The organism is Bradyrhizobium sp. HKCCYLRH3099, assembly GCF_051167855.1.
Classification (GTDB): Bacteria; Pseudomonadota; Alphaproteobacteria; order Rhizobiales; family Xanthobacteraceae; genus Bradyrhizobium.
The window spans coordinates 339,571-394,791 of sequence record NZ_JBNPTW010000002.1 but is presented as its reverse complement, the minus strand read 5'-3'; the positions used below and the strand labels follow the sequence as shown (position 1 = coordinate 394,791).

The window sequence follows — 55,221 nt, the reverse complement described above, 5'->3', positions numbered from 1 at the left end:
TGCACCGCCGTGTTCATGATCGGCGCGATCCTGGCCTACGATCCGTCGCGCGGATTTGTCAGGCGTGGTCCCGGAGGCGAGGCATGAGATCGAGAGCGAGATTGCTGACCATCGCCCTGGTCGCCTCGGCCGGTCCCGCGTATGCGGCCGATCCGCGCTATCCCGACTGGCCCTGCCCGCAGGCCAAGGTGCCGGAGATCTCGATCGCGGCCGTCTGGTCCGGCCCGCCGATCGACGATGTCGGCGCGAGCTGGAAGGACGAGCCGAAGATTTCGGAGCTCGTGGCCAAGCTCGCGGCGCGACGCATTCCCTTGGAACAGGCGCAAAAGGACGTCGCCGATTTCATCACCGGCACAGCCGAGGAGAAGGCCCGCAAGGGCAAGCTGCTGTTCGCCGGCCTGTTCGACACGCTCAATGCCCAGCGCACCTCGGTCATGAACGGACTCGAGCGCGTGATGCGCAAGCAGCGCGATGCCGTCGAGAAGGTGCGCGGCGACACCATCAAGCTGCAGGCGATGCAGAGCGGCGCTACGCGTGACGAAGCCAAGATCGAGGAGCTGAGCAATCAGCTCAATTGGGAGACCCGCATCTTCGAGGATCGCCGCCGCGTAATGAAATTCGTCTGCGAGGTCCCCACCGCCATCGACCAGCGCCTGTTCGCGCTCGCCCGCGAAATCCAGCAGGACATGGAGTAGGCCGCGGATGCCGCTCGCCCTTGAACATGATCATGCAAAGCGAGTGCACTCATGTCCCCGCATCGTCATGGCCGGGCTTGACCCGGCCATCCACGTCTTTCCGCGGGGCACCGCGTGGATGCCCGGGTCAAGCCCGGGCATGACGAGCAAACCAATTGGCCGCGATGTCTGTTGCGACCTCCGCTCACTCCTCCGACCGCGGCTCGGGCTCCGTCTGCTGCAGCGGCAGGTCGGCGCGGGCCCAGCCGTCGGTGCCGTCGGGGTACCAGGCGACGTTGCGGTAGCCGTAGGTCAGCGCACGCTTCGCGGCGTTCCACGACATCCAGCAGTCTTCGAGGCAGTAGAACACCAGCAGACGCCCCTGGTCGCCGCCCGACGCCCGTGTCAGGCCGCGCTTCAGATAATGCTCGGTGGCCGCCGCGAGCACGCCATAGCCGGTGTCGGGCAGCCAGATACTGCCGGGAATGTCCAGGCGCGGCTGCTCGCGCCACACCGTGCCGGCCGGCAGGTTCTTCGGCTTGGGCGGTCGCGGCAGGACGTCGACGAAGGCCGCGGACTTCGCGCGCCATATCGCCTCGGTCTGCAGCGTCGACAGCACGCGTGCGCCGGCCAATGTGGTCGGAACCGGCGCACGATAGCTGTCGGTGCGATAGCTGTCCGGCTCCGGTACGAGTTCGTCGGCCCACGCTGCCATCGCGGCGAGCAGCAGCGCGCCTGCCAACACCGCAGCGGTGAGCCGAACGATCATGGCTTCGTCGCAGCCTCGGCGGTCATCAGATGATTGCTCTCATCCAGCAGCGGCACGCCGAAGTCGAGCAGGATCTTGTTGATCTCGCCCTGGTTCTCCTGGATCAGCTTGTTGAGCTGCCGCCGCCAGTTCTGGTCGGCGCCGCGCACCCCCATCGCGATCCGATAGATCAGCTTCGGCCCGGACGTCTCCTTCACCAGCGGCGTCACGTGAAGCTGCGGGCTCGCCTGCTTGGCGTAGTAGCCGGCCATCGGCCCCCACAGCACGCCGGCGTCGATTTCGCCCGACTTCAGGTCGTTGATCATGGCCTCGGCCGAGGAGTCGACGCGGGTGTCGATCATCAACGGATACGGTTTTGCCAGCGGCATGAGCCCGGCCAGCGCCATGTTGGTCGCAGGCGGCGTGCCCGCGACGATTCCGATGTGCTTGCCCTTGAGCTTGGCGTCTTCCAGCGTCGTCACATCGGCAAGATCCGAGCCCGGCTTTGTCACGATCGCATAGGCCGTCCGGTAGTAAGGACTGGTGCTCTGCACGAGATCGTCGCCTTGTGGAAAGCCCATGATGACGTCGCAGCGATGCGAGCCGAGCGTCATCCGCACGAAGCCCGTCGCCTGCGGAAAGAACGTGTAGTCGACCTTCTTCTGCAGCTTGGCGGCAAGGAACTCGGCGAGCTTGTTCTCGAACCCCTCGCCCTTCTCGTTGGAGAACGGCAGGTTGCGCGGATCGGCGCAGACGCGGAGAACCTTGGGATCGACCAGCTCGATCGACAGGTCGAGACCGTCATTGCTTTGCGCGTAGGAGGCGGCGGGGCCGAGCAGAGTGAGGCCCGCGGCAACGGCCAGCGAGCCGACAAGAGTGCGACGCTTCGTCATTCGTCTTTCCATCCCTATCGAGCGCATCGAGTTATTTTTGAAAATGCTAGGCCGCCGGCCGTGCTGGCGCAACAGCTGCTGTCATCGCGAAGAGTTGACCGCATGCTGCGACGCAACGCCGGCGCGATGATGCACACGTCTCACGCGAGCAAGGCAAACACGTGATCAGCCGCCTCCTCATCGCGATCGGAACGTGGGGCGTGCTCATGCTCGGCAGCGCGGCACATGCGGAGCCGCGGGAACTCGCGGTCAGCGAAATCGCGCCCGGCGTCTTCGTCCATGTCGGGGAGACGGCACTGATGACCGCCTCGAACGAAGGCGCCATTGCGAATGTCGGCTTCATCATCGGCGATGACGCCGTGGCCGTGATCGACACCGGCGGCAGCGTGCGAGAGGGTCGCGCGCTGCTGGCAGCGATCCGGCTTCGCACGACCAAGCCGGTCCGCTACGTCATCAACACCCATGCCCATCCCGACCATATGTTCGGCAACGCCGCCTTTCAGGGTGACGCGACGAGCTTCGTCGGCGCCAAGACTCTGCCGCGTGCGCTGGCGATGCGCGGACCCCACTACATCGAGGCGTTCCGCCGCCTGATGGGCGCGGAGCTGATCGACGACGTCCGCCTGGTCGCGCCATCGATCGTCGTCGACAACCTGATGTCGCTCGACCTCGGCGGTCGCGCGCTCACGCTCAAGGCCTGGAGCACCGCGCACAGCGATTGCGACCTCACCGTCGTCGATGAGCAGAGCCGGACGTTGTTTGCCGGCGATCTGGTCTTCCTCCGTCACATCCCCGTGATGGACGGCAGCCTGCGCGGCTGGATTGCAGACCTCGGCGCCCTTTCAGCGATCGCGGCCGATCGGGTCGTGCCGGGCCATGGCCCCGTCAGTCCCTGGCCGCTGGCGCTCAATGATGAGCGGCGCTACCTCGAAACCCTGGCCCACGACATCAGCGGGCTGATCAAGGCGGGAAAGCCGATCGCGGAGGCGAGCGGGGCCGCCGCATCGGAGCGCGGCAAGTGGCAACTGTTCGACGACTACAATGCGCGCAACGCCACCGCAGCATTTTCGGAAATGGAATGGGAATGAGCCTGCGGACACGCTATGATCGCCGGCACACCAGAACGGCCTTGGAGGACTGCGCCATGACCCGGCTCCGCCTGCCATCAACCTTGCTTCTCGGCGCATGTCTTGTCTTTGCCTTCGCACCTGCGAACGCCGCCGAGACGTACGATCCATGGCCGGGACTGGTGCAGGACATCTTCAACAACAAGCCGATGCAGGACGGCGGCAATGTGCTGGCGATCGAGATGCCGCCCCGAGCCGAGGACGCATCGGTCGTTCCAGTCACGCTGCGCAGCAAGCTGTCGCCCGCCGACGACCGCCGCATCAAGACCATCACGCTGGTGATCGACCAGAACCCGGCCCCGATGGCGGCCAAATTCACGCTCGGCGCGGACGCCAATGTCACGGCGATCTCGACCCGTGTCCGTGTCAACAACTACACCGATGTGCATGCCGTGGCCGAACTGACGGACGGTCAGCTCTATGTGGTGAAGACATTCGTGAAGGCATCCGGCGGCTGCTCCGCGCCGGCGGCGAAGAATCCGGATGAAGCCAAGGCGCGCGTCGGCCAGATGCGCTACCGGCAGTTCACGCAAGCCGGTGACGGTGCGAGCAGCGGCATCCGCGAGGCTCAAGTGATGGTCGGGCATCCCAACAATTCCGGGCTGCAGATGGACCAGCTGACCCAGCTCTACATTCCCGCCTTCTTCGTCGACCAGCTGACGCTGTCGCAGGATGGCAAGCTCGTGCTGTCCGTCGACGGCGGCATCTCGATCTCGGAGGATCCCAATATCCGCTTCACCTATGTCTCGAACGGCGCCAAGCACTTCCGCGCCGAGGCGCACGATACCCAGGGCCATGTGTTCGAGCACGAATGGCCGGCGGAGGGATCAGGCACCTGATGCAAAGGTCAGGACGCGCGGCGTCAGAAACATCTCACTTCGGCTTCGGCCTGGGCGCGGCGGAGATCGTTGAGCGCATTGGCGGCCTGCTCGGAGGTGCGGAACTGGGTACCGAGATTGCTCTTCACCTGGGACATGCTGAGCACGGTTTCCGCCGTGACGTAGCGCTCATAGGGAATGATCGAGGCGATCACGTCGATCGAGCAGGAGCATTGCGCAATCGACTGCCGCGACTCGCCGTTGGCCTTCATGCAGCCGAAGACATATTCGGCGCGCGCCGAGGTCGGATAGTCATTGAGATCCTCGGCCCGCGCCGATCCGGCCAGCGCCGTCGCGGCAAGGAAGGTGGCGACAATCGGTCCTACCGGAACAGCGCAACGCATGACAGTCCTCCACGGTATCGCTGCCCAGGCTATGCTAAGAGAATGAGGCTGAAAAGAACACATCTCGAGGAAACGCTGACGCGCCCATGACCCAGCTCGGTCGCTTGTTCATTGCTGTCATTGCTTGCGCGCTGCTGCCGATCCCGGCGTCACGCGCCGCCGAGACCGTCAAGGTTGCGGTGCAAAAGACCGGGACCTTCGCCTGGGAATTGGCCGTCATTCGCGCGCACCAGTTCGACAAGCAGGCCGACATCGCGATTGATGCGGTCGAGCTCGCGAGCCCGGAGGCCGGCAAGATCGCGCTGCGCGCGGGCAACGCCGACATCATGGTCTCGGACTGGCTGTGGGTATCGCGCGAGCGCGCGCTCGGCGCCAAGCTCACCTTCTCCCCCTACTCCAGCGCGCTCGGCGCCGTGATGGTGCCGGCAAACTCGCCACTCAGGACGCTTGCCGATCTCAAGGGACGCAAGCTCGCGGTCGCCGGCGGCCCGCTCGACAAGAGCTGGCTGCTGCTGCAGGCAGCGCTCAAGCGCGACGGCGTCGAGCTGAAGTCGCAGGCGACCATCACCTATGGCGCGCCGCCGCTGCTGGCCGCCAAGCTGGCCGACGGCGAGATGGATGCCGGCTTGAACTACTGGAACTTCTGCGCCGCGCTCGAGGCCAAAGGCTTCCGTCGCCTCGCCGGCATCGAGGACATCCTGCCAGCCTTCGGCGCCAAGGGCCGCACCGCGATGATCGGCTACGTTTTCGACGAGGAGTGGGCCAGCAAGCATCGTGATCTCGTCAGCCGCTTCCTGTCCGTCACGGCGAAGGCGAAGGAAATCCTGGCCACGTCGGACGCCGAGTGGCAGACGATCGCGCCGTTGACCGGCGCGCCGGACGAGGCGACGTTGCGCGCCTATCGCGACCGCTACCGCGAGGGCATTCCGCGCCGCTCGGTGTCCGAGGAAGAGGCCGACGCGCGCATCCTCTACGGCGTGCTCGCCTCGATCGGCGGACGCGACCTGGTCGGCCCCGCCGCCGAGCTCAGCCCCGGCACCTACTACAGGGCGGATGCGAGGGATTAGTGCTGCGGCTGTTGTCCTTCGCGCTTCTGCTGGCCACCTGGTGGGTGGCTGCGACTGTCGCTGGCAGCGCCAAGCTGCCGCCGCCGTCGGCTGTGCTGGCCGTCGCTGTTGCGGAAGCAAGATCCGGCGCGCTGTTCCTGCATCTCGGCGCGACGCTCGCCCGCGTCGCCCTCGCCTTCACCCTGTCGATGGCGATCGGATCGGCACTCGGTTATTGGATGGGCCGCAACCGCCTCGCCAATCGTCTCGGCGATCCCTGGCTGATCCTGCTGCTCAATCTGCCGGCGCTGGTGGTGATCGTGCTGGCCTATATCTGGGCCGGCCTTACCGAGGTCGCGGCGATTGCGGCGATCGCGATCAACAAGTTGCCGACGGCCGTCGTGACCTTGCGCGAGGGGGCACGCGCGCTCGATCCGTCGCTCGACGAGATGACAAAAGTGTTCGCCTTCCCACGCGGCCGCATCCTGCGCCACGTCCTGCTGCCGCAGCTTGCGCCTTATATTGCGGCCGCCGCACGCTCAGGCCTGTCGCTGGTGTGGAAGATCGTGCTGGTCGCCGAACTGCTCGGGCGCCCCAACGGCATCGGCTTCGAGATCGGCGTCGCCTTTCAGCTGTTCGACATCCCGCTGCTGCTCGCCTATTCGCTCAGCTTTGCCGCCGTGGTGCTGGTGATCGAGGCCGTCCTCGTGCAGCCGTTCGAGCAGCGCGCATCAAGGTGGCGGCTCCGTGCGGCTTGAGGTCGACATTCGATCGAAGAGCTACACCAGCGCCAATGGCAAGCGCCAGGAGGTGATATCAGGCATTGCGTTCACGCTGCAGCGCGGCGAGGTCGGCGTCGTCGTCGGCCCCTCCGGTTGCGGCAAGAGCACGATGATGCGAATCCTCGCCGGCCTCGATAGCGACTATCAGGGTCAGGTCACCCGACCGGACGGCGCCCGACTCGCCATGGTGTTCCAGGAGCCCCGGCTGCTGCCGTGGCGCTCCGTCGAGGAGAATGTCCGGTTGGCTGCGCCCGACGTCGCCGACGACCGGCTGGCCGCCATCTTCGGCGTGCTCGAGCTGGAAGGCCATCGCAGCCACTTCCCGGGCGAGCTGTCGCTCGGCCTCGCCCGTCGCGTCGCGCTGGCGCGCGCCTTTGCCGTCGAGCCGGACTTTCTGATCCTCGATGAGCCGCTCGCCTCGCTCGACGATGCGCTGGCCGCCAGGCTGCGCGAGGAGATCGCGACGCTGGTGGCGTCCAGACCGATGATCACGCTGCTCGTCACGCACAGCATGGACGATGCCGTGCGGCTCGGCGACCGGATCTTCCTGCTGTCGCCGCGCCCGGCGCGACTGCTGCACACCATGCCCATCTCTGTTCCCCGGGCGCAGCGCACCGATGCGACGGTCGCGGCGATCAAGGCCGAGCTGGCGGGGCCGGATTTTTCCGTGTCATAGTCGTGGCAAATCCTGGACATCAGCTCTTGAGGAAACGCCATGAGACCAGCACTCGCCGCCACGGCCGTCCTCGCCGCGGGCCTGTCGACCGCGGCGCTCGCGCAGGGCAAGGGCATCCGGTTGTGGAATCTGACCACTGCGACCATGACCGGCTTCCAGCTCTCGCCCGCCGGCCAGAACAACTGGGGTCCGAATCAGACACTGAGCGACAAGGACAAGGAGCTCGATCACGACGAGCGGCTGAAGCTCAGCGGCGTCGAGCCGGGACGCTACGACGCCAAGGTCAGTTATGCCGGCGACCGGCAATGCATCGTGCGCGGTCTCGACATCAAGGCCGATGCCGTCGTCTCGGTGGCCGACAAGGATCTGCAAGACTGCACGAAGTAGCTCAGGCCTGCAGCGGCCGAGCCGCCTCAGGCCTTGTCGTTGCTGTGCGGATACTCGCAGCGCCAGCGCACCGCGGTCCATTTCGGGTGCTCGCCGATCCATTGGGCGATGTAAGGCGGCGCCTTCATCGCACATTGCTGCAACGACGCGCCGCCGTCGGCGAACACGAGGTGCTGCTCCTCGCAATTGGTCGGGGACAGCACGGCGCAAACCGTAATGACGAGATCGATGGGGCTCATGGCTCGATATCCTCAACGAGGCCTGAAGCAGAGTACCTCAATCTACGGCGTCCTGCTGCATCGGTTTCTCCCCGGCGCCGACTTTATGAGCGGAACCGAGCGCGAGTCGGGCGGCGTCAACGCTTGATCCGGGCCACCAGATCGGCTGCAATGGGTACCGGTCGATCGACCTCAAAAAGACGACAGCGGAGGAAGCAGATGCCCAAGGTTCTCGTACTCTACAAGACCCCGAAGAGCGCCGAAGCGTTCGACAAGCACTACATGAACGTCCACGTGCCGCTCGCGAAGAAAATTCCGGGCCTGAAGAGCTACGATATCAGCCGCGGTCCCGTAAACGGACCGGCCGGTCCCACCAACATCCACCTGGTCGCCACTCTCGTATTCGATTCAATGCAGGCCCTGCAGGCCGGCATGGGCTCGGCCGAGGGCAAGGCCGCGGCGGGAGATCTGCCCAACTTCGCCGATGGCGGCGTCGATCTCTACATCTTCGATACGCAGGACGTCTGACCGACGGCTGTCGAACACTTCTTGCGGTTGACCAAAATGTCGATCGCAAGAGGATGGCTGGACCCCAGATCCGCCAAGCCGATCGCAAGCTTGATACGCTCGCCGGCTTGGCGGATCGCAGGTGATTACTTGCGGGCCGCGCAGGCGTACATGTTGATTTCCATGCCCACGGGCACTTCGACGATCTTCGGTGTCTTCCAGGCCATTTCGAGCTCCCAAGTTCTAACGTTCGTTGATTGACGCGTTGCTCGCGCCACCGGCGAAGCTAGGACTGCGTCCGAGCGAACGCAAGACAGACGACGGCAGCTTTTGCTGCAGATCTCCTGCACCGCCGTCTCTCGACCGACAACGTTCCGCCTCAATCGTCGCCGGATCTGGGTCTGCTCAGGCCCCGCCCGGCTGTACGTAGCAGAACACGTAGCGATTCCGGCTCAGGAAGATCACGCCGTGCCCCGTGGGATTGCCTTTGTCCCACTTCAGCTTGTGATCGGGAACTTCGATCTCGGTACCGACATCGATATGCGGCCGGCCACGCGGCTCGTCGGGACGATCATCGGTGATGATGACGTAGGTCTTGCCGTCGCGGACGTGGACTTCATCGGCGAAGTAGGCATCGGCCTCACCGCAGCACGACGCCGTCGGCACGTCCGGCTGCATCAGCGCCTCGTACCACCGGCGCAATGCAGGATCGACTGACTCCCATTGGCCGAGATCACGCGCACTTGCACTCACCCAAAGGCAACACAGCATGCCGAGCCAAAGGATGCTTCGCCTCATCCCGTCTACTCCTCTGTTGATCCCGGCATGTTGCAGCGAAGCAATGTTCATGCCGCAGAGCAGCACGAAAAAGGTGCGATCATGCCGGCTGCAAATATGACGCGATGACAAAGGCTTGGCTCGACGCCTGCCGCCACGCGGGAAAACGTCCCAGCTTGGCGAGGATACCTGCCCAGCTTTTCGTATTGACGCCTCCCGGAATCGAGCGGAGTGTTGTTCCCGCAGCGTCAGGATAGGCGCGCATAAAAATCTTGGAGGAAATGAATGAAGCGGATCGCGCTGGCCGCAGGCCTCGCCATTCTTGCATCACATGGTGCGAGCGCGCAGAGCGCCGATCAGTTGGTCAAGGGTGCAACTGATACGGCAAACGTCCTCAACTACGGCATGGGCTACAATCTGCAGCGGTTCAGCTCGCTCACGCAGATCAACAAGGACAACGCCAAGAACCTCGTTCCGGTCTGGAATTACAGCTTTGCTGATGATCGCAGCGAGGAGTCGCAGCCACTGATCTATCAGGGCGTGCTCTACGTCACGACGCACAATGCGACGATGGCCGTCGATGCCAAGACCGGCAAGCAGATCTGGAAGAGCAAGATCGAGTATCCGGCCGAGACCCCGCGCGTCGTCTGCTGCGGCATCATCAATCGCGGCGCCGCGCTGTACGACGGCAAGGTTTTCCGCACCACGCTCGACGCCAACGTGATCGCTCTCGACGCCAAGACCGGCAAGGAGCTGTGGCGCCAGAAGGCCGCCGACATCAAGGAAGGCTACTCGATGACCGTCGCGCCGCTGGTGGCGGACGGCGTCGTGCTGACCGGCATCTCGGGCGCGGAGTTCGGCACCCGCGGCTTCATCGACGGTTGGGATCCCGCGACCGGCAAGCATCTGTGGCGCACCCACACGGTGCCGACCCCGGATGAACCCGGCGGCGATACCTGGAAGGGCGATACCTGGAAGCTCGGCGGCGGCTCGACCTGGATCACCGGCTCGTATGACCCCGAGCAGAACACCGTGTTCTGGGGCGTCGGCAATCCCGGCCCGTTCAACGCGGCGGTGCGCCCGGGTGACAATCTCTACACCTGCTCGGTGCTCGCGCTCGATCCGAAGACCGGCAAGATGAAGTGGCACTTCCAGTTCTCGCCGAACAACCCGTTCGACTATGACGCGGTCGCCGAGATGGTGCTCGCCGACATGAACGTTGAGGGCAAGCCGACCAAGGTGTTGATGAACGCCAACCGCAACGGCTTCTTCTACGTGCTCGATCGCACCAACGGCAAGCTGCTGGCGGCCAATCCCTATGTGAAGGTCAACTGGGCCTCCAGCATCGACCTGAAGACCGGCAAGCCAGTCGAAACCGATGTCACGCGTGATGCGCGCGAGGGCAAGAAAGTCACGGTCTATCCGTCGATCCTCGGCGGCAAGAACTGGCAGCCGATGTCGTTCAATCCGCAGACCGGCCTGGCCTATGCCAATACGCTGGTGTTCGGCGGCCACTACAAGACCGAGCCCGCCACCTACAAGGCCGGCGAGTGGTACCTCGGCATGGACCTGACGGATCTCTGGGATTGGCCGGAAGGTCCGCGCGGTCAGCTGAAGGCCATCGATCCGATGACCGGCAAGACCAAGTGGGAGCAGCCGAGCGACATTCCGCGCTTCTCGGGCGTGTTGTCGACCGCCGGCGGCGTGGTGTTCTCGGGCAAGCTGACCGGCGAGTTCGAGGCCTTCGACGCCGACAGCGGCAAGAAGCTGTGGCAGTTCCAGACCGGCTCCGGCATCGAGGGCCAGCCCGTGACTTGGCAGCAGGATGGCGTGCAATACGTCGCCGTCACCTCCGGCTATGGCGGCGTCTACTCGCTGTTCTCCGGCGACGAGCGCCTGGCCAACGTTCCGGCGGGCGGCTCGCTCTGGGTCTTCGCGGTCAAGAACTGAGTTCGGATTGCCCGTGAAGCAGATGTTCCTGAAAACGGCGGCGACCATCGCCGCCGTCGTCGCGATCTCGGCCGCGCTTTCGGCGGCCGCCTTCGCGCAACAACAAGACGGCACCGCGGCCCACAGCGCGATCGACCTCGGCAAGACCACCTTCGCCCAGAAGTGCTCGCACTGCCATGGCCCGAACATGGTGAATTCCGGCACGGTCACGCCGGACCTGCGCCGTTTTCCCGACGATCAACCGCGCTTCGTCACCACGGTGAAACAGGGCAAGAATGGCCGCATGCCGCCCTGGGGCGACATTCTCAGCGATGACGAGATCACGGCGCTCTGGGCCTATGTGTCGAGCCGGAGAACGCAATGATGCGCCGTCTGATTCATTGCGCAGCGGCATTCCTGATGTTGTCGGCATCATCAGCGGTTCAGGCCGCTGACGATGTGCTGCGCATCTGCCTCGACGAGAACCTCCCGCCGCTGTCGGTCCATCATCGTGGCAAGCCCGGGAGCGGGTTTGACGTGCTGCTGGGTCAGGCGATCGCGGACCGGCTCGGCAGGAAACTCGAGATCCAATGGTATGAGAGCAAGCTGGACGAGGATTCCTCGCCGGCATTGGAGGCGAACGCGCTGCTGTCCGATGGACGCTGCTCGCTGCTCGGGAGCTACGCCTTCACCCAGGACGGGCTGGTCGCACCCGGCGTCAAGACCGCCAAACTGCCCGACTATGACGGCGCGACGCGCGACGACCGGCGGCGGCGCATTGCGCTCGGCATGCTGACGCCGAGCAAGCCCTATCTGTTCTCGACTCTGACGGTCGTTATCGGCCCTTCCGCAAAACAGCGCCGGATCACGGACATCGGCGATCTCGCCGGACTGAAGCTCGCGATCGAGAGCGGCACGCTGGCCGACGCGATCCTGATGACGTTCGACAAGGGCCGCCTGATCGACGATATCACGCACTTGATCCCGACGCGGGATGATCTCCTGGGCGCGCTCGAGCAGGGCAAGTTCGAGGCGACACTGCTCGACGGCAGACGCTTCGATGCCTATCGGGCCGCTCATCCGGACAGCAAGCTCGTGGCCTCCGGCTACAGCTATCCGATCGGCGCCAACCGGGGCTATGTCGCTTTGTCCAGCGCGACAGAGCTGCTCGCTTCGGTCAACAAGATCCTCGCGGAGCTCGAGTCGTCTGGCGATCTCGCCAGGTTCGCCGCGACAGCCGGCCTGACCTATCTGCCGCCGCGCGAGCCGATCATCCTCGGCGATGCATTCCAGAAGATCATCCGGAGCGGCGCGCGCTAGCGCCGCTTCCATTTAGTCAGCGCGGGCTGCCGTCTTGTGAACCGACGACGGCACGACGCCGAAATACTTCCGGAACACGCGGCTGAAGTGCGACGAGCTCGAAAAGCCCCACGAGAACGCGACGTCAGTAATCGTCTTGCCGCTCTGAGTCTCCAACTCCTGACGGCAATGCTGCAACCGGGCGCGCCAGATGTAGTCGCTGACGGTCATGCCGCGATCGCTGAACACCATGTGAAGGTAGCGCTTCGTACAACCTAAGGCTGCCGATATCTGATCGATGCAGAGATCAGGGTCGCGCAGATGTTCGCGGATGAAGGCCTGCGCGCGGATATAGACCGCCTCGGGTCCGGCACGATCGAGCATCCTGTCGGCTTCCCGCAATGGCAACAGCAACAGATCGATCAGCGACTCGGCAACGCTTGCTGCCGAGTTCGCCGACAGCCGCGTCGCCTCGTCGAATGCCGCATGCGTCACATCGTGCGCGATCCGCCCGGTTCCGCTGCGTGCCGAGAGCTTGTAGGCCGGCATCTTCTCGGCGCGGAAGCCGCGTTCCTGCAACAATTCCTTCGGCACGATCACCACGTCATGGCGTGTGAGCGCTGGGCTGATGATGGTGTGCGGCGATGACACGTCATAGGCCAGGCAATCCCCCGGGCCGATCTCGATCTGCCGTCCATCCTGCTCAAAATAGGACGTTCCGTAGGTCTGGAACAGGATCTTGATATAGGGATGCGCCACCTTCTGCGCCCGCGCATAGGTGTGGGCGATGCGATGCTGGCTCGCCTCGATCTGGCAGAGCTTCAGGCGGGACACGGTCGTGAAATTGATCCGCCCCTCGAAAGACGCGCCCTCCAGCGGGTCGACATCGAAACGTCCGCAGAGATCAGTCAGTGCATCTGACCAACGTTGGATCTGGCTCTTCGGCGAGAACCCTGACGTACTAAGCGAACGGATCGTATCGGACATCTTCATCCACCGATTCATGATCGAAGCGCAACGGGTCCGCCGCAGGACGGCGGACGAGAGTTCAGCCAAAATGCTCCCATTTTAAGGCCGCCCAGAGTCGTCGCGGCGCACGAGTTCCACATTCGTCCCCGTTTGATCCTCCGCCTTCGCCCCTATCACGTCAAGGGAAACATCAACCTTCGGTGGAACCGGCACGCTGCAAATTGATGCTGCGCAGCAAGAACGCGTCTCATGTTGCGGACCAGCAAAGCAAAATCTCCTCCAAAAACTTCTCATCGCTTCACTCTTGAGCAAGCGCTTTTCTCTTTTGGGCAAGTTTCCCGTTTGGGAAGTGGATAATCAATGATGCCGAAAACGAATACTGGGCCGCGTGCTGCGGAACCTCAGTTGAACCCGGGAGGAAAGACGATGCGAAGAGTTCTGCTCGCAACATGTCTGACGTCAGTCGCGGCACTTGCCGCGGGTGGCGCATTTGCCAGCGAAGAGCTGGTCAAGATGTCGGCCAACCCGAAGGACTGGGTGATGCCGGCCGGCGACTACGCCAACACGCGCTACTCCAAGCTCAACCAGATCAACGCCCAGAACGTCGGCAAGCTGCAGGTCGCGTGGACCTTCTCCACCGGCGTGCTGCGCGGCCACGAAGGCGGGCCGCTGATCGTCGGCAACATGATGTATGTGCATACGCCGTTCCCGAACAAAGTGTACGCGATCAATCTGGCCGACGACAACAAGATCGTCTGGAAATACGAACCCAAGCAGGATCCGAACGTCATTCCGGTGATGTGCTGCGACACGGTCAATCGCGGTGTCGCCTATGGCGACGGCAAGATCTTCCTGCACCAGGCCGACGACAAGCTGGTGGCGATCGACGCCAAGTCCGGCCAGCAGGTCTGGACCGCCATCAACGGCGATCCGAGCAAGGGCCAGACCGGCACCTCCGCTCCGCTGGTCGTGAAGGACAAGGTCCTGGTCGGCACATCGGGCGGCGAGTTCGGCGTCCAGTGCAGCATGACCGCCTACGACATCAAGAGCGGGAAGCAGGTCTGGAAGGCCTATTCGGAAGGGCCGGACGATCAGATCCTGTTCGACGCCAACACCACCTCGCTCGGCAAGCCGGTCGGCAAGGATTCGAGCCTGAAGACCTGGCAGGGCGACCAGTGGAAGACCGGCGGCGGCTGCACCTGGGGCTGGATCTCCTACGATCCGCAGCTCGACATGGTCTATTACGGCTCGGGCAACCCCTCGACCTGGAATCCGAAGCAGCGTCCGGGCGACAACAAGTGGTCGATGACGATCTTCGCGCGCGCTGCCGACACCGGCGTCGCGAAGTGGGTCTATCAGATGACGCCTCACGACGAGTGGGACTATGACGGCGTCAACGAGATGATCCTCTCGGACCAGTCGATCAACGGCCAGCCGCGCAAGCTGCTGACGCATTTCGATCGTAACGGCCTCGCCTATACGCTCGATCGCGCCAATGGAGAGCTGCTCGTCGCCGAGAAGTTCGATCCAAAGGTGAATTGGACCACCGGCGTCGACATGGACAAGAACTCGGCGACCTATGGCCGTCCGAAGGTTGTCGACCAGTACTCGACCGACAAGCAGGGCGAGGACGTCAACACCAAGGGCATCTGCCCGGCCGCGCTCGGCACCAAGGACGAACAGCCGGCCGCCTACTCGCCGGACACGCAGCTGTTCTACGTGCCGACCAACCACGTCTGCATGGACTACGAGCCCTTCAAGGTGAGCTACACCGCAGGTCAGCCCTATGTCGGCGCGACGCTGTCGATGTATCCGCCGGCGGGTGAGACCCATATGGGCAACTTCATCGCCTGGGACGGCAAGACCGGCAAGATCGCCTGGTCGAACAAGGAGCCGTTCTCGGTGTGGTCGGGTGCGCTCGCGACCGCTGGTGGCGTGGTGTTCTACGGCACGCTGGAAGGCTACCTGAAGGCTGTCGATGCCAAGACGGGCAAGGAGCTGTACAAGTTCAAGACCCCATCCGGCATCATCGGCAACGTCACGACCTATGAGAACGGCGGCAAGCAGTATGTCGCGGTGCTCTCGGGTGTGGGTGGCTGGGCCGGCATCGGCCTCGCGGCCGGCCTGACCGATCCGACCGCCGGTCTCGGCGCCGTCGGCGGCTATGCGGCCCTGAGCAACTACACCGCGCTCGGCGGCACGCTCACCGTGTTCTCGCTGCCGCAGCAGTGAGCTAGCCTCTCTGCCTCCGGCGCATGGATCTCTCCATGCGCCGGTTCGCCTGCCCCAGAAAATTAAGGGAAAACGCCCTTGCGTAAGATCTGCTTTGCGGTGGTCACGGCCGTAGGCCTGGCAGCCGGCGGGATGACTGTTGCCGAAAACGCCTGGGCCGAAGGCCCTGGAGATCCGACGGCCGTCAAGTCCGAAGACGGGAAGTATCTCGATAAGGAAGGCAACCCAACCTACAAGGTGGGCGCCGACGGCACGGTCGACTGGTACACCTATTCCGGCTACCGCCGCTATCACTCCGAATGCCATGTCTGCCATGGCCCGGACGGCATGGGGTCGACCTATGCGCCCGCGTTGAAGGACTCGGTCAAGAACATGAGCTATGGCGACTTCCTCGGCGTCGTCGCCAGCGGCCGCAAGAACATCAGCACGGCGCAGGAGAACGTCATGCCGGCCTTCGGCGACAATCCGAATGTGGCCTGCTACATGGACGATCTGTATATCTATCTCCGCGCCCGCTCGACCGATGCCGTGGGGCGCGTTCGCCCGGCCAAGCATGAGGGTAAGCCGCCAGCCTATACGGAAGCGGAGAACTCCTGCATGGGCAAGAAATGACTGACGAAGGCCGCGCCCTGGGCAGGACCGCGGCCTCGAGAGAATGAAACAGGAGTTTGAGACATGAAGACGCGCGCCGCGGTCGCTTTCGAAGCCAAGAAACCGCTGGAGATCGTCGAGGTCGACCTCGAAGGGCCGAAGGCCGGCGAGGTGCTGGTCGAGATCAAGGCCACCGGCATCTGCCACACCGATGCCTATACGCTCGACGGCTTCGACAGCGAAGGCATCTTCCCTTCGATCCTCGGCCATGAGGGCGCCGGCATCGTGCGTGAGGTCGGGCCCGGCGTCACCTCGGTCAAGCCCGGCGACCACGTCATTCCGCTGTACACACCGGAATGCCGCCAGTGCAAGAGCTGCCTCAGTCGCAAGACCAATCTCTGCACCGCGATCAGAGCCACGCAAGGCAAGGGCCTGATGCCCGACGGCACCTCGCGCTTCAGCTACAAGGGCCAGACCATCTACCACTATATGGGCTGCTCGACGTTCTCCAACCACACCGTGTTGCCCGAGATCGCGGTCGCCAAGATCCGCGAGGACGCCCCCTTCGACAAGAGCTGCTACATCGGCTGCGGCGTGACCACCGGCGTCGGCGCCGTGGTCAACACCGCCAAGGTCGAGCCCGGCGCGAATGTCGTCATCTTCGGCCTCGGCGGTATCGGCCTGAACGTCATCCAGGGCGCGAAGATGGCCGGCGCCGACAAGATCATCGGCGTCGATATCAACGACAGCAAGGAGGAATGGGGCCGCCGCTTCGGCATGACCCATTTCGTCAACCCGAAGAAGGTCACCGGCGACATCGTCCAGCACCTCGTCGCGCTCACCGACGGCGGCGCCGACTACACCTTCGACTGCACCGGCAACACCACCGTCATGCGCCAGGCTCTCGAAGCCTGCCATCGCGGCTGGGGCGAATCGATCATCATCGGCGTCGCCGAGGCCGGAAAGGAGATCGCGACCCGTCCGTTCCAGCTCGTCACCGGGCGCGTCTGGAAGGGCACCGCGTTCGGCGGCGCGCGCGGGCGCACCGACGTCCCCAAGATCGTCGACTGGTACATGAACGGGAAGATCGAAATCGACCCGATGATCACCCACACGCTGACGCTCGAAGAGATCAACAAAGGCTTCGACCTGATGCATGAGGGCAAATCGATCCGTTCCGTCGTCGTGTTCTGACCCGAGCCACGCAAAACTGAGGAGGATTGCGCCATGACTGTCCACATTCACCCGTCCGTTGATAACGGCGTCAAACAGGGAAGCGGCCACTTCGCGGGCGGCACCCTGGTCTGCAAGTGCCACGACCGGCCGGTGAAGGTCGGCATTCAGGGCGACGTCGCGCACAACCACGCGTGCGGCTGCACCAAGTGCTGGAAGCCGTCGGGCGCAACCTTCTCGGTCGTGGCGGTGGTGCCGCGGCAGAACGTGACCGTGCTGGAGAATGGCGACAAGCTGAAGATCGTCGATCCCTCGGCGGTCATCCAGCGCTACGCCTGCACCGGCTGCGGCACGCACATGTACGGTCGGATCGAGAATACGGGCCATCCGTTCTACGGCCTCGACTTCATCCATCCCGAGCTGTTCCAGGAACAGGGGTCGGCGGCTCCGGGCTTTGCTGCCTTCGTCTCCTCGGTGATCGAGTCGGGCGTGAAGCCGGAGCAGATGGGCGAGATCAGGGCGCGGCTGAAGGAACTGGGGCTCGAGCCCTATGACTGCCTGTCGCCGGCGCTGATGGATGCGATTGCCACCCACGTGGCGAAAGCAAAGGCGGCCTGACGGCCGCGCAGTACCAAGCGTAACAACTGAAGCGTTCCTTCCTGAAGACTTGGTGCCTCGCCTGCCCCACGCTGGCGAGGCATTCTTTTTTGGCCGCGGCATCCGCCTCGCGACCACGATCATCTGCGCATCGTGCGATGTTCCGCGTTCGCATCGCAGCGGGCTGCGCACGCAGCGCACGCGCGTCCTGACAACACACGCGCCTGTGTAGACCGATGCTGTTCGCGGTCTGCTATCATGAGTCGCTTTCCGACAACTCTCAATCGATCCGGCGCGTGCACCAGGGACATATGGTTCCGCGCGCGTCCACCAACGATCAGAACCAGCGACCATTGGTCCGACAAAGCGAGGGCGAACATGATCAAGGTGAAAATCAACGGGCAGGAGCAGAGCTGGGATGGCGATCCGAGCCTGTCTCTGTTGTGGTATCTGCGCGATGAGCTGGGGCTCACCGGCTCGAAATATGGCTGCGGCCAGGCGCTGTGCGGCGCCTGCACCGTGATGGTCGACAAGGAGGCCGCGCGTTCCTGCATCACAGCCATTTCCGATGTCGCAGGCCGCGAGGTCACCACCATCGAGGGCCTGCATCCGACCGGCGACCACCCGGTGCAGAAGGCGTGGCGGCAGGTCAATGTGCCGCAATGCGGCTTCTGCCAGGCCGGGCAGATCATGCAGGCGGCGGCGCTGCTCAACCAGAATCCGAAGGCCTCGCACGACCAGATCCGGGACGCGATGTCCGGGAATATCTGCCGCTGCGGCTGCTATCAGCGCATCGAGAATGCGGTCCATCTGGCCTCGACGGGGGTGTGATCATGAACATCATCGCAAATCCCAAGACGGCGACCACCTCGCGCCGCGGCTTCGAGCAGCATCTCAAGGTCGAGAACGTCTCGCGGCGCGCCATCCTGCAGACGCTGGGCCTCGCCGGCGGCTTCGTCCTCGCAGCGCCGCTGCTGTCGCGCCCCGCTTTCGCCGCCTATGAAACTGGCGCCGGCAAGATGCCGCATGGCACCGTGGTCGATCCCAAGGTCTTCGTGTCGATCGCGCCTGACGGCATCGTCTCCATCCTCGCGCATCGCTCCGAGATGGGCACCGGCGTCCGCACCAGCCTGCCGCTGATCGTAGCGGAGGAGATGGAAGCCGACTGGTCGAAGGTTCGCGTCGTGCAGGCGCCCGGCGACGAGGTGAAGTTCGGCAACCAGGACACCGACGGCTCGCGCAGCACGCGGCACTATCTGCTGCCGATGCGCCAGATCGGCGCGATGGCGCGCGCCATGCTGGAAGCCGCCGCCGCCAAGAGGCTCGGCGTACCCGCCAGCGAGGTGAAGGCGGTCAACCACGAGGTCGTGCACAGCGCCAGCGGCAAGCGCCTCGGCTTCGGCGAGCTCGCGGCCGACGCCGCCAATCAGCCGGTGCCCGCGGTCGACACCATCAAGCTGAAGTCGCCGAAGGATTTCCGCTATCTCGGCAAGGGCCAGGTCAGCATCGTCGACCTGCACGACATCACCATCGGCAAGGCGCATTACGGCGCCGATGTCCGCCTGCCCGGCATGAAGTATGCCGTCATCGCGCGCCCACCCGTGACGGGCGGCAAGGTGAAGTCGTTCGATCCCGCTGAGGCGCTGAAGGTGTCCGGCGTCGAGAAGGTGCTCGAAGTCAAGGGCTGGCCGTGGCCGTCGAAGTTCCAGCCGCTCGGCGGCGTCGCCGTGATCGCGCGCAACACGGGTGCCGCGATCAAGGGCCGTGATGCCCTGAAAGTCGAATGGGACGATGGCCCCAATGCGGCTTACGACTCCGTCGCCTATCGCGCCGAGCTCGAAGCCGCCGCACGCCAGCCCGGCCTCGTCGTGCGCCAGGAAGGTGATGCCGAAGCGGCGCTGAAGTCGGCCGACAAGGTGATCACCGGCGAGTACTATTTGCCGCATTTCGCACACGCCAGCATGGAGCCGCCGGTCGCGGTGGCCGACGTCAAGGGTGACAAGGCCGAGATCTGGGCGCCGGTGCAGAGCCCCGGCGGCACCCGCGAGGATGTCGCCAAGACCTTGCAGATCCCGATCGAGAACGTGACCGTCAACGTCACGCTGCTCGGCGGCGGTTTTGGCCGCAAATCGAAGTGCGACTTCGCGCTCGAAGCCGCCCTGCTCTCCAAGGACCTGGGCGCGCCGGTGAAGGTGCAGTGGACGCGTGACGACGACATCCAGCACGACTTCCTGCACACCGTCTCGGTTGAGCGCATCGAGGCCGGCCTCGACAAGAGCGGCAAGGTGGTCGCCTGGCGTCACCGCAGCGTCGCGCCGACCATCCTCTCCACCTTCGCGGCCGGCGCCGATCATGCGGCGCCGTTCGAGCTCGGCATGGGCCTCGTCGACATGCCGTTCGAGATCGCCAACATCCAGTGCGAGAACCCCGCCGCCAAGGCGATGACGCGCATCGGCTGGTTCCGCTCGGTCTCGAACATTCCGCGCGCCTTCGCCGTGCAGTCGATGGTCGGCGAGATCGCCGCCGCCACCGGCCGCGACCAGAAGGAGATGCTGCTCGAGCTGATCGGCAGTCCGCGCGTCGTCAAGCTCGCCTCGGTGAAGGATCTCTGGAACTACGGCGAGCCCTATGAGAGCTACCCGATCGATACCGGGCGGCTGCGCCGCGTCGTCGAGTTCGTCGCCGAGAAGGGCAATTGGGGCCGCAGCGTTCCCAAGGGCCACGGCCTCGGCATCGCCGCCCATCGCAGCTTCGTCAGCTACATCGCCACGATCGTTGAGGTCGAGGTCGACGACAAGGGCAAGCTGACGGTGCATCAGGTCGACAGCGCGATCGACTGCGGTACGTTCGTCAACCCCGAGCGTATCGCCTCGCAGCTCGAAGGCGCCGCGATCATGGGGCTGAGCCTCGCCAAATATGGCGAGGTCAGCTTCAAGAACGGCCGGGTGCAGCAGCACAACTTCGACGACCATCAGGTGGTCCGGATCGACGAGGCGCCGCTGATCACCAACGTGCACATCGTGCCCGTCGATGCCGACACGCCGCCGAGCGGCGTCGGCGAGCCGGGCGTGCCGCCGTTCGCTCCGGCGCTCGCCAACGCGATCTTTGCCGCCACCGGAAAGCGCCTGCGCGCGTTGCCGATCGGCAATCAGCTCGCAATCTGAGCGCGGCCATCCGACGACGTCATCGGCCGGAGCGATCCGGCCGATGATCCTTTCAGCAGAGTCATGATGAGCTAGCGCCCGTAGCGCACCGAGGCATAGCGGCCGATCACAGCGCCGCGGGCCTGCCCCGGCGCTCCGGCGACGCCATGGGGCGTGCTGCCGCAGTCCTGGCGTAGCGGCGCAGGCGCCGCCTTGGTCGCGGCGGTCACAGGCGGCTGGCCCTCGACGAGCTTGGTCACCAGCGAGCGCAGCCGCTGGTTCTCGATTTCCAGCTCCTTCAGATGACGCAGGGCAGGACTGGTGAGGCCGCCATAGCGCTGGCGCCAGCGATAAAACGTGCGCAGCGACACACCGGCCGTGCTGCAAATTTCGGCAATCGGAACCCCCGACTCCGCCTCGCAAAGCAAAACCAAAATCTCGTGCTCGGTGTGCAGGGAACGTCGCATGATCACAGACCCCTACGCGGCCAACAGGTGTATTCTCGCATGATTTCCATGGGCTTGGTAGTACCCCCGCGCATGGCCCTCGTGACCGCGCGCCGCAGATGCGGGCTGCGGGGGCGGCCAAGCTCGATGGTGCGCGATCGCCGGGGCCTGTGGGCACCCCGTCGCCGATTGGCAAAATTGACATCAGCGGAGGACGCCGCGCCGATCTGCCGGGACCCTGAGCAAGGCTGACCAGTTTTTGGCATTGCCGCCCGCCGCATCCTGCCTTGATATCAGGATCAATAGTCGAGCCCGACGGAGACAGCCCATGTCCAAACGCCACGAGATTCCCGCGACGCATGAGAGCATGGTGTGGGGCTATCTCGACAGCACCACGCCGCCGGTGCTCGAGGTCGCCTCCGGCGACACCGTCACACTGCATTCGTTCCCGGCCGGCGGCAAGGAGACCTTGCCGGAGGACCGCAGCATCGTTCCGCCCGCCTATCTCACCGCGCTGGACACCATGGTCCAGGGTCCGGGACCGCATTTCATCACCGGCCCCGTCTATGTGAAGGGCGCGCAGCCGGGCGATACACTGCAGGTCGACATCCTCAGTTGCAAGGTCAGCCAGGACTGGGGTTTTGTCTCGATCCTGCCTTTGCTCGGCACCCTGCCCGACGAGTTCACCGACTACGAGACGATCCATCCGAAGGTCGATCACGAGCGCCAGGTCTGCATCATGCCGTGGGGCACCGAGATCGCGCTCGATCCGTTCTTCGGCATCATCGCGACCGCGCCGCCGCCGGCCTGGGGACGGTGCGGCTCGCCGGTGCCGCGCAGTTTTGGCGGCAACATGGACAACAAGGAGCTGCGGCCCGGCACCACGCTGTATCTGCCCGTGTTCAACGAGGGCGCGCTGTTCTTCGCCGGCGACGGCCACGGCGTGCAGGGCGACGGCGAGGTCTGCATCACCGCGCTGGAGACCGGCGTCAGCGGCACCTTCCGCCTGACCGTGCGCAAGGACATGGACATCACCTGGCCGTTCGCCGAGAACGCCACGCATCTGATGTCGATCGGCCTCGACGAGGATCTCGACGACGCCGCCAAACAGGCGACCCGCGAGATGGTCAAGCATGTCTGCGCCCGCACCAATCTGTCGCGCAACCAGGCCTACATGCTGTGCTCGCTGGCCGGCAATCTGCGCGTCACCCAGATGGTGGACGGCAACAAGGGCATCCACATGCTGCTGCCGAAGGCGTATCTCTAGTCCCTCCTCTACCGGTTGACGAAGCGGTCGTGCGCGGTCAGGACCACCTGGCCACCGGCATCGACCGCCTGGAAGGTGATGTCCGCATCCTCCGGCTCGGGCATGGTCAGCGTCACGCGCAGCGTCTCGGAGCCATCCGGCTCGACCTCGATTGCATCCGCCGTGGCATGGCCGACGATCGCGAGCGCCGCATCGGCGCCGCTGATCGCGAGCTTGAACGTCTGCACGGCCGAGGACTTGTTGAGCAGCTTCACCGTATAGGCATTGCGCACCGAGCCATCCGACAGCCGCACCGACATCGGATCGCGATCGTGCTGCACCGACAGCACGGCGGTGGTCTTGGTCACGAATGACACCGCGATCACCCCGGCCAGCGCCACGCAGGCGAGCGCGAGCCCGATCGTCTTCGGCCGCAGCAGCCGCGACACGCGCGGCTCGCCCACACGGCCACGCTCGATGTTCTCCCAGCTCTCGTAGTCGATCAGCCCGCGCGGACGATCGAGCTTGGCCATCACGCCGTCGCAGGCATCGACACAGAGGCCGCAATTGATGCAGGCGAAGTTCGGGCCCTGGCGGATGTCGATGCCGATCGGGCAGACCGCGACGCAGGCGCCGCAATCGACGCAGTCGCCGGCCGGCTGGCCCAGCGCGCGCGCCTCGGCCGCCTTCTTCGCCGACATCCTGATCTCGCCACGATAGTCGCGGTAGTTCACGGTGAAGGCTTGGGGATCCCAGATCGCGCCCTGCAGGCGCGGCCACGGGCACATGAAGGTGCAGACCTGCTCGCGCGCGAAGCCGGCGAGGCCATAGGTCGTGCCGGCAAACACCAGCGTCCAGGTCAATGCGGTCGCCGACATCTCGCCATGGACGAGATCGCGCAGCAGCTCCGGCGCATCGGTGAAGTAGAAGATCAGCGTGCCGCCGGTGAGAAGCGCGATCATCATCCACAGCGCATGCTTGGTCGCGATCTGCGCGACGCGCTTTGCCGTCAACGGCGCGCCGATGTTCTTGAGCCGCTGCCGGCGGTCGCCTTCGACGAGGCGCTCGACCAGCAGGAACAGATCGGTCCACACCGTCTGCGGACAGGCGAAGCCGCACCAGAGACGGCCGGCCAGCGCGTTGACCAGGACGAGGATGAACGTCGCCAGCAGCATCGCCGCGGTGATCAGATAGAGGTCCTGCGGCCAGATCTCGGCCGGGCCGAGATAGAGTTTGCCATGGGCGAAATCGAGCAGCACCGCCTGGTCCGGGGCGTTGGCGCCGCGATTCCAGCGGATGAACGGGGTGACGTAGTAGACCGACAGGGTGAGCATCAGGATCAGCCATTTGAGCCGGCGGATCGGGCCCTTGACGGCTTGGGGAACCACGGGGCCGCCGAGGTGGCGCGGCGATCGGGCCGGCTTGCGCGCGGGCGCCTTGGCTCGAGCCGGAGATGGGCTTGGGCCCTGCCCCTGCGCCATGCGGCGCGTCCTGGCGTGATCGATCTCGATGGTGATGGCCACGTCTACCCTCGTTCGCTTGCCTGTTGCGGGCGACGATAGGCGGCGGCGCGAGCTGGCTCTTTGTCGGCCCACAAACTTGCGAACGGGTGGCAGTGGTTGTTTGCGCGGGAACAACGATGGGAGGCGGCCGGCAGGCGATGAGGGGCGCGGCGCCGCGAGCGCCATGGCGGCAGGTGCGGCATCCGGAGGGATGATTGCGACTGTCGCCCTTTGGGATAACAGCCCACGCGGCGACGCTCGCTCCCAACCTCTCCCCGCGTGCGGGGAGAGGTCGGATTGCATCGCCAGATGCAATCCGGGTGAGGGGGGCTCTCCGCACGGTCGGTGGGTGTGGCTGCCCCTCACCCCATCCCTCTCAGCGCGAGCGAAGCTCGTTGCGGCCCCGTGAAGGACGGGGAGAGGGAGCGCACCATCGTCGCGGCGACCAGCTTCATCTGATTTGACAGGAGAGACGCTTGGCAGATTGACCTCGTATCCTCCTCGTCTCAAACGATCTTGATCGACATGTCCGGCAGGCCCTCGAGCTTGCACAGCAGCACGTCGCCCTTCACCACCGGGCCGACATTTTCCGGCGTGCCGGAATAGATGATATCGCCGGCCTTGAGCTCGAACGCCTCGGAGAGTTTTGCGATCTGCTCCGCCACGCTCCAGATCATCTTGGTGAGATCGGAGTTCTGCCGGACCGTCCCGTTGACCGCGAGCGAGATCGCGCCCTTGGTGAAGTGGCCGACCTTCGAAACCGGATGGATCGGGCCGATGACGGCGGCATGATCGAAACTCTTGCCGATCTCCCACGGCTTCTTCTCGGCGGCCATGCCGTTCTGCAGGTCACGCCGGGTCATGTCCAGGCCGAGCGCGTAGCCGTAGACGTGATCGAGCGCCTTATCGACCGGGATGTTGGTGCCTCCCGATTTCAGCGCCGCCACCAGTTCGACCTCGTGGTGATAGTTCTTGGTAAGCGACGGATAGGGATGCTCGGCGACTTCGCCGACGGCGACGTTCTGGATGGCGTCGGTCGGCTTCTGGAAGAAGAACGGCGGCTCGCGGTTCGGATCGGAGCCGCGCTCGATCGCATGCGCCGCGTAGTTGCGGCCGATGCAGTAGATGCGGCGCACCGGGAAGACGCCCTGCTCGCCTGCGATCGGAATGGTCGTGGAAGGCACTGAGAAGATCGGCTGCGGAACGGCTTGCGCCGTCGCGGGCCGCGTGTCGGCGATGATCGCGGCCGCCGCGGCGGCGCTGCCGGCGACGAAAAGATCGCGGCGTGAGGTGTCTGCCATGGGTTCCTCCAGGGAGCAGCCGTTACGACCGGCTGATTGTTGGTTCTGACGCGCCGACGCGGCGCTCCCCAACTGATAAGCATATCCATTATGCCAGCGCCACCTCGCGCGCACGCGCCATCGTTCTCGCTGCGCAACACGCGCCCGAAGCGATGCTCGAGACCCTCGCTCGGCAACGCGAGGGCGCAAGGAGGACCGGACCTCGACTGAGGCCCGTGGCCCGCCTGCGGAAAAAAATGCAGGCGGCAGGTACCACAGGTTCAGCCGGACAGACCCGGCCCTCCCTGCGCGATGGGCTTCACGGCTGCTCCGAGCTCTCCCCGGGGACCGGCTTGTTTGCCCACGTCACCTCGACGACACGTCCTGTCAGGGTTCATGTCATCCAGGCTTGGCGCCAGCATCGGGGCGCCAGGACCACACGGCTTGACCGTCCGCGAACTTGCCAATCGTCCAGCGCATCAGCGCCTGACAGGCCCGCGGCCACCGCCCCCGCCTCAACGTATCGTGACGACGCGTACGCCCCTCAGCATGAGGACGGGATGGAAGGAGTAGAGCATGATTTCGGAAATTTAGCAAGAGTTTTTTGTCGTACCCAGGGCAGACATGTTCGCTTCGGTCCGATCCCTGTCGTCCTGCCCCCCCAAACCCTCACCCTGAGGAGCCCGCCCTGCGGCGGGCGTCTCGAAGGGTGAGGCCTCGGTCGAGCCTCATGGTTCGAGACGCGCCGCGAACGACGACCTTGATTCGCAATTGGCTTGATTGGCGCGGCGCTCCTCACCATGAGGGTCTGGCACCGAGGTCGGCGCTGCACATTGATCATAAACACGTCGACGGGCGTGTTCATGGAGAAGGTACAGTGACCGGTTCTTCTGATCCGCGGGACCTCTCGCCGCGTTCCCTCGTTGATAACAACCGACGGCGCACCCGCATGACCGAGCCTACACCTCCGAGGAAACGCCGCATGCTGATCTGGATCGCAGGCGCCACCGCACTCGTTCTCGCCGGCGCCGCCATTGCAGCGGGGCCGATCATGAGCCGAGTCGAACATCCGAGATACGACGTGGTCAAGCGCGACGGCGATGTCGAGATCCGCGCCTATGCGCCGATGATCATCGCGCAGGCCGAGGTGCAGGGCGCGCGCAGGCCTGCGATCGAGGAAGGCTTTCGCATCATCGCCGGCTACATCTTCGGCGCCAACCAGGCCAAGGCCAAGATCGCGATGACCGCGCCGGTGCAACAGCAGGCCGCCACAGCGCCCGCGGAGGGCGTCGGCAGCGACCGCTGGAGCGTCAGCTTCGTGATGCCGTCGAACTGGTCGCTGGACACCCTGCCGCCGCCGGCCGATGCGAGGATCAAGCTGACGCCGCTGCCGGCCCAGCGCATGATCGCGCTGACGTTCTCGGGCTCGTATTCCGACGGCATTCTGGCCGACAAGACCCGCGAGTTGCGCGACTACGCGCAGCGCCAGGGGATCACCGTCTCAGGGGCGCCGCTGCTCGCCTTCTACAACCCGCCCTGGACCCTGCCGATGCTGCGGCGGAATGAGATCATGCTGGCGTGTAGTTGTTAGGAATACTCTCTTCCCAGCACCAATCCGCTCCTCTCCCCGTCCTTCACGGGGAGAGGGCTGGGGTGAGGGGCAGCGGCGCGGGTGGTGTTGCTTTTTCGGTCCGGAAATCTTGCATCCGTCTTGGAGCGGGCACACCCGTCCGATGGACCTGGAAGTGGGGCCTCGCACGTGCCATGCCCCTCCCCCGGATGGCTGCGCCATCCGACCTCTCCCCGCGCAGGGCGGGGAGAGGTTGCAGCGTCCGGGCTGAGCCGGGATGGCTCACCCCTCGATGATCGCCACCGCGCGCGTCCATCCCGCGGACGCCCGCTCGATCTTCACCGGGAAGCACGACACGGTGAAGCCTGTGGACGGCAGCTGCTCCAGATTGTGCAGCTTCTCGATATGGCAATAGCCGATGTGGCGGCCCGCCTTGTGGCCTTCCCAGATCAGGCTGGCATCATGAGTCTCGGCGTATTTCTTTGCCGTGAACACGAACGGCGCATCCCAGCTCCAGGCATCGGTGCCGGTCAGACGCACGCCGCGCTCGAGCAGATACATGGTGGCCTCGTAGCCCATGCCGCAGCCCGTGTTGACGTAGTCCGCCTGGCCGTAGCGGGCGCCGGCCGCGGTATTGACCACGACGATTTCGAGTGGCGACAGCGTGTGGCCGATGCGCTTCAACTCGGCCTCGACATCCGCGGCGGTCGCGACATAGCCGTCCGGGAAATGCCGGAAGTCGAGCTTCACACCTGGCTGCATGCACCACTCCAGCGGCACCTCGTCGATGGTCCAGGCGCGCTCGCCGCGGTTCATCGTCGGGTGGAAGTGCCAGGGCGCGTCGAGATGCGTGCCGTTATGGGTCGAGAGATTGACCTGCTCGACCGCCCAGCCCTGCCCGTCCGGCAGATCCTCGGCCTTCAGCCCGTCGAAGAACTGCAGCATGCGCGGCAGCCCCTGCTGGTGGTCGATATATTGGATCGTCGGGTGCGCTCCCGGCGGGTCGGCCGGCACGTCGTTCTGCAGCGGCACGGAGATGTCGATCAGCTTGCGGGCCATGGGCGGGTCCTCTCTCTTGCATCTTTCTTGGTTGTTATCGTCGGCCGCAGAATCAGACGTCCTGCCGCTCGACCTTGTTCTTCAGCACGCCGATCTTCTCGACCTCGAGCTCGATGACGTCGCCATGCTCGAGATACCAGCCGAGCTCGAGTCCGCAGCCATTGCCGACAGTGCCGGAGCCGATGAACTCGCCGGGCATCAGGGTCTCGTCCTTGCTGATATAGGCGATCAGCTCCTCGAACGGGAACAACATGCCCTCGCTGACGCTGCGCGAGCGCACCTCGCCGTTGACGCGCGCCTCCATCTTCAGGCGATAGGGATCGCCGATCTCGTCGGGCGTCACGATCCACGGACCCATGACGTTGCCGCCGTCGAAGCTCTTGCCCTTGGACGGGCCGAGGCGGCCGTCCATCTCGATGCGCTGGGTGTCGCGCGCGGAGAAGTCGTTGAAGATGGTGAAACCGAAGATGTGGTCGCGCGCCTTGGCGGCTGGGATGTCCTTCCCCCGGCCCTTGGTGATGATTCCGAATTCGAGTTCGTAGTCCATCACCTTGCTGTAGCGCGGCCATTTCACGGTTGTGTTGGGGCCGCGCACGCTGAAGCGGTTGGTGATGTAGAAGATCGGGACTTGGCGATACACCTCCGGCAACTCGCCGAGCGGCTCGGCATCGATGCGCGCGAGCTCCTCGGTGTCGCCGCGCTGGCGCGCCGCGAGCTTCCGCTGGCCGCGCGGCGCCTGCAGGATGTGCAGCGGAAACGACATGCCGTCGCGCATCTGGCGCGGCTCGGGCACCGGCGCCAGCAGCTCGGTACCCGCAACATCACGCGAGAGATCCACATCGCTGCCATAGCGCTCGACCAGCGCGCGCGCCGCGTCGAGCGCGGCAACGCCGGCGTCGATCAGCGACAGCATCGAGGCGAAGGCGGGATTGGCTTGACCAGCGCGGTCGGCCGCCGCTGCCAAGTCAAAAATCCTGGAATCCCCGGCGTGGACCACGCCGATCCGCTCCCTGCCCTCGGTTCGAAATGTCGCAAGTTTCACGCCGGCCTCCCCTTGTGTTCTGTCAGAAAATATACAAACATACAAAATATCGATAAACAAGAGGGGTCCAAACGGGGCCTCCAGGGGGAGGAGTCACCAATGCGTCATCGGCTCATGGGCGCTGTCACCGGCTCGGTGCTGGCGACGCTCGCACTGGCAACGGCAGCACGCGCCGAGAAGATCCAGATCGGCTGCACCGCGACCTCGGACTGCGCCTCGGCAATGGTCGCGGTCGACGAGGGCCTGTTCAAGAAGCACGGTCTGGACGCCGAGATGGTGCTGATCGGGATCAACTCGAACATCCCCGCCGCCCTCCTCTCCAACTCGGTCCAGATCGGCGGGACGACTTCGACGGTCTTCCTGCAGGCGGCCGATGGCGGGCTCGACCTCGTCGCGGTTGCCGGCGCCTCGATCATGAACAAGACCTCGAACGACGCCGTCGCCGCCGTCGTCCGTAACGGCGTCACCATCACCGGCCCGCAGGACTTCAAGGGCAAGAAGGTCGGCGCGCCCGGCATCGGCGCCTTCCTGCAAGTGCTGTTCGTGAAATGGCTGGTCGACAAGGGCGTCGACCCGAAGAGCGTCAATTTCGTCGAGGTCACGTTTCCGACCATGGCCGACACCATCAAGTCGGGCGGCGTCGACGCCGTGCTGACCGCCGAGCCGTTCGTGATGCGCATCACCAATGCCAATCTGGGCACCGTCGGCGCGCGCTACGCGGCCGAGCTCGGGCGCACCGAGCCAATCATCTTCTATGCAGCCTCGCGCGAATGGGCGGAGAAGAATCCGGAGACGGTGAAAAAATTCCGCGCGGCCATCGCCGAGGCGGCGCCGATCGTCAACAACGATCGTGAGAAGGCCTCGGCGGCCATCTCCAAGTTCACCAAGCAGCCGCTCGACCTCGTCAGGCTGACCGCGCCGAACTACGCCGAACCGGTACTGAAGCCCGAGCAGCTCGCATGGTGGATCGACGTGATGTCGGCGCAGAAGATGCTGCAGAGCAAGCTCGACCTCAAGACGCTGATCCTCAACTGATGACGGCCGCGCCCCCGCTTCCGCAGACCGAGCCGGCGAGCGGCGATACGCTCAGCGAGCGCGCCGCAGCGCTGATCGAGCGCGACATCGTCGCGGGCGTGCTCGCGCCCGGATCGCGGCTCGGGATCGTCGAACTCGCCAAGCGTTACGAGATCGGGCCGACGCCGGTGCGCGAGGGGCTGTCGCGGCTGGTGTCGCGCGGGCTGATCGTCAGTATCGGCCAGCGCGGCTTTCGCGTCGCCGAGGTCAGCCGCGATGATCTGATCGACATCACGCGGATGCGCACGGTGGTGGAGAAGGAGGCGCTACTTCTGGCGATGCAGAGCGGCGGCGATTCATGGGAGGCCGGGATCATCGCCGCGCTGCATCAGATGCGCCGCTACATTCAGCGCATGCAAAGCGAGTTCCGCGAGGGCGCGCCGGAGTTCGACCAGTTGCACAAGGCGTTTCACACCGCGCTGCTGGCTGGCTGCGGTTCGCGCCGGCTGCTCGCGGCGCATTCCGATCTCTACGACCAGGCCTATCGCTATCGCCGCGTGATGATGCGCAGCTTCGACGACGGCAGCGGCTTCATCCGTGAGCACGAGGCGCTGGCCGATCTCGTGCTCGCGCGCGATGCCGCCGCCGCGCAGGCGCGGCTGGAAGCGCATCTGCGCTCGACGATCAGCATCGTCTATCCGCAATCGAAGGGAGCCTGAGATGGCAGAGCCCGCCCTCGCTTTGGTGCAATCGTCTCCTTCGCCTGCGCGCGCGCAGATCGCGTTCGACAACGTCGCGCTGACCCTCGGCGGCAAGGCGATCATCGACACGATCAGCCTGGAGGTCTCAGCCGGCGAGATCCTGTGCGTGGTCGGCGCCTCCGGCTGCGGCAAGACCACGGCGCTGCGGCTCGCGGCCGGGCTGTATCAGCCGACCAGCGGCAGCGTGCGGTTTGAGGGCGAGCCGATGCGCGCGCCCCGGCGCGAGATCGCGGTCGTGTTCCAGGACTACGGCAAGGCGCTGCTGCCGTGGCGCACCGCGGCCGGCAACATCTCGCTGGCGCTTGAGACCATCGGCATGCCCGCGCACCAGCGCGAGGCGCGCATCGCCGAACTGCTGGCCAAGGTCGGGCTCGCGGGCCATGCCGCCAAGTATCCGACGGAGATGTCGGGCGGCATGCAGCAGCGGCTGCAGATTGCGCGCTGCCTCGCGCAGGATCCGAAGGTGTTGCTGATGGACGAGCCGTTCGGCGCGCTCGACGCGATGACGCGTCAGGGCCTGCAGGACGAGATGCTGGCGCTGGTGGCCTCGACCGGTGCCACCGTCGTGTTCGTGACGCATGATCTCGAGGAGGCGATTTATCTCGGCGACCGCGTGATCGGCCTGCTGCCGCATCCCGGCCGCGTCGGGCTGGAACTGACGGTCGGCCTGCCGCGGCCGCGCGACCAATTGGCGACGCGCGAGCAGCCGGAATTCCTGCGGCTGCGCCGCGCGCTGTTCGACTTCATCAAGGCGAGCGAATGAGCATGCCGGAGCGTCTCAAGCCGCTGCTGCTGCCGCTCGCTTCATTGCTCGCCTTCGAAACGGGGATGCGGCTTGCGGCCGTGCAGAGCGACTCGCTGGCGCCGCCGAGCGCGATCGCGCTCGCTCTGCTCGGCGCGCTGACCGACGGCTCGCTGCTGATCGCGACGCGTGACACGCTCGCGTCTGCGTTCGCCGGCCTCTTCATCGGCGGTGCCATCGGGCTGGTGCTCGGCATCGCGCTCGGCCTGTCGCAGATCCTCAACCGGCTGATGGAGGTGACGATCGAGGCCATCAGGCCGATCCCGTCGGTGGCGCTTCTGCCGATCGCGCTGATCGCGCTCGGCTTCGGCTACCGCATGGAGATCGCGATCGTCGCCTTCGCCTGCGTCTGGCCAGTGCTGATCATGACACGCGCCGCGGTCGGCGGCATCGAGCCGCGGCTGATCGAGGTCGCGCGCGTGCTGCGGCTGACGCAGCTCGACCGCATCAGGAAGATCGTCATTCCCGCCGCCCTGCCCCGCATCTTCCTCGCCTTCCGTCTGGCCGCCGGCATCGCGCTGATCGTGGCCGTCACGGTGGAGATCGCGATCAACCCGCTCGGCCTCGGCGCCGGCATCATGACCGCGCAGCAGGCGCTGCGGCCCGACCTGATGCTGGCCTATCTGGTGTGGATCGGCGTCACCGGCTTCGTGCTCAACACCGCGCTGATGACGGCGCAAAGGACGCTGTTCGGCCGCGCGGCCCTGATCGGAGACGGCGCATGAGATGGTCGGTCCTCGGCTGGCGCCTCGCCAGCTTCGGCGTCGCGGCTTGTGTCATCGCGCTGTGGCAAGTCGCGGCCGATCAGCGCTGGGTGTCGCCCGTCTTCCTGCCCGGCCCGAATCGCGCCTGGGCCTCGCTGATGCGCGGCTTCACGAGCGGCGATCTGCTGGCCAAGCTCGTGGGCACGCTGACGCACATGGCCTATGGCTGGCTGCTCGCCTCGGTCGCCGGCGTCGCGCTCGGCGCGATGATCGGCTCGTCCAAGGCGATGCGCCTCTACGTTGCGCCAACGCTGGAGCTGCTGCGGCCGCTGCCGGTGTCGGCGATCATTCCGGTCGCGATCGCGGCGCTCGGCCTGTCGCAGGGGATGGCGCTGTTCGTCATCGCGTTCGGATCGCTGTGGCCGCTGCTGCTCGGCACCATCCACGGATTCGGCGCGGTCGAGCCGCGGCTCTACGAGGTGGCGCGGGTGCTGCACATGTCGCGGCTCGCGGTCATCTTCAAGATCGCGCTGCCTTCTGCGGCCCCCGACATTCTCGCCGGCATGCGGCTGAGCCTGACGGTGGCGCTGATCCTCGCCGTGGTCTGCGAGATGCTCGCCGGCCTCGACGGTCTCGGCCAATGGGTGCTGCTGTCGGCACGCGCGTTCCGCTCCGCCGATCTGTTCGCCGGCGTGATGCTGCTCGGCGTGATCGGCTATGTCACCGCGCTCGCAATGGGCGCCGCCGAGAGCCGGCTGCTGCGCTGGCAGGCCGCGCGCCGCTAGCTCAGCGCGCCAGCCCTGCCACGCGGCCGAGCGCGACGGCCGTGAGCAGGCCGTTGCCCGAGAGATAGCCGGAGGCATCGGCCCCTGAAACGCCGCAGGCGGCGCCGCCGGCCGCGAACAGATTGTCGATCGCGGTGCCGTCCTCGCGCAGCACGCGCGCGAGGTCGTCGATGACGAGGCCGCCTTGGGTGTGGAACAGCGCGCCGGTGACCTTCACGGCGCGATAGGGCGACGCGAGTTGCGGCACGTCGGCGAAGCTGCGACCGAAGCGGTCGGTGCGCTGCTCCGACTTCGCGGCCGCGACCTCCGCGAAGGCGGCTGCGAGCGTGTCGGCCGGCACGCGCATGCCTACCGCCAGGCTCGCGATGTCCTCAGCTTCGAGCACTGCGCCATGCGCGACGGCGTTGCGGAAATCCTCGAACTGAGCGGCGATGCCGGCGATGCGCGCATCGAAGATGGTCCAGGCGATGCCGTCCGGCTGTACCAGCACGTTGGCCGCCTGCTCGGAATAGCCCGACGCCTCATTGGAGAAGCGCTCGCCGTTGGCGTTCACCTGGAAACCGCCCTCGGTGATGGTGGCCCAACTGATGAGAATGCCCGCGGGATGCGCGACGGAGCCGTGGCCCTGATGGCCGCCGAGATGGCGCGTCGCCGCGCCGAGCTGCTCGCCCCAATTCAGCGCATCGCCCTGGTTGCCGACGTGGCCGAAATAGGTGGCGCTCGCCATTTGCGGGATGTGCCGTGCGACCAGCGCCGGATTGCCGCCATAGCCGCTGCAGGCGAGGATCAGGCGACGGCACCCGATCTCGTCGGTGCTGCCATCGGGCCTGGTGAAGCGCACGCCGATGATGCGCTGGTCAGCATCGAGCAGTAGTGTCGTCGCATGCGCGTCGCAGAGGATATCGATGCTCGCCGCCTCTGCGGCTGTGCGCAGCCGGTCGATCAGTTCGCGTCCGGCGCGGCTCGGCAGGCCGTGCATGCGATAGCGCGAATGGCCGGGATAGGTGAAATTGTCGACCAGCGAGAACGGGAGTTGATGCTGGTCAGCGAGCCATTCGAGCGTCGGACCGATCGTGGTCGTGACCAGCTTCACCAGCGCAGCATCCGGCTCATCATGCGCCTTGTGCATGATGTCCGCGGCGAAGCGCGACGGAGTGTCGTCAATACCGAGCGCCGTCTGCCAGCGCGTGCTTGCCGCTGGAATGAGTCCGGCCGACAGCGCCGTCGAGCCCTGCGGCACGGCATCGCGCTCCAGAACCAGCACGCTCTCACCGTTCTCGATCGCCGACAGCGCCGCGACGAGTCCGGCCGCGCCGGCGCCGATGATCAGGCAATCGACCGAGAACTCGAGCGTGCGGTCGATGATTTCGATCGTGCTCATGCGCGCCCCTTACGGCGCTCGTGGCCGTCCTTCGAGACGCGCGCCTCCGGCGCGCTCCTCAGGACGAGGATTTTGGTTGCGGCGGTATTATCACCCCTCATGGTGAGGAGCGCCGTCTTCGGCGCGTCTCGAACCATGAGGCCCCGCAGGTGTCCGTTCAAGGCGACTTGCTTCATGCTGCCGCCAGCTCTGTCATCGCCTCCGCGATCGACGTCACGCGGCACACCGGCTTCAGCGCCGCGATCGCGGTGGCATGCGTCTCCGGGGTGAAGGCGGCGCAGCCGTCTTCCAGCACGACGGTCTCGAAATCACGGATATGCGCGTCGCGCACGGTCGAGGCGACGCCGCCATTGGTGACGATGCCGGCGACATACAACTTTTCGATGCCGCATTTGCGCAGCACCCATTCGAGCCGGGTCATGTAGAACGCGGAATACGCGATCTTCTCGATCGTGACGTCGGCGGGCTGCAGCGTGTCGACGAGCTGATGGCCCCAGGCGCCCGGCAGGAAATCGCCCTTGGCGAGGAACGGCCGCAGCTGCTTCAGGTGCGGCGAAATCATCGGCTCGCCGCCCTTGCCCGGCACCAAGGTGAACTGCGTCGAGATCACGAAGCCGCCCTTGGACCGCATCAGGTCCGCGAACGGCTTCAGCCGCGGCGGCAGCGCCGCGATGTCAGCTGCCGTCTGGCCGGCGCAGCCATACGCGCCCTTGGGATCGAGGAAGTCGTTCTGCAGGTCGACGATCAGCAGCGCGCTCTGCGCGGCGGGAATGGTGTGGTCGCTCATGTCCGCTCCACGATGACGTTGCCGAACTGGTCCACCCGCGCCTTGAAGCCGGGCGCGATCACCGTCGTCGCATCCGGCTGCTCGAGGATCGCGGGGCCCGCCACCTCGGTGCCGACAGGCAGATCGAGCCGGGCGTAGATCGCCGTGTCCCACCATTTGCCGTCGAACCAGGCCTTGCGGCTGCCGAGCCGCGCGTTGCCGAGATCGGCGCTGCTGTCAGGCGCCAGCGTCGCGAGATCGAAGCGCGGACGCACGCCGATCGCCGCCGTGCGCAGGTTGACGATCTTGATCGGCACGCCCGGCAGCAGCCGGCTGAAGCTCTTCTGATAGGCGGTCTCGAACGCCTTGCGGACGTCCTCGACCGTCAACGCGATGACGCCGTCGCGGATCTCGGCCGGCAGGGTCGCGCGGATGGTGTGGGTCTGGCCGACATAGTGCATGTCGAGCTCGAACAGCGTGTCGATGCGCTCGACCGCGAGCCGCGCGTCCTTGACCACGCCCTGCGCATGCTGGGCCTCGGACTGCATCCAGCGCGTCAGCGCCGCGATGTCGAGGCCGTCGACGAACATGTTGAGCGTCTGCACCTGGTCGTGGCGGATGTCGGCGATGACGCAGCCGAGCGCCGAGGTGACGCCGGGATAGCGCGGCACCAGCGCCGCCTTGAGCCCGACATCCTTGATCAGGGCCGAGACGTGCAGCGCGCCGCCACCGCCGAACGGCACCGCCGCGAAGCGCGCCGGATCATGGCCGCGCTCGATCGACATCAGCCGGATGGCGCCGGCCATCTTGCTGTCGGCGATGCGCACGATGGCTTCCGCCGCTTCCATCACGCCGAGGCCGAGCGGCTCGCCGACATGCTTGGCGATGGCGCGCTTGGCCGCCTCGACGTCGAGCGCCTTCAGCTTGCCGCCGATCGGCCTCTCCGCATTGATGCGGCCGAGCACGACGTTGGCGTCAGTGAGCGTCGGGCGGTCGTTGCCGCCGCCGTAGCAGACTGGACCAGGCCGCGAGCCGGCGCTTTCCGGGCCGACCTGCAGCAGGCCGCCGGCATCGACATGGGCGATCGAGCCGCCGCCGGCGCCGATGGTCGTGATCTCGATCATCGGCGTGCGCACGACGAGGCCGAAATCGATTGTCGTTTGCGCCGCCAGCGACGTCGCGCCATCGACCACCAGCGAGACGTCGAACGAGGTGCCGCCGAGATCGCCGGTGATGACATTGGGGAAGCCCGCCGCCTTGGCGATCTCCGCCGCGGCGATCACGCCGGCCGCAGGACCGGACAATGCAGTGCGGATCGGGAAGCGCCGCGCCGCGTCGGTGGACATCACGCCGCCATTGGACTGCACGATGTGGAAGCGACCGTCGAACGCCTCTCCAGCGAGCGCATTCTGCAGCTTCTGCAAATAGGAGCCGACCACCGGCTGCAGATAGGCGTTCAGCGCGGTCGTCGAGGTCCGCTCGAACTCGCGGATCTCCGGCAGGATCTGGCTGGAGCAGGCGACATTGTCGTTCGGCCAGATCGCCTGCACGGCTTCGAGCGCGCGGCGCTCGTTGTCCGGATTGGCGAAGGCGTTGACGAACACGATCGCCAGCGCCTGTGCGCCCTTGGCCAAGAGCTCGCGTGCGGTCGCCTCGACCTGCGCGACATCGACGGCCGTGCGGATGGTGCCGTCCGACAGCACGCGCTCGTCGACCTCGGCGCGCATGTCGCGCTCGACGACGGGCACGAAGTCGCCCCACAGGCCCCAGGTGTTGCGGCGGTCACGGCGGCGCATCTCCAGCACGTCGCGGAAGCCACGCGTGGTGATCAGGCCGATGCGCGCGCCCTTGCGCTCCAAGAGCGCGTTGGTGCCGACGGTCGTGCCGTGCACGATCGAGGCGAGATGCGAGACCGCGCCGAAACCTTGCAGGCCTTCGAGGAAGCCGACCGCTTCGTCCCCGCGGTTCGACGGCACCTTGTTGGTGCGGAAGCTGCGCTTCGCCTCGTCGAAGTAGAACAGGTCCGTGAAGGTGCCGCCGACATCGACGCCGACGATGGTGCCGAGCTTGCTCATGCCGCACCTCCCGCACGGAGCGTACGCGTCGCGGCTTCATCGACCGCGCCGTCTGCCTTCACGGCAACCTTGTAGACCTCGCGCGCCTGCGCTCGTGAGACGAAGCCGAGCGCGACGTCGTGGGCAACGCCAGCGACAGGCCGCGCCTCCGGCGGACCCCAACCGCCGCCTCCAGGCGTTTCAAGCCGGACGCGCTTGCCGGCTTTTAGATGCAGGTCGGTGATCTTTGAGACCATCGGCGGGCTCGCCTCGCCCTGCTCCGTCTGCCAGGCGAAATGATTGAGCGCGGCGCTACCGCCGCCGGCGACGCCGAACGGCGCCGCCTTGCCGCGCTCACCGAGCAGCGCGACGTCGGCATCGGCCAGCAGCTCGACCTCATAGACGGCACCGACGCCGCCGCGATGGGTGCCGGCACCGGCGGAATCCGGGCGGAGCGCCCATTGCGTGAACATGACGGGATAGGCTGCTTCCAAGATTTCCACGGGAGGAATGGTCGCGGTCGAGATCGGGTTGTTGGCGTGGTTGAGGCCGTCGGTCGCCGGGTTGCCGCCGAGGCCGCCGCCGAAGAACGAGAACATCACAAAGCGGCTGTTGTCCTTGCGATGGCCGGCGATCGACAGCGCATTGATGGTGCCGAACGGCGCGGCGGTAGCGCGCGACGGATCGGCCTTGGCGAGCGCGCCGAGCACGACGCCGATCAGGCGCAGGATGGTCTCGGTATAGCCCGCGACCGGCTTCGGCGGCCCTGCCGCCAGCAGCGAGCCGTCGGTGATCGCGAACGAGATCGGCCGCAGGCAGCCGGCATTGGCCGGCACCTCGGTGAACACATGCTTCAGCGCGACGTAGCAGGCCGCGATCGTGGTCGAGCGCGAGATGTTGATCGGGCCCTTGCAGGCCGCCGACGAACGGGTGAAATCGAGCGTCAGCGTGTCGCCGGCAATGGTGACGTCGAGCGCGACGGTCAGCGGCACATCGACGATACCGTCATTGTCGAGCACGTCCTCGAACGAATAGGTGCCGTCGGGCAGCGAGGCGATCGCCGCGCGCATCAGGGTCTCGGCACGGTCGGAGAACGCCTCGAACGCATCGGAGACGGTCTTGTCGCCGTAATCGTCGAGCAGCGCGCGCAGGCGGCCCTCGCCGAGATCGAGCGCGTTGAGCTGACCGTTGAGGTCGCCCCAGTTCGACATCGGCACGCGCGAATTGGCTTCGATGATGCCGAGGATGTCGTGGTTCATGCGCCCCGCCGCGATCAGCTTCACGGGAGGAATGCGCATGCCTTCCTGGAAACTCTCGACCGCCTTCGGATTGTAGCCGCCGGCGACATTGCCGCCGATGTCGAGCCAGTGGCCGACCGAAGCGATCCAGCAGAACACCCGGCCATCGCGGAACACCGGACGCACCAGACGGAAGTCGTTCAGGTGCGTGCCACCGTCATAGGGATCGTTGAAGATGAAGGTGTCGCCCTCCTCGAGCCCGCCCTCCTTCTCGACCTTGGCGATGACGGCGCGCACGGCGAAAGCCATCGCGCCGACGAAGATCGGCAGGCCACCCTGCCCCTGCACCAGCGTGTCGCCTGTGGTCGCGTGATAGATGCCGTGGCAGGCGTCGCGCGCCTCGGCGATGGTCGGGTTGAAGGCGGAGCGATAGAGCGTCGCGTCCATCTCGTCGGCGATCTGTTCCAGCCGCCCCTTCAGCACGGCGAGCGTAATCGGATCCAAGGTGGTCATGCCCGCGTCCCCTCGTCTTCAGCGGCGTAACGGGCACCGTTCGCCAGGATATCGGCGGTACCGAGCATCGCGTTGAGGCCGGCGAAATCGAGCATGCGGTCGGCAAACGGCTTGGTCGAGCCGGCCTGCGCCAGCGACTGATAGTAGGCGCGCGCCGAGAAGGCGAGCGCGCGCACGATACCGCCGGGGAAGATCACGAGCTTGAAGCCGAGCGCGCCGAGTTCCGAGGCCGCATGGATCGGCGTCGAGCCGCCCTCGACCATGTTGACGAGCAGCGGACGCTTGGAGGCCAGCCGACCGGCGATGGCCGAGAGTTGCTCGCTGCTCTTCGGCGCCTCGACGAACAGCACGTCGGCACCGGCCTCGGCATAGCGCTCGGCGCGTTCGATCGCGGCCTCCATGCCCTCGATCGCAAGCGCGTCGGTACGCGCGACGATCAGGGTCTCGGATGACTGTCGCGCATCGAGCGCGGCCTTGATCTTTCCGACCATCTCGCCGGCGCTGATCACGGCCTTGTCGGTGAGATGACCGCAGCGCTTCGGCGTGGTCTGGTCTTCGAGCTGGATCGCGGAGGCGCCCATGCGTTCGAACAGCCGGATCGTCCGCTGCACGTTGAGCGCATTGCCGAAGCCGGTGTCGCCGTCGACGACGAGAGGAGTCTCGACCCGGTCGCGGATCATGGCGATGGTGTCGGCGACCTCCATCATCGACACCAGGCCGATGTCGGGCCGGCCGAGCTTGGTGTAGGCGATGCCGGCGCCGGTCAGATACAGCGCCTTGAAGCCGGCCTCGGCGGCGATGCTCGCGGTGAGCGCGTCGTACACGCCGGGCGCGATCGTCGGCTCGGCTGATGCCAGAGTGGATCTCAGGCTCATTGTCGTTTCCTTGTTTGTCTCAAACTATTCGCTGAAGCCGTGGTCACAGACCGAGATAGGCGCGCTTCAGCTCGGCATTGGATTTCAGCTCGGAGGCCTGGCCGGAGAGCGTGATGATGCCGTTCTCCATGATGTAGGCGCGGCCGGCGAGTTCGAGCGACTGCACGACGTTCTGCTCGACCAGCATGATGGCGAGACCGGAGGCCGCGAGCCGTGCGATCAGCGCGAACATTTCTTCCACCATCAGCGGCGACAGGCCGAGCGACGGCTCGTCGAGGATGAGCAGCTTCGGCTCACCCATCAGGCCGCGGCCGATCGCCAGCATCTGCTGCTCGCCGCCGGACAGCGTGCCGGCATATTGCCGCGCGCGCTGCTTCAGCTTCGGAAAGGTCGCGTAGATCTGCTCGATGCGCTCGCTGCGCCCGCGGCGCGGACGGCAATAGGCGCCGAGCTCGAGGTTCTCGCGCACCGACAGGTTCGGAAAGATCTTGCGACCCTCGGGCACGTGGATCAGGCCCGCGGTGACGATGTCGGGCGCGGATGCGTGCTCCAGCGCCGCGCCGTTGAAGCGGATGGTGCCGGCGGTGGCGCGTACGACGCCCGAGAGCACCTTGTTCAAGGTGGTCTTGCCGACGCCGTTGGAGCCGAGCACGGCGACGACTTCGCCCGCGTTGACGTCGAAGCTGACGCCGCGCAGCACTTCGGTTCCGCCGTAGCCGGCGCGGAGATCGCGAACCTCAAGCATGGGCCTGCTCCGCGCGCAGACGCTCGGCCGCGCCGTGGCCGAGATAGGCCTCGATCACCTGCGGGTCCTCGCAGACAGCCCTCGGCTCGCCCTCGGCGATCATGCGCCCTTGCGACAGCACATAGACCTTGTCGCAGAGATTCATCACGGCCTGCATGATGTGCTCGATCATCAGAATGGTGACGCCCTGGTCGCGGATGTCGCGCACCAGCGGCAGCACGTCGCGGATCTCCGAAGGGTTGAGTCCGGCGAGCACCTCGTCGAGCAGCAGCAGCTTCGGCCTGGTCGCGAGCGCGCGCGCCACTTCGAGACGCTTGCGGCCAGCGACGGTGAGATCGGAGGACGCCTTGGCGAGATCGGCGCCGAGGCCGACGCGCTTGGCGATCTCAGCCGCCTGCGCCATCGCCTCCTTGGCATCAGGCGTGTGCAGATAGGCGCCGACCGCGATGTTCTCCTGCACGTTCAGACCTTCGAACGGCTGCACGATCTGGAACGTGCGCGCGATACCCTGGCGCGCGCGGACATGCGGGGCCAACCGCGTGATGTCGCGGCCGCCATAGCTGACGCTGCCGCCATCGGGCTGCAGGAAGCCCGCGACCATCGCGAACAATGTGGTCTTGCCGGCGCCGTTCGGGCCGATCAGGCCGGTAATCGATCCCTTGGCGACCGACAGCGAGGCCTGGTCGACCGCGACGAGGCCGGAGAAGCGCTTGGTGAGGGAGTTGACCTCGAGCATCACGCCTCCTTCGCCTTCGGCGCGCGCAGGCCGAGGCTCTTCATCAGCATGACCAGGCCGTTCGGCGAGAATGCCACCGACAGCACGAGAATGACGCCGAATACCAGCAGGTCCATGCCGGGGATGCCGCCGGACACGCTCTTGGTGAGTTCGCCCAGTCCCAGCAGCACGATCGCGCCGACCAGCGGCCCGAGCACGGTGCCGGAGCCGCCGACGATGGCCGCGAACAGCGCCTCGATCGAGATCCACGAGCCGAACGCGACATTGGCATCGATGAACAGATAGTTCTGCGCATAGAGGCAGCCCGCGGCGGCCGTCAGCGCGCCGGAGATCGCGATCGCCTTCATCTTCACCGCGAACACGTCGACGCCGAGCGCCTGCGCCGCCTGCTCGTTCTCGCGCAGTGCGACGAGATAGGCGCCGAAGCGCGAATGCTCCAGCCACCAGCTGACGAGCAGGCCGATCGCAACGAAGCCGAGCGCAATCAGCAGGAAGTAGCGGCGGTCGGCGAATTGCAGATACGGCAGGCCCGTCTGCAGCTTCAGCAGGATGCCGGCGGCGCCGCCGGTGAAATTGGTGCTGTTGGCGAGGATGCGCGCGACCTCGGCGAAGGCCAAGGTGATCAGCGCGAAGTAAGAGCCCTTCAGGCCGGAGCGGAAGCTGAGGAAGCCGATGAAAGCGCCGACCAGCGCACCGAGCGCGATGCCGATGACGAGCGCGATCCAGGCGTTCACGCCGAAGCGAGTCTGCAGCACGGCCATCGCGTAGGCACCGGCACCGAAGAAGGCGGCATGGCCGAACGACGACAGGCCGGCATAGCCGCCGAGGATGTTCCAGCCCTGCGCCGCCAGGGCGATGATCATCATGAAGATCATGAGATTTAGTAGCGCGCCGGACAGGCCGAGGAAGGGGACGACGGCGAGGGCAACGACGATGACGGCGAGAGTGGTGAGACGCGGCCTGGTCATGCGCGCGCTCCGAACAGGCCGGTCGGGCGCACCAGCAGAGTGACGATGAAGATCAGGAAGATGCCGATCTGACCGAGGCTGTCACCGAGGAACAGGCTGGACGCGGCTTCGACGACGCCGATCAGCAGGCCGCCGATCAGCGCGCCGGGGATCGAGCCCATGCCGCCGAGCACCACGATGGTGAAGGCGACCAGCACGAACGCTGCGCCGGTCTTCGGGCTGACATAGAAGGACGGCATCAGCAGGCCGGCGGCGACGGCGAGACAGGCGCAGCCGATCGCAAAGGTCATGGCGTAGACATGCGGCACGCTGATGCCGACGAGGCTGGCGCCGAGCTTCTCCTTTGCGACGGCGCGGATCGCCTTGCCGATGTCGGTCTGGTGCAGCACCAGCCACAGCAGCAACGTCGTTGCGATCGTCACGCCGAAGCCGACCACGCGGGGGAACGACAGCAGCAGCGGCCCTAGCTCGACGACACGGAACGAGTAGTCCGTGGTGATGGTGCGGGTGTCGGACTGGAACGCCGCGAGCAGCGCGTTCTCGATGATGATGGAGAGGCCCAGGGTGACCAGCAGGATGCCATTGTCCTTGCCGTGGCTCGCCGGGCCGATGATGAAGCGCTGCAGGGCGTAGCCCAGTGCGAACATGAAGGGTGCGACGAACAGGATCGCGAGATACGGGTCCATGCCGTAGCGGGCGCAGGCCAGCCACACCATGAACATCGCCACCGTCAGCAGCGCGCCGTGGGCGAAATTCACGATGTGCAGCACGCCGTAGATCAGGGTCAGGCCGAGTGCGATCAAGGCATAGATCGCCCCCAGCATCAGTCCGTTCAACAGCGCCTCCACGACGATCTGGGGCGAGTACATTAGATCCTCTGGTCGTCTAGAAGGCTCGAGGCTTTCTAGGAGAAGCCGGATGACGCCCGGCATATTGGGGCCTCATGGTTCGAGACGCGCCGCGAGCGGCGCTCCTCACCATGAGGGTAAGCAGACGAGACCATACACTCCACCCTCATCCTGAGGAGCCCGGCGAAGCCGGGCGTCTCGAAGGATGGCCGCGGCGACCGTCGCAGCGACGCCTGTTCGCCGCGCAGGTGACTCAGCGTTGCCCGATCATCCGTTGATCGGGAAGATCGGCTTCGCGTCGGCGTAGTCCGACGGGTAGATCACCTTGATGTCCTTGCCCTGGACCTGCGTGTTCAGCGGCAGCGCGCTGGTGTTCTGCCCCTTGGCGTCGAACTTGGTCTTGCCGTAGGGCATCACGCCGCTGTCGAACTCGTTCGCTGCCAGGGCCTCGATGATCTTGGCGCGATCGGCGCTGCCGGCCTTCTCGACGGCTTGCGCGAACACCTTCACCAGCGAGTAGTTGATCGGCGTGTTGTAGGCGTAGAACTTGCCGGCCGCGGTCACGGTCTCGCGCAGCTTGGCCGTGATCGGGCTCTTGGGATCGCCCCAATGGTTGCAGTCCATCACGCCCTGCGCGGCTTCCGGGAATTCGTTGACGAAGCGGTAGCTCGAGGCGGCGCCGCCGAACACGGCATAGATACCCTTCGGGCGCACGCGCTGCTGCTGCAGGGTGCGCGCCATCAGCACGAACTCGTTGAAATAATGCGACGGCACGATCAGATCGGGATTGAGCGCGCGCAGCCGCAGCACGACGTTGGTCATGTCGCGCGCCGGGGTCGGATGCGCGATGGTCTCGACGATCTGGAAGCCGAGCGGCGGCAGCTTCTCCTGCATGATCTTGGCGAGGCCCGAGCCGAACAGGCCGTCCTCGTGCACGATCGCCACCGTCTTGATCGGCTTGCCGGCGTCGTCATTGAGCTTGACGAGATTCTTCAGCGCAACCGCGGTCGCCATGCTGAAATTCGGGTTGAAGCGGAAGGTGTTCTTCAGGCCGCGCTCGGTGATCGTATCCGCCACCGCGCAGTCGACGACGAACGGCAGATCGTAGCGCGACGCGGTCTGCGTCGCGGTCAGCGCGATGCCCGAGGCGAAGCCGCCGAGCACGGCGGCGACGCCGGCCGACTGCAGTTCCTCGGTCGCCTGCGCGCCCGCTTCGGCGTTGGAGCGGCTGTCGCCGATCACCAGTTCGAGCTTGGCGCCGCCGAGCGCCTTGATACCGCCGGCGTCGTTGATCTCCTTGATCGCGAACTCCGCACCGATCTTGGCAAGATCGCCGTCGAGCGCGAACGCGCCGGAGATCGGCTGCAGCAGACCGACTTTCACCGGTGCTGGCTCGGCGCGCAGCAGGCCCGGCGCGGCCAGCATCGAGGTGAGCGCGACACCGCTCTTGAGCACGGTGCGGCGTGACAGCGACTTCGAGCTCAACGTCATGACTTCCCCACTTTCCTGACTGGCGGCCGCCGGCGCGGGCGCTCCCTGCGGTACACCTCGGCGGTCGGGCTCCAGTGCCGGTGCCCTTCGTCGCCCGTCCGTTCGAGGTTCATCTGCAATGTGTAGCGGTCGGGACGATAGAGCGCCTGCAGGTGCTCCATCGGCTGGCCGTCCTTGCCGTAGACCGTGCGGCGCAACGCCACGAGCGGCATGCCGACATCGATGTCGAGCGCCTCGGCCACATCGGGGCTCGACAACACGGCGCTGATCTCCTGCCGCGCCGAGGCGCTGGTCAGGCCGGAGCGCTCGATCAGTTCGAGCAGCGGCATGCGCGCGAGATCCTCGCGCGAATAGTTGCGGCCGATGCGCTCGGGCACGTTGGCGATGAGATAGGAGAACGGCACGCCGTCGACGAGGCGGACGCGCACCGAGCGCTGCGAGCGCTCGTCGGGCGCGAGTTGCAAGGCTTCGCGGATCTGCTCGGACGGATTGACGTAGTCAAACGACAGCAAGCGCACGTCGGTCGTGCGGCCCATCTCGATCAGATGCGCGAACACGTTGGACACGTCGGCAAGAACCGTGCGGACCTTGGAGGCCGGCCGATGCACGAAGGTGCCGAGCCCGCTCTTCTTTTGAATGAGATCTTCGCCAGCGAGCAAGTCAAGCGCCTGGCGGATGGTGACACGGGAAACGCTGTGCTCTTCGGCCAGCGCGAACTCGCCCGGCAACCGCTCGCCGTCCGCAAGCTCGCCGGATGCGATCTTGTCCTTCAGCAGCAGGTAAATCCGTCGTGCCTTCAGTGGCTCGGACGCGGTGCGCAAGGCGGATGGCCCCAGGGGTTAGCGAGCTATCTTGCTTTCAATACATGAGGTGTATAGAAAATATGACAGCTTCGGTCAACTGGCTCGCGGGCCTCTTCCCGAGACAGAGGTCGGAGCAAGGATCGAGCCACGAAACGGGCAGCGGGAGGATCACGCGATTTGTCGCAGCATCAGCCATATGCACAGGCGCTGAGTCCGCTCGACGTCGGCCGCTTGCGCTTCCGCAACCGCATCTTCGTCCCCGCGCACACCACGAATTTCGGCGAGCACCACCTGCCGAGCGCGCAGCACCTCGCCTATCACCGCGCCCGCGCGCGCGGCGGCGTCGGCGCCATCATCTTCGAATCCATCCGGATCCACGCCAATTCGCTCGGCCGCCCGCAAGCCGTGTGCGGCTTCGATCCCGCCTGCATCGATCCGTTCCGCCGCATCACCGATGCGGTGAAGGCGGAAGGCGCGGCCATGCTCGGCCAGATCATCCATCTCGGACGGCAGGTCGAAGGCGATTTCGAACGCACGGTATCGTGGGGCGCCTCGCCGATTCCGTGGTCGATCTCGGCGCTGCCGCCGCGGCCGATGGACGAGTTCGACATGGAGCAGGTGATCGAGGGCCACCTCGTCACGGCGCGCAATCTCGTCGCCGCCGGCTTTGACGGCATCGAGCTGCAGATGGCGCATGGTCATCTGCTGCAGCAGTTCATGTCGCCGCTGTCGAACAAGCGCAATGATGAGTATGGCGGCAGCCTGGAGAACCGGCTGCGCTTTCCTGGCCGTGTGCTGGCGGCGCTGCGCGCCGAGCTTGGCGATACATTCTGCCTGGGCATCCGCATCAGCGGGGAGGAATATGCCGACGGCGGCCTCGGCATCGAGGAAGCCGAACGCATCGCACCGATGCTGGCACGGCAGACGCGCATCGACTTCGTCAACGTCTCGCACTCCGCCTATGTCGCGAGCTACTCGCTGGCAACGCAGATGGCCGACATGGCGTTCGATCCGGCGCCGTTCCGATCTCTCCCCGCGCGTATCCGCTGTTCATTGCGCAAGGATGGTTTCGAAACCCCGGTGTTCGCCGTGTGCCGTTTTACGGGACTCGACGAGGCCGACGCGATGATTGCCGCGGGCGATGCCGACGCCGTCGGCATGGCGCGCGCGCATCTCGCGGAGCCGGCGATCGTGCGGAAAACGGTCGAGGGCCGAGTCGATGAGATCCGACGCTGTATCGGCTGCAACCAGGGTTGCGCCGGCATGCTGGAGCGGAACCTGCCGATCCGCTGCCTGATCAATCCGATCGCCGGGCTCGAAGGGCAGTTCGACGAGCCCGAGGCGCTGCCACCAACGGCGCCACGGCGCATTCTCGTGATCGGCGGAGGTCCCGCGGGGCTGGAGGCGGCGCGGGTCGCGGCCGCGCTCGGGCACCAGGTCACCCTGTGGGAACGCGGCGATCAGCTCGGCGGACAGCTGCGCACGGCGTGGCTGATGCCGAAGCGCGCGAACTTCCAGGCGTTCGTGGAGCACCAGGTCGCGGCCTTGACGCGCCTCGGCGTCACCATCGTCTTCAGCAAGGATGCGGACGCCGCCGCGATCGAGGCCTTCGGCGCCGACCGCATCGTGCTGGCGACAGGCTCGAGGACCAGCGCCTTGCCAGTGGCGGGGAACGGCCCCGTGTTCACCCTGCCCGACGCGTTGCGCGCGCCGGACCATCTCGGCGCGTCGGTCGCGGTGTTCGATCGCACCGGTGAATGGGGCACGCTCTCGGCGCTGGAGCATTTTGCCGATCTCGGCAAGGCCGTGACCTTGTTCGTCCCGGCGACGAACTATGCCTGGCGCACCACGGTCTATTCGACACTCGCCAACAGCCGCCGCCTGCGCGAGCGCAAGGTCCGGATCGCGACGTTGCGCGCGGTGCGCTCCTATGATGGCCAGATCCTGGAGGTCGAGGATCTCTCGACCGGCGATATCGAGCGCCTGACAGGCTTCTCGGCGCTGGTCGCCGTCGATCACAACAGCGCGGATCAATCATTGTATCTGGCCTTGCGGCGCGCGGGCTTGCCCGTGCTTCAGGTCGGCGACAACAATGCGCCGCGCACGGCGCTGGAGGCCGTCTACCAGGGTCACATGGCGGCTCGTGCCCCCTTCCCCGCGGCTCCGGCAGCCACGACATGAGGAATGGATGACGCGGAACTTGATCGAGGACGTTGAGGCATGAGTGAAGCAGCGCGGCCGCCGCGGACATTGTTCGACAAGGTCTGGGATGCGCATGTGGTGACGCGCCGCGAGGACGGCGCGGAGCTGCTGTTCATCGACCGCCACCTCGTGCATGAGGGCTCGTTCCACGCCTTCAACAAGTTGAGGGACAAGCGCGCCAAAGTGCGCCGGCCCGATCTCACGATCGGCGTTGCCGACCATTACGTGCCGACGCGCACGCGCAGCCTGCGCGAGATCTCGCCCGACATCGCCGGCATGATCCGCCAGCTCGACGACAATTGCCGCGCCAACGGCATCCGCATTTTCGGCTTCGACGATCCGCGCCAGGGCATCGTCCATGTCGTCGGGCCCGAGCAGGGCCTGACGCTTCCGGGCCTGACCATGGTCTGCGGCGACAGCCACACCTCGACGCATGGCGCGTTCGGCGCACTCGCCTTCGGCATCGGCGCCTCCGAGGTCGCGCATGTGCTGCTGACGCAAACCCTGTGGCAGAAGAAGCCGAAGCGGATGCGCATCACGGTCGACGGCGCGACTGCGCCGGGGATCACCGCCAAGGACGTTGCGCTGTCGATCATCGCCCGCATCGGCGCCGATGGGGCCCAGGGGCACGCGATCGAATATGCGGGTAGCGCGATCCGCGCGCTGTCGATGGAGGGCCGGCTGACGCTGTGCAATCTCTCGATCGAGAGCGGCGCCCGCTGCGGCATGATCGCGCCGGATGAAACCACCTTCACCTATGTCAAGGGACGGCCGTTCGCTCCCGCCGGCGACGTGCGCGATCGCGCGATCGCGGCGTGGCGTGGGCTCGCGAGCGACGCCGACGCGGTGTTCGACCGCGCGATCCTGCTCGACGGCGGCGATATCGCGCCGACGGTGACCTGGGGCATCAGCCCCGAGGATGCGCTGCCGATCATCGCGTCAGTGCCCGACCCCGCAGCCATCGATGATCCGTCGCGCGCGAGCCATGTGCGCGAAGCCCTCGACTACATGGGCCTCACACCGGGTCAGGCGCTCGACAGCATCACGATCGACCGCGTCTTCATCGGCTCCTGCACCAACAGCCGCATCGAGGATCTGCGGGCCGCGGCGAGCGTTCTCGCCGGCCGCAAGGCGCGGGTGCCGGGGCTGGTGTCGCCCGGCTCGCATCTGGTCAAGCAGCAGGCCGAACAGGAAGGCCTGGATCGCATCTTCACGGACGCCGGTCTGGACTGGGTCGGCTCCGGCTGCTCGATGTGCGTCGGCATGAACGGCGACCTCGTACCATCAGGCGAGCGCTGCGCCTCGACCACCAACCGCAACTTCAAGGGCCGGCAGGGCCCGGGCGCACGCACGCATCTGATGTCGCCAGCGATGGTCGCGGCAGCCGCCGTTGCCGGCCATCTCACCGACGTGCGGCCACTGCTGAGGAGAGGCGCATGACGCCGTTCGATACTTTTACGGCATCAGCCTGCGCGCTGCCGCTCGCCAGCATCGACACCGATCAGCTGATTCCCGCGCGCTTCATGAAGCGCTCGCGCGCCGACGGCTACGGGCAATATCTGCTCTACGACATGCGGTTCGACGCGCAGGGGCAGGCGCGGCCCGATTTTCCGCTCAACACGCCGGCTGCGCAGCAGGCCGAGGTATTGGTCACACGGCGCAATTTCGGCGCGGGGTCCTCGCGTGAAGCCGCGGTCTACGCGCTCGTCGATTTCGGCTTCCGCTGCGTGATCGCGCCGAGCTTCGGCGACATCTTCGCGTCCAATGCCGTCAACAACGGTCTGCTGCCGGCCAAGGTGAGCGAGGCGGATGCGGAGGAGATTCTGGAGCTGCTGCAAACGGCCACGTCAGCAATGACCGTCGATCTCAACGATTGTTTGATCAGGATCGGTAACCGTTCGTTCAGCTTCGCGATCGATCCGATCTGGCGCACCAAGCTGCTCAACGGCTGGGACGACCTCGACCTCACCCTTGCGCACGATCCTGATATCGCGCGCTTCGAGCAGCGCGATCGCGGCGAACGCCCGTGGGTGCAGATGGCCCACCAAGACATCGGCTCCTCCTGAAAGAAAGAAGCCGCCCGCACATTCGGTGCAGGCGGCCCAAGTCCAGGGAGGAAACGCCCCAAGAAGGGCTAAATCCGGTGTACTTGATCGGCTGATTCGTGGGTATCCGGATGATACCGGAGGTTGCCGCCTCCTGCGGCGGGCCTCACATACCGCCTGAGGTTTCCTCTTCGTCATGCGCCCCAACTGCGGAGCGGAGATCGTAGTGTCCGGGCGGCCTTGCCGGGCGCAGGGCGCGCACCTCAGCAGACATCCTCAGGGCCACATGGTGGGAATGGCGAGAGGAGGTTCATGGGCAGGACGCTCGCTGGCGTGCGCGCTGCTCTGTGGCGTCCTCAGGGAACTCGGTTCAGGATCGATCGCGGGAGCGTGATCGATCTGGATCACCGAGGCAGCGGCTGAGCCGCCAGCGGCCAAATGGGTTGCAGCCAGAGGAGCGGAACTGAGCGACTCGTTCGCCTGGTCGACAGTCGGGTGATCAACGGGTGGATGATCCACGCACGGACGATCAACAAGTTGCTGGTCAACGGGGTCGTGCATGCGGCAGCTCCGAGCCCTGATGCGACGGTTACTAATTCGGATCAAGATTAGGCGATATCAACTGCGTTAATCCATGCGCGATCTCGCCGCGTCCGGTCGATTCGACTGCAACGCAGCGAACGGCGCGGTGAATGCCACGCCTTCGTGGCTGCTCGATGACGGCTCCTGCGCTGCACTCCAGAACGTGATCACGGTTCCACGAACAGCACGATCAGCGCGTGAGGCTCGCGACACGATCCAGCAGCGCCGCGCCGGTCCGTATCCCCTTGTAGAAGCACGCAATCATCATGTTCTCGTTCGGCGCGTGGTTGGCTTCATCGGCATTGGCGTAGGGAACGACGAAAGCGGGGATGCCGAGGATCTTGGTGAAGACGTAGTCCGGAAGGCTCCCGCCGGTGCAGGGAAATTCCAGCGGGGTGACGCCTTGCGCCAGCGCGATGGCCTCACGGATGACGGAGGCATAAGGAGAATCCATCGGCACGCGCGACGGCAGCATGCCGCCGCGCCGGATGACCTCGACCTCCGGCGCGTGCGTCCTGACATGCGCTTCGACCTTGGCCAGGACGTCGTCGGGGGTCATCGCCTCGACCAGACGAATATCGCATTTGACGACGGCCTCGCACGGCAGCACGGTCTTGCTGCCCGGTCCGCCATAGCCGCCGTGAAAGCCGTTGATGGTCAGTGTCGGATGGAACATCAGCCGCTCATAGTAGCCGCGCTCCGCAGGCGCATCGAGGCGGCTGAGGCCAAGGCTCGCTTTTGCCGCGTCGATATCGAGCGGCAGACGCCTGACCGCCGCCAGATCGAGTTCGCTCGGCGGAACGATATGGTCGTGCAGGCCGTCGATCGTGATCTCGCCCACCGCGTTCTTCATCGTTCCCAGCAGGTGCACGAGCGTCCAGATCGGATTCGGAACGATGCCGCCGAGATTGCCGGAATGCACGTCGCGGCTGGCATGCTTGGCGCGAAGCTCGAACGCGCACATGCCGCGGACGCCGTACGTCATGGTCGGGCGACCCGACGGATGCATCGGCCCATCGGCCGTGACGACGACGTCGGCCTTCAGCCGATCCTTGTGGGCAGCCACGAAATCGGCGATGCGCGGACTGCCGATCTCTTCCTCGCCTTCGAGCAGGACGATCACGTTGCAAGGCAGTTCGCCATGCACCTTGAGATGGGATTCGATCGCCATCAGCTGCGCGAAGTGCTGACCCTTGTTGTCGCCGATGCCGCGGGCATAGATGCGGCCGTCGCGAATGGTGGGCTCGAACGGCGGGCTCAACCACAGCTCCAGCGGGTCCGGCGGCTGCACGTCGTAATGGCCGTAGAGCAGCACAGTCGGCGCGCCCGGCTTGTTCTGCCAGCGTCCGAGCACCATCGGATGACCGGCCGTCGGCACCGTCTCCGCCTCCAGACCCATCTCCTGCAGCATCTCCACCAGCAGCGCCGCAACCTCGGCGATGCCGACATTGTGCGCACTGATCGACGGGTGGCGGACGTAGTCCATCACGCGGGCGAGAAAGCGTTCCTGTTCGATCTGGATATGTTCAAACACGGCCTCGAGCCGGACCGAGGCAGTGGGATGATGATCGGACATGGTCTCGGACTCCTGGACGCGCCGCGATCATCCTGGCGAGCGAGAAGACCGTCCGCAAGGGCCGGAATCAGCATGGGACGTCGGCGCCGACAGCGCGCCAATCGCGCGTCGCCTGGCGCTGCGCACGGCCTTGATTCGCCGGTTCAGAGTTGGGCTTTTCCGTTCCCCTGCGAGCCGATCTAAAGGCGGTAGAACTGCGCCGCGTTGTCGTGGAACAGCTTGCGCCGCTCGTCGGCGGAGAACCGGGACGTGATCTCCTTGAAGGCGTCGAACAGCTTGTCGTAACTGCTGAACAGCTTGTCGACCGGGAAGTTGCTGGCGAACATGCAGCGCTCCACGCCGAACGCCTCGATGGCAGAGAGCACGTAGGGGCGGAAGGAGTCGACGGTCCAACTCCAGTCACCCATGCCGAGGCCCGAGATCTTGCAGGCGACGTTGGGCGCCTGGGCCAGCAGCGTCATGCCAGCCTTCCAGGCCTCGAAATGACCGGGTCCGTCAACCTGCATGCCGGTATGGTTGAGGATGATCTGCGTGTCCGGGAAGTCGCGCGCGAGCTCATAGGCCTCCTGCATCTGCGGATAATAGATCTGCATGTCGAACGAGAGGCCGAGGTCGCGCAGTAGCGCGAAACCGCGCCGCCACTCGGTTTCGCGGCAGACGCCGGGACGGTCGAGATAGGTCTTGGCCGGATCTGGGTGATAGTTCAGCGACTGGCGGATGCCGCGGAAGTTCGGATAGGCGAGATGGCCTTCGAGCACATCACGCACGTTCGGCTGCGCCAGATTGGCATAGCCGACGATGCCGTGCGGAAAGCCGTGCTTGTCGGCCACGCCCTGCAGCCACTTCGTCTCGCCGACGGGGTCCTTAGGATCGAAGCCGACATCGAGATGCACCGACTTGACGACGTTCTGGTTCTTGCAGTCTGCGAGAAAGTCCTCGATCAGGTAGCTGCGGCAGATCGCGGTGTAGTCACCGAAAGCCGCGGGCTTCACGCCATCGCTCAGCCACGGATAATAGTGGTTCTCGAGATCGTAGAGATGGTGATGCGGGTCGATGATGGGAAAGTCGATCATGATGACATCCTCGATCGGGATCGTACGAACGGAGATGCGGGCGCCCGGCCAAGCAGGCGCCCGCTGTGATGCCTTGCATCGCGATCAGTAGTCGCCGGCCGACGGCGGATAGACGCGCTTCAGCTTGGCCTGCGCTTCCGGCGTGCCGACATTGCCGGAGGTCACGAGCGCGAGCGGCAGCGGCAGGCTCTGGGTCACGGCCGCACCGGTCAGCGCATTGTAGACCTGCTGCACCGCCTCGATGCCCTGCCCGCCGGCCTCCTGCAGGAACAGGCCCTGGACGACGCCTTCACGCAACAGCTTGACGGTGGTTGGGCTACCGTCGGCGGTGGCGATCCCGACCTTGCCGACCAGGCCGCGGGTCTGCAGCGCCTTGGCGGCACCGGTCGCAGCCTCGTCATACATGCCATAGATCGCCTTGACATCGGGATGTGCCGTCAGCAGGTCGTTGGCCTGGTCGACCGCTTCGCGCACGGTCAGGCCTTTGGTCTGCAGGATCTGCACCAGCTCGCAGCCATCCGCCTGGAACGACTCCTTGGCGCCGGCGAGATATTTCTGCGCGTTCTCGCGATCCTGCGGCAGCGACAGCATGCCGACCTTGTTGCCGCCGCGCTCCTTGGCGAGCGCACAGACGAACTTGCCCTCGGCCTTGCCGCCCTCGAAATTGTTCGCGGTCACCGCCGAGGTGTAGTCGGTCTCGCCCGGCTGCGGGCCGATGCCGGCAAACGCGATCGGGATCTTCTTCTCCTTCAACAGACGCAGCACCGGCGGCGTACTGGTCGAGCTCACGGGCCCCATCACGATGGCATCCACGCCGCGGGTGATGGCGGTGCGTACGTTCGTCATCTGGTCTGCCGGCGAATTGTGTGAGTCCATCTCGATATAGGTCATGCCGAGCTCGGCCGCCTTGGTCTTGGCGCCATAGCCGACCCACTGCCAGTAGGAGATGTCCAGCGACGGCGCGATATAGGCGACCGTGAACTTCTTGGCGCCTTCTGCGGCCGCCGGCTGCATCGCCGTTGCCATGATGGCCGTGACGGCGAGGGCGAGCAGGCTCTGAGATCGTGCTTTCATGATTTCCTCCAAGTGTTTTATGAACGTTTCGTGGGTGATGCAGCCGCTTCAGCTGCGGACCTTCGTGGCGCGGTCGATCAGGACCGCGACGAGAATGACGGCTCCCGTGACGGTTCCTTGCCAGAAGCTGTTGATGCCGATCAGGTTGACGCCGTTCTGGATCACCGTGATCATGATCGCGCCGAGCATGGCGCCGATCGCCGAGCCGGTACCGCCGAACAGGCTGGCTCCGCCGATCACACAGGCGGCGATCGCCTGCAGCATGAGATTGGCGCCCGCGGTCGATTCCGAATTGCTGATGTAGGACAGGCTCAGCAGGCTGGCGAAAGACGCCGCGACGCCGGACGCGACATAGACACCGAAGCGCACGCCGTGCACGGGAATGCCGAGCAGACGGGCGGCCTTGTCGTTGCTGCCGATCGCAAACACCCAGCGGCCGACGACGAGCTTGCGCAGGACAAACTCGAGGGCGATCACCGCGAGCGCACAGAACAGCACGAAATTGGTGACGCCCGGGATCAGCTCGCCGCCGTTGAGCTTCCAGAAGTTCGGGTCGGCGATCGCGATCGAATGCCCGTCGGTGATGACGAAGGAGAGGCTCGCGCCGATCGCATAGGTGATCAGGGTCACGACGAAGGGCGCGAGACCCACCACCGTGACGAGGCCGCCATTGATGGCGCCGACCGCAATCCCGACGCCCAGGCTGATCACGCAGGCGAGCGGCCACGGCAATGCGGCGGAGAAGCAGAGGCCGGCGACCATGCCGGTGAGCGAGAAGGTCGAGCCGACCGACAGATCGATGCCGCTGGTGGCGATCACCAGGAAGACGCCGAGCGACATCAGGATCAGCGGCGCCGCAGCCTGGGCGATGTTGGCGAGATTGCCCCAGGTCAGCACATAAGGCGACCAGAAGCTGATGCCGACCAGGAGCACGACGATGGCGATCGCGATCGCAATCTCCGTGCGGTAGATCCGCGTCAGCCGAACCGGGAGTGAGGCGCGCTGGCCCGGCTTCGGCCGGTCGGCCGCGCGCTGATCGATCACGACGTC

At 65.8% G+C, this 55,221-nt stretch carries 55 protein-coding genes (2 of these 55 cut by a window edge); 28 read left to right on the top strand and 27 right to left on the bottom strand.

Annotated features, from left to right (window positions below; translation table 11 throughout):
* A protein-coding gene (locus tag ACQR1Y_RS07075; protein WP_434876497.1) for an ABC transporter permease crosses the window boundary here: on the top strand, positions 1–87 show its 3' end. 768 nt of this gene lie to the left of the window's left edge; the window shows 87 of its 855 coding nt (coding positions 769–855); the start codon falls outside the window, past its left edge; the stop codon is at positions 85–87.
* Positions 84–695 carry a hypothetical protein gene (locus ACQR1Y_RS07070; RefSeq protein WP_434876498.1) on the top strand — a complete coding sequence of 204 codons (612 nt, stop codon included), beginning with the start codon at positions 84–86 and terminating at the stop codon, positions 693–695. Before ACQR1Y_RS07075 ends, ACQR1Y_RS07070 begins: the two co-directional genes overlap by 4 nt.
* A gap of 184 nt (positions 696–879) precedes the next feature.
* Here the strand turns inward: ACQR1Y_RS07070 and ACQR1Y_RS07065 are convergent, their stop codons facing one another.
* On the bottom strand, positions 880–1,443 hold the full coding sequence (locus ACQR1Y_RS07065) for a PQQ-dependent catabolism-associated CXXCW motif protein (protein ID WP_434876499.1): 564 nt from the start codon (positions 1,441–1,443) through the stop codon (positions 880–882).
* The gene (locus ACQR1Y_RS07060) at positions 1,440–2,315 is read right to left on the bottom strand and encodes a substrate-binding domain-containing protein (protein ID WP_434876500.1); all 876 of its coding nucleotides are present in this window, start codon (positions 2,313–2,315) and stop codon (positions 1,440–1,442) included. Before ACQR1Y_RS07060 ends, ACQR1Y_RS07065 begins: the two co-directional genes overlap by 4 nt.
* A 206-nt stretch (positions 2,316–2,521) precedes the next feature.
* Between ACQR1Y_RS07060 and ACQR1Y_RS07055 the strand changes: the two genes are divergently transcribed.
* Both ACQR1Y_RS07055 and ACQR1Y_RS07050 read left to right on the top strand, forming a co-directional pair.
* On the top strand, positions 2,522–3,403 hold the full coding sequence (locus ACQR1Y_RS07055; protein WP_434876674.1) for a quinoprotein relay system zinc metallohydrolase 2: 882 nt from the start codon (positions 2,522–2,524) through the stop codon (positions 3,401–3,403).
* Positions 3,404–3,459: 56 nt separating this feature from the next.
* Positions 3,460–4,281, top strand: a complete 822-nt coding sequence (locus ACQR1Y_RS07050; RefSeq protein ID WP_434876501.1) for a quinoprotein dehydrogenase-associated SoxYZ-like carrier — start codon at positions 3,460–3,462, stop codon at positions 4,279–4,281.
* Positions 4,282–4,304: 23 nt separating this feature from the next.
* Here ACQR1Y_RS07050 and ACQR1Y_RS07045 read toward each other — a convergent pair whose 3' ends face one another.
* Entirely contained in the window at positions 4,305–4,664 is a 360-nt protein-coding gene (locus tag ACQR1Y_RS07045; RefSeq protein WP_434861460.1) for a hypothetical protein, read from the bottom strand.
* Positions 4,665–4,750: 86 nt separating this feature from the next.
* Between ACQR1Y_RS07045 and ACQR1Y_RS07040 the strand changes: the two genes are divergently transcribed.
* The 4 genes from ACQR1Y_RS07040 to ACQR1Y_RS07025 are packed head-to-tail and all read left to right on the top strand — an operon-like array spanning position 4,751 to position 7,555.
* Positions 4,751–5,731: an ABC transporter substrate-binding protein gene (locus ACQR1Y_RS07040; RefSeq protein WP_434876502.1), complete on the top strand. Its 981-nt coding sequence runs from the start codon at positions 4,751–4,753 to the stop codon at positions 5,729–5,731.
* Entirely contained in the window at positions 5,731–6,468 is a 738-nt protein-coding gene (locus ACQR1Y_RS07035; RefSeq protein ID WP_434876503.1) for an ABC transporter permease, read from the top strand. The genes ACQR1Y_RS07040 and ACQR1Y_RS07035 overlap by 1 nt, the downstream gene beginning before the upstream one ends.
* A complete protein-coding gene (locus tag ACQR1Y_RS07030) occupies positions 6,458–7,168 on the top strand; it encodes an ABC transporter ATP-binding protein (protein WP_434876504.1) in 711 nt (236 codons plus the stop codon). The genes ACQR1Y_RS07035 and ACQR1Y_RS07030 overlap by 11 nt, the downstream gene beginning before the upstream one ends.
* Positions 7,169–7,207: 39 nt before the next feature.
* Positions 7,208–7,555 carry a hypothetical protein gene (locus tag ACQR1Y_RS07025; RefSeq protein ID WP_434876505.1) on the top strand — a complete coding sequence of 116 codons (348 nt, stop codon included), beginning with the start codon at positions 7,208–7,210 and terminating at the stop codon, positions 7,553–7,555.
* Between the two features lie 26 nt (positions 7,556–7,581).
* Here the strand turns inward: ACQR1Y_RS07025 and ACQR1Y_RS07020 are convergent, their stop codons facing one another.
* On the bottom strand, positions 7,582–7,794 hold the full coding sequence (locus ACQR1Y_RS07020; protein ID WP_434861455.1) for a hypothetical protein: 213 nt from the start codon (positions 7,792–7,794) through the stop codon (positions 7,582–7,584).
* Positions 7,795–7,992: 198 nt separating this feature from the next.
* On the opposite strand from ACQR1Y_RS07020, the gene ACQR1Y_RS07015 reads away from it, so the two are divergent.
* Complete coding sequence (locus tag ACQR1Y_RS07015; RefSeq protein WP_315721365.1) at positions 7,993–8,301, top strand: EthD family reductase; 309 nt, start codon at positions 7,993–7,995, stop codon at positions 8,299–8,301.
* A gap of 125 nt (positions 8,302–8,426) precedes the next feature.
* Here the strand turns inward: ACQR1Y_RS07015 and pqqA are convergent, their stop codons facing one another.
* Both pqqA and ACQR1Y_RS07005 read right to left on the bottom strand, forming a co-directional pair.
* A complete protein-coding gene (gene pqqA / locus ACQR1Y_RS07010; RefSeq protein ID WP_009031067.1) occupies positions 8,427–8,507 on the bottom strand; it encodes a pyrroloquinoline quinone precursor peptide PqqA in 81 nt (26 codons plus the stop codon).
* A 178-nt stretch (positions 8,508–8,685) separates the two neighbouring features.
* The gene (locus ACQR1Y_RS07005; protein WP_434876506.1) at positions 8,686–9,078 is read right to left on the bottom strand and encodes a hypothetical protein; all 393 of its coding nucleotides are present in this window, start codon (positions 9,076–9,078) and stop codon (positions 8,686–8,688) included.
* A gap of 264 nt (positions 9,079–9,342) precedes the next feature.
* Between ACQR1Y_RS07005 and ACQR1Y_RS07000 the strand changes: the two genes are divergently transcribed.
* Genes ACQR1Y_RS07000 through ACQR1Y_RS06990 form a run of 3 tightly spaced genes read left to right on the top strand, consistent with a single transcriptional unit; the run spans position 9,343 to position 12,306 of the window.
* Complete coding sequence (locus ACQR1Y_RS07000) at positions 9,343–11,007, top strand: methanol/ethanol family PQQ-dependent dehydrogenase (RefSeq protein ID WP_434861453.1); 1,665 nt, start codon at positions 9,343–9,345, stop codon at positions 11,005–11,007.
* A 22-nt stretch (positions 11,008–11,029) separates the two neighbouring features.
* Positions 11,030–11,371 carry a c-type cytochrome gene (locus ACQR1Y_RS06995; protein ID WP_434861489.1) on the top strand — a complete coding sequence of 114 codons (342 nt, stop codon included), beginning with the start codon at positions 11,030–11,032 and terminating at the stop codon, positions 11,369–11,371.
* Positions 11,371–12,306 carry a substrate-binding periplasmic protein gene (locus ACQR1Y_RS06990; protein ID WP_434876675.1) on the top strand — a complete coding sequence of 312 codons (936 nt, stop codon included), beginning with the start codon at positions 11,371–11,373 and terminating at the stop codon, positions 12,304–12,306. The genes ACQR1Y_RS06995 and ACQR1Y_RS06990 overlap by 1 nt, the downstream gene beginning before the upstream one ends.
* Positions 12,307–12,318: 12 nt before the next feature.
* Here the strand turns inward: ACQR1Y_RS06990 and ACQR1Y_RS06985 are convergent, their stop codons facing one another.
* Entirely contained in the window at positions 12,319–13,272 is a 954-nt protein-coding gene (locus ACQR1Y_RS06985; protein ID WP_434861487.1) for a helix-turn-helix domain-containing protein, read from the bottom strand.
* 408 nt (positions 13,273–13,680) lie between these two features.
* Here ACQR1Y_RS06985 and xoxF5 point away from each other — a divergent pair, with 408 nt between their 5' ends.
* From xoxF5 to ACQR1Y_RS06955, 6 genes are all read left to right on the top strand, one after another.
* Positions 13,681–15,486 carry a lanthanide-dependent methanol dehydrogenase XoxF5 gene (xoxF5, locus tag ACQR1Y_RS06980; protein WP_434876507.1) on the top strand — a complete coding sequence of 602 codons (1,806 nt, stop codon included), beginning with the start codon at positions 13,681–13,683 and terminating at the stop codon, positions 15,484–15,486.
* A gap of 132 nt (positions 15,487–15,618) precedes the next feature.
* Positions 15,619–16,098, top strand: coding sequence for a c-type cytochrome, methanol metabolism-related (locus ACQR1Y_RS06975; RefSeq protein ID WP_434861451.1), 480 nt, complete (start codon positions 15,619–15,621; stop codon positions 16,096–16,098).
* Between the two features lie 63 nt (positions 16,099–16,161).
* On the top strand, positions 16,162–17,271 hold the full coding sequence (locus ACQR1Y_RS06970; RefSeq protein WP_434861450.1) for an S-(hydroxymethyl)glutathione dehydrogenase/class III alcohol dehydrogenase: 1,110 nt from the start codon (positions 16,162–16,164) through the stop codon (positions 17,269–17,271).
* Between the two features lie 33 nt (positions 17,272–17,304).
* Positions 17,305–17,868, top strand: coding sequence for an S-(hydroxymethyl)glutathione synthase (gfa, locus tag ACQR1Y_RS06965; RefSeq protein ID WP_434861449.1), 564 nt, complete (start codon positions 17,305–17,307; stop codon positions 17,866–17,868).
* Positions 17,869–18,225: 357 nt separating this feature from the next.
* Positions 18,226–18,678: a (2Fe-2S)-binding protein gene (locus ACQR1Y_RS06960; protein ID WP_434876508.1), complete on the top strand. Its 453-nt coding sequence runs from the start codon at positions 18,226–18,228 to the stop codon at positions 18,676–18,678.
* 2 nt (positions 18,679–18,680) lie between these two features.
* Positions 18,681–21,011, top strand: coding sequence for a molybdopterin cofactor-binding domain-containing protein (locus ACQR1Y_RS06955; protein ID WP_434876509.1), 2,331 nt, complete (start codon positions 18,681–18,683; stop codon positions 21,009–21,011).
* A gap of 71 nt (positions 21,012–21,082) precedes the next feature.
* Here the strand turns inward: ACQR1Y_RS06955 and ACQR1Y_RS06950 are convergent, their stop codons facing one another.
* Entirely contained in the window at positions 21,083–21,457 is a 375-nt protein-coding gene (locus ACQR1Y_RS06950; RefSeq protein ID WP_434861447.1) for a transposase, read from the bottom strand.
* A 307-nt stretch (positions 21,458–21,764) separates the two neighbouring features.
* Here ACQR1Y_RS06950 and ACQR1Y_RS06945 point away from each other — a divergent pair, with 307 nt between their 5' ends.
* Complete coding sequence (locus ACQR1Y_RS06945; protein WP_434876510.1) at positions 21,765–22,703, top strand: acetamidase/formamidase family protein; 939 nt, start codon at positions 21,765–21,767, stop codon at positions 22,701–22,703.
* A gap of 8 nt (positions 22,704–22,711) precedes the next feature.
* Here the strand turns inward: ACQR1Y_RS06945 and ccoG are convergent, their stop codons facing one another.
* Both ccoG and ACQR1Y_RS06935 read right to left on the bottom strand, forming a co-directional pair.
* Positions 22,712–24,205, bottom strand: coding sequence for a cytochrome c oxidase accessory protein CcoG (ccoG, locus tag ACQR1Y_RS06940; RefSeq protein ID WP_434876511.1), 1,494 nt, complete (start codon positions 24,203–24,205; stop codon positions 22,712–22,714).
* A 485-nt stretch (positions 24,206–24,690) separates the two neighbouring features.
* Positions 24,691–25,485: a fumarylacetoacetate hydrolase family protein gene (locus tag ACQR1Y_RS06935; RefSeq protein WP_434876512.1), complete on the bottom strand. Its 795-nt coding sequence runs from the start codon at positions 25,483–25,485 to the stop codon at positions 24,691–24,693.
* Between the two features lie 961 nt (positions 25,486–26,446).
* Here ACQR1Y_RS06935 and ACQR1Y_RS06930 point away from each other — a divergent pair.
* Positions 26,447–27,055 (top strand): SOUL family heme-binding protein, encoded by a 609-nt coding sequence (locus ACQR1Y_RS06930; RefSeq protein WP_434876513.1) that lies wholly within the window; start codon positions 26,447–26,449, stop codon positions 27,053–27,055.
* Between the two features lie 261 nt (positions 27,056–27,316).
* Here ACQR1Y_RS06930 and ACQR1Y_RS06925 read toward each other — a convergent pair whose 3' ends face one another.
* Both ACQR1Y_RS06925 and ACQR1Y_RS06920 read right to left on the bottom strand, forming a co-directional pair.
* Positions 27,317–28,093, bottom strand: a complete 777-nt coding sequence (locus ACQR1Y_RS06925) for a cyclase family protein (RefSeq protein ID WP_434876514.1) — start codon at positions 28,091–28,093, stop codon at positions 27,317–27,319.
* A gap of 52 nt (positions 28,094–28,145) precedes the next feature.
* On the bottom strand, positions 28,146–29,135 hold the full coding sequence (locus ACQR1Y_RS06920; RefSeq protein ID WP_434876515.1) for a fumarylacetoacetate hydrolase family protein: 990 nt from the start codon (positions 29,133–29,135) through the stop codon (positions 28,146–28,148).
* Positions 29,136–29,234: 99 nt separating this feature from the next.
* Between ACQR1Y_RS06920 and ACQR1Y_RS06915 the strand changes: the two genes are divergently transcribed.
* Genes ACQR1Y_RS06915 through ACQR1Y_RS06895 form a run of 5 tightly spaced genes read left to right on the top strand, consistent with a single transcriptional unit; the run spans position 29,235 to position 33,201 of the window.
* Entirely contained in the window at positions 29,235–30,170 is a 936-nt protein-coding gene (locus ACQR1Y_RS06915) for an ABC transporter substrate-binding protein (protein WP_434876516.1), read from the top strand.
* Positions 30,170–30,868, top strand: a complete 699-nt coding sequence (locus ACQR1Y_RS06910; protein ID WP_434861439.1) for a GntR family transcriptional regulator — start codon at positions 30,170–30,172, stop codon at positions 30,866–30,868. The genes ACQR1Y_RS06915 and ACQR1Y_RS06910 overlap by 1 nt, the downstream gene beginning before the upstream one ends.
* Position 30,869: 1 nt before the next feature.
* Positions 30,870–31,673, top strand: coding sequence for an ABC transporter ATP-binding protein (locus tag ACQR1Y_RS06905; protein WP_434876517.1), 804 nt, complete (start codon positions 30,870–30,872; stop codon positions 31,671–31,673).
* The gene (locus ACQR1Y_RS06900; RefSeq protein WP_434876518.1) at positions 31,670–32,437 is read left to right on the top strand and encodes an ABC transporter permease; all 768 of its coding nucleotides are present in this window, start codon (positions 31,670–31,672) and stop codon (positions 32,435–32,437) included. Before ACQR1Y_RS06905 ends, ACQR1Y_RS06900 begins: the two co-directional genes overlap by 4 nt.
* Positions 32,434–33,201 (top strand): ABC transporter permease, encoded by a 768-nt coding sequence (locus tag ACQR1Y_RS06895; RefSeq protein ID WP_434876519.1) that lies wholly within the window; start codon positions 32,434–32,436, stop codon positions 33,199–33,201. The genes ACQR1Y_RS06900 and ACQR1Y_RS06895 overlap by 4 nt, the downstream gene beginning before the upstream one ends.
* 1 nt (position 33,202) lies before the next feature.
* Here ACQR1Y_RS06895 and ACQR1Y_RS06890 read toward each other — a convergent pair whose 3' ends face one another.
* The 11 genes from ACQR1Y_RS06890 to ACQR1Y_RS06840 form a co-directional block, all read right to left on the bottom strand.
* A complete protein-coding gene (locus ACQR1Y_RS06890; protein ID WP_434876520.1) occupies positions 33,203–34,582 on the bottom strand; it encodes an FAD-dependent oxidoreductase in 1,380 nt (459 codons plus the stop codon).
* 172 nt (positions 34,583–34,754) lie between these two features.
* Positions 34,755–35,369 (bottom strand): cysteine hydrolase, encoded by a 615-nt coding sequence (locus ACQR1Y_RS06885; protein ID WP_434876521.1) that lies wholly within the window; start codon positions 35,367–35,369, stop codon positions 34,755–34,757.
* Positions 35,366–37,423 (bottom strand): hydantoinase/oxoprolinase family protein, encoded by a 2,058-nt coding sequence (locus ACQR1Y_RS06880; RefSeq protein WP_434876522.1) that lies wholly within the window; start codon positions 37,421–37,423, stop codon positions 35,366–35,368. Before ACQR1Y_RS06880 ends, ACQR1Y_RS06885 begins: the two co-directional genes overlap by 4 nt.
* Complete coding sequence (locus ACQR1Y_RS06875) at positions 37,420–39,153, bottom strand: hydantoinase B/oxoprolinase family protein (protein ID WP_434876523.1); 1,734 nt, start codon at positions 39,151–39,153, stop codon at positions 37,420–37,422. The genes ACQR1Y_RS06880 and ACQR1Y_RS06875 overlap by 4 nt, the downstream gene beginning before the upstream one ends.
* Positions 39,150–40,028 carry an isocitrate lyase/PEP mutase family protein gene (locus ACQR1Y_RS06870; RefSeq protein WP_434876524.1) on the bottom strand — a complete coding sequence of 293 codons (879 nt, stop codon included), beginning with the start codon at positions 40,026–40,028 and terminating at the stop codon, positions 39,150–39,152. Before ACQR1Y_RS06870 ends, ACQR1Y_RS06875 begins: the two co-directional genes overlap by 4 nt.
* A gap of 43 nt (positions 40,029–40,071) precedes the next feature.
* On the bottom strand, positions 40,072–40,773 hold the full coding sequence (locus ACQR1Y_RS06865; RefSeq protein WP_434876525.1) for an ABC transporter ATP-binding protein: 702 nt from the start codon (positions 40,771–40,773) through the stop codon (positions 40,072–40,074).
* Positions 40,766–41,509, bottom strand: a complete 744-nt coding sequence (locus ACQR1Y_RS06860) for an ABC transporter ATP-binding protein (RefSeq protein WP_434876526.1) — start codon at positions 41,507–41,509, stop codon at positions 40,766–40,768. The genes ACQR1Y_RS06865 and ACQR1Y_RS06860 overlap by 8 nt, the downstream gene beginning before the upstream one ends.
* Positions 41,509–42,477, bottom strand: coding sequence for a branched-chain amino acid ABC transporter permease (locus tag ACQR1Y_RS06855; protein ID WP_434861429.1), 969 nt, complete (start codon positions 42,475–42,477; stop codon positions 41,509–41,511). The genes ACQR1Y_RS06860 and ACQR1Y_RS06855 overlap by 1 nt, the downstream gene beginning before the upstream one ends.
* A complete protein-coding gene (locus ACQR1Y_RS06850; protein WP_434876527.1) occupies positions 42,474–43,346 on the bottom strand; it encodes a branched-chain amino acid ABC transporter permease in 873 nt (290 codons plus the stop codon). Before ACQR1Y_RS06850 ends, ACQR1Y_RS06855 begins: the two co-directional genes overlap by 4 nt.
* A 246-nt stretch (positions 43,347–43,592) precedes the next feature.
* Positions 43,593–44,816: an ABC transporter substrate-binding protein gene (locus ACQR1Y_RS06845; protein WP_434861427.1), complete on the bottom strand. Its 1,224-nt coding sequence runs from the start codon at positions 44,814–44,816 to the stop codon at positions 43,593–43,595.
* A complete protein-coding gene (locus ACQR1Y_RS06840) occupies positions 44,813–45,637 on the bottom strand; it encodes a GntR family transcriptional regulator (protein ID WP_434861426.1) in 825 nt (274 codons plus the stop codon). The genes ACQR1Y_RS06845 and ACQR1Y_RS06840 overlap by 4 nt, the downstream gene beginning before the upstream one ends.
* A 159-nt stretch (positions 45,638–45,796) precedes the next feature.
* Between ACQR1Y_RS06840 and ACQR1Y_RS06835 the strand changes: the two genes are divergently transcribed.
* From ACQR1Y_RS06835 to leuD, 3 genes are read left to right on the top strand one after another with little or no spacing between them, the layout of a single operon-like run.
* Positions 45,797–47,800, top strand: a complete 2,004-nt coding sequence (locus tag ACQR1Y_RS06835) for an FAD-dependent oxidoreductase (RefSeq protein WP_434876528.1) — start codon at positions 45,797–45,799, stop codon at positions 47,798–47,800.
* Positions 47,801–47,839: 39 nt separating this feature from the next.
* Positions 47,840–49,261: a 3-isopropylmalate dehydratase large subunit gene (gene leuC / locus ACQR1Y_RS06830; RefSeq protein WP_434876529.1), complete on the top strand. Its 1,422-nt coding sequence runs from the start codon at positions 47,840–47,842 to the stop codon at positions 49,259–49,261.
* On the top strand, positions 49,258–49,887 hold the full coding sequence (gene leuD, locus ACQR1Y_RS06825) for a 3-isopropylmalate dehydratase small subunit (protein WP_434876530.1): 630 nt from the start codon (positions 49,258–49,260) through the stop codon (positions 49,885–49,887). Before leuC ends, leuD begins: the two co-directional genes overlap by 4 nt.
* Positions 49,888–50,638: 751 nt before the next feature.
* On the opposite strand, the gene ACQR1Y_RS06820 is transcribed toward leuD, so the two are convergent.
* The 4 genes from ACQR1Y_RS06820 to ACQR1Y_RS06805 form a co-directional block, all read right to left on the bottom strand.
* Positions 50,639–52,024, bottom strand: a complete 1,386-nt coding sequence (locus tag ACQR1Y_RS06820) for a M20/M25/M40 family metallo-hydrolase (protein ID WP_434876531.1) — start codon at positions 52,022–52,024, stop codon at positions 50,639–50,641.
* Positions 52,025–52,203: 179 nt separating this feature from the next.
* Positions 52,204–53,097: an amidohydrolase family protein gene (locus ACQR1Y_RS06815; protein ID WP_434876532.1), complete on the bottom strand. Its 894-nt coding sequence runs from the start codon at positions 53,095–53,097 to the stop codon at positions 52,204–52,206.
* An 84-nt stretch (positions 53,098–53,181) separates the two neighbouring features.
* On the bottom strand, positions 53,182–54,171 hold the full coding sequence (locus ACQR1Y_RS06810; protein ID WP_434861420.1) for a substrate-binding domain-containing protein: 990 nt from the start codon (positions 54,169–54,171) through the stop codon (positions 53,182–53,184).
* 48 nt (positions 54,172–54,219) lie between these two features.
* Positions 54,220–55,221: the 3' portion of an ABC transporter permease gene (locus ACQR1Y_RS06805; protein WP_434876533.1), read on the bottom strand. It continues 6 nt past the right edge of the window; 1,002 of the gene's 1,008 nt are visible here — the last part of the coding sequence; the start codon falls outside the window, past its right edge; its stop codon occupies positions 54,220–54,222.

Excerpts from the sequence above, each read along its gene's own strand:
- ACQR1Y_RS07070 (WP_434876498.1), top strand. The coding sequence starts at position 84 with ATGAGATCGAGAGCGAGATTGCTGACCATCGCCCTGGTCGCCTCGGCC.
- ACQR1Y_RS07065 (WP_434876499.1), bottom strand. The coding sequence starts at position 1,443 with ATGATCGTTCGGCTCACCGCTGCGGTGTTGGCAGGCGCGCTGCTGCTC.
- ACQR1Y_RS07060 (WP_434876500.1), bottom strand. The coding sequence starts at position 2,315 with ATGACGAAGCGTCGCACTCTTGTCGGCTCGCTGGCCGTTGCCGCGGGC.
- ACQR1Y_RS07055 (WP_434876674.1), top strand. The coding sequence starts at position 2,522 with ATGCTCGGCAGCGCGGCACATGCGGAGCCGCGGGAACTCGCGGTCAGC.
- ACQR1Y_RS07050 (WP_434876501.1), top strand. The coding sequence starts at position 3,460 with ATGACCCGGCTCCGCCTGCCATCAACCTTGCTTCTCGGCGCATGTCTT.
- ACQR1Y_RS07045 (WP_434861460.1), bottom strand. The coding sequence starts at position 4,664 with ATGCGTTGCGCTGTTCCGGTAGGACCGATTGTCGCCACCTTCCTTGCC.
- ACQR1Y_RS07040 (WP_434876502.1), top strand. The coding sequence starts at position 4,751 with ATGACCCAGCTCGGTCGCTTGTTCATTGCTGTCATTGCTTGCGCGCTG.
- ACQR1Y_RS07025 (WP_434876505.1), top strand. The coding sequence starts at position 7,208 with ATGAGACCAGCACTCGCCGCCACGGCCGTCCTCGCCGCGGGCCTGTCG.
- ACQR1Y_RS07020 (WP_434861455.1), bottom strand. The coding sequence starts at position 7,794 with ATGAGCCCCATCGATCTCGTCATTACGGTTTGCGCCGTGCTGTCCCCG.
- ACQR1Y_RS07015 (WP_315721365.1), top strand. The coding sequence starts at position 7,993 with ATGCCCAAGGTTCTCGTACTCTACAAGACCCCGAAGAGCGCCGAAGCG.
- pqqA (WP_009031067.1), bottom strand. The coding sequence starts at position 8,507 with ATGGCCTGGAAGACACCGAAGATCGTCGAAGTGCCCGTGGGCATGGAA.
- ACQR1Y_RS07005 (WP_434876506.1), bottom strand. The coding sequence starts at position 9,078 with ATGAGGCGAAGCATCCTTTGGCTCGGCATGCTGTGTTGCCTTTGGGTG.
- ACQR1Y_RS07000 (WP_434861453.1), top strand. The coding sequence starts at position 9,343 with ATGAAGCGGATCGCGCTGGCCGCAGGCCTCGCCATTCTTGCATCACAT.
- ACQR1Y_RS06995 (WP_434861489.1), top strand. The coding sequence starts at position 11,030 with ATGTTCCTGAAAACGGCGGCGACCATCGCCGCCGTCGTCGCGATCTCG.
- ACQR1Y_RS06990 (WP_434876675.1), top strand. The coding sequence starts at position 11,371 with ATGCGCCGTCTGATTCATTGCGCAGCGGCATTCCTGATGTTGTCGGCA.
- ACQR1Y_RS06985 (WP_434861487.1), bottom strand. The coding sequence starts at position 13,272 with ATGTCCGATACGATCCGTTCGCTTAGTACGTCAGGGTTCTCGCCGAAG.
- xoxF5 (WP_434876507.1), top strand. The coding sequence starts at position 13,681 with ATGCGAAGAGTTCTGCTCGCAACATGTCTGACGTCAGTCGCGGCACTT.
- ACQR1Y_RS06975 (WP_434861451.1), top strand. The coding sequence starts at position 15,619 with ATGACTGTTGCCGAAAACGCCTGGGCCGAAGGCCCTGGAGATCCGACG.
- ACQR1Y_RS06970 (WP_434861450.1), top strand. The coding sequence starts at position 16,162 with ATGAAGACGCGCGCCGCGGTCGCTTTCGAAGCCAAGAAACCGCTGGAG.
- gfa (WP_434861449.1), top strand. The coding sequence starts at position 17,305 with ATGACTGTCCACATTCACCCGTCCGTTGATAACGGCGTCAAACAGGGA.
- ACQR1Y_RS06960 (WP_434876508.1), top strand. The coding sequence starts at position 18,226 with ATGATCAAGGTGAAAATCAACGGGCAGGAGCAGAGCTGGGATGGCGAT.
- ACQR1Y_RS06955 (WP_434876509.1), top strand. The coding sequence starts at position 18,681 with ATGAACATCATCGCAAATCCCAAGACGGCGACCACCTCGCGCCGCGGC.
- ACQR1Y_RS06950 (WP_434861447.1), bottom strand. The coding sequence starts at position 21,457 with ATGCGACGTTCCCTGCACACCGAGCACGAGATTTTGGTTTTGCTTTGC.
- ACQR1Y_RS06945 (WP_434876510.1), top strand. The coding sequence starts at position 21,765 with ATGTCCAAACGCCACGAGATTCCCGCGACGCATGAGAGCATGGTGTGG.
- ACQR1Y_RS06935 (WP_434876512.1), bottom strand. The coding sequence starts at position 25,485 with ATGGCAGACACCTCACGCCGCGATCTTTTCGTCGCCGGCAGCGCCGCC.
- ACQR1Y_RS06930 (WP_434876513.1), top strand. The coding sequence starts at position 26,447 with ATGCTGATCTGGATCGCAGGCGCCACCGCACTCGTTCTCGCCGGCGCC.
- ACQR1Y_RS06925 (WP_434876514.1), bottom strand. The coding sequence starts at position 28,093 with ATGGCCCGCAAGCTGATCGACATCTCCGTGCCGCTGCAGAACGACGTG.
- ACQR1Y_RS06915 (WP_434876516.1), top strand. The coding sequence starts at position 29,235 with ATGCGTCATCGGCTCATGGGCGCTGTCACCGGCTCGGTGCTGGCGACG.
- ACQR1Y_RS06910 (WP_434861439.1), top strand. The coding sequence starts at position 30,170 with ATGACGGCCGCGCCCCCGCTTCCGCAGACCGAGCCGGCGAGCGGCGAT.
- ACQR1Y_RS06905 (WP_434876517.1), top strand. The coding sequence starts at position 30,870 with ATGGCAGAGCCCGCCCTCGCTTTGGTGCAATCGTCTCCTTCGCCTGCG.
- ACQR1Y_RS06900 (WP_434876518.1), top strand. The coding sequence starts at position 31,670 with ATGAGCATGCCGGAGCGTCTCAAGCCGCTGCTGCTGCCGCTCGCTTCA.
- ACQR1Y_RS06895 (WP_434876519.1), top strand. The coding sequence starts at position 32,434 with ATGAGATGGTCGGTCCTCGGCTGGCGCCTCGCCAGCTTCGGCGTCGCG.
- ACQR1Y_RS06890 (WP_434876520.1), bottom strand. The coding sequence starts at position 34,582 with ATGAGCACGATCGAAATCATCGACCGCACGCTCGAGTTCTCGGTCGAT.
- ACQR1Y_RS06885 (WP_434876521.1), bottom strand. The coding sequence starts at position 35,369 with ATGAGCGACCACACCATTCCCGCCGCGCAGAGCGCGCTGCTGATCGTC.
- ACQR1Y_RS06880 (WP_434876522.1), bottom strand. The coding sequence starts at position 37,423 with ATGAGCAAGCTCGGCACCATCGTCGGCGTCGATGTCGGCGGCACCTTC.
- ACQR1Y_RS06875 (WP_434876523.1), bottom strand. The coding sequence starts at position 39,153 with ATGACCACCTTGGATCCGATTACGCTCGCCGTGCTGAAGGGGCGGCTG.
- ACQR1Y_RS06870 (WP_434876524.1), bottom strand. The coding sequence starts at position 40,028 with ATGAGCCTGAGATCCACTCTGGCATCAGCCGAGCCGACGATCGCGCCC.
- ACQR1Y_RS06865 (WP_434876525.1), bottom strand. The coding sequence starts at position 40,773 with ATGCTTGAGGTTCGCGATCTCCGCGCCGGCTACGGCGGAACCGAAGTG.
- ACQR1Y_RS06860 (WP_434876526.1), bottom strand. The coding sequence starts at position 41,509 with ATGCTCGAGGTCAACTCCCTCACCAAGCGCTTCTCCGGCCTCGTCGCG.
- ACQR1Y_RS06855 (WP_434861429.1), bottom strand. The coding sequence starts at position 42,477 with ATGACCAGGCCGCGTCTCACCACTCTCGCCGTCATCGTCGTTGCCCTC.
- ACQR1Y_RS06850 (WP_434876527.1), bottom strand. The coding sequence starts at position 43,346 with ATGTACTCGCCCCAGATCGTCGTGGAGGCGCTGTTGAACGGACTGATG.
- ACQR1Y_RS06845 (WP_434861427.1), bottom strand. The coding sequence starts at position 44,816 with ATGACGTTGAGCTCGAAGTCGCTGTCACGCCGCACCGTGCTCAAGAGC.
- leuC (WP_434876529.1), top strand. The coding sequence starts at position 47,840 with ATGAGTGAAGCAGCGCGGCCGCCGCGGACATTGTTCGACAAGGTCTGG.
- leuD (WP_434876530.1), top strand. The coding sequence starts at position 49,258 with ATGACGCCGTTCGATACTTTTACGGCATCAGCCTGCGCGCTGCCGCTC.
- ACQR1Y_RS06820 (WP_434876531.1), bottom strand. The coding sequence starts at position 52,024 with ATGTCCGATCATCATCCCACTGCCTCGGTCCGGCTCGAGGCCGTGTTT.
- ACQR1Y_RS06815 (WP_434876532.1), bottom strand. The coding sequence starts at position 53,097 with ATGATCGACTTTCCCATCATCGACCCGCATCACCATCTCTACGATCTC.
- ACQR1Y_RS06810 (WP_434861420.1), bottom strand. The coding sequence starts at position 54,171 with ATGAAAGCACGATCTCAGAGCCTGCTCGCCCTCGCCGTCACGGCCATC.